Source organism: Bifidobacterium sp. UBA4282, assembly GCF_002394995.1.
Lineage (GTDB): Bacteria > Actinomycetota > Actinomycetes > Actinomycetales > Bifidobacteriaceae > Bifidobacterium > Bifidobacterium pullorum_B.
This window is the reverse complement of the sequence record NZ_DGVO01000024.1, coordinates 1-52,659: the sequence shown is the minus strand read 5'-3', so window position 1 is coordinate 52,659 and position 52,659 is coordinate 1. Positions and strand designations below refer to the sequence as shown.

General features: G+C 64.4%; 37 protein-coding genes and 1 tRNA gene. 33 read left to right on the top strand and 5 right to left on the bottom strand.

Annotation, left to right across the window (positions count from 1 at the left end):
- The 3 genes from B4C31_RS03275 to B4C31_RS03265 form a co-directional block, all read left to right on the top strand.
- The coding region (locus B4C31_RS03275) for an EamA family transporter (protein WP_291531326.1) at positions 1–945 on the top strand (945 nt) is incomplete at its 5' end.
- A 51-nt stretch (positions 946–996) separates the two neighbouring features.
- Entirely contained in the window at positions 997–2,346 is a 1,350-nt protein-coding gene (locus B4C31_RS03270; RefSeq protein WP_291531325.1) for an MFS transporter, read from the top strand.
- Positions 2,347–2,506: 160 nt separating this feature from the next.
- Positions 2,507–2,926: a GNAT family N-acetyltransferase gene (locus tag B4C31_RS03265; RefSeq protein ID WP_291531324.1), complete on the top strand. Its 420-nt coding sequence runs from the start codon at positions 2,507–2,509 to the stop codon at positions 2,924–2,926.
- Between the two features lie 156 nt (positions 2,927–3,082).
- Here B4C31_RS03265 and bilR read toward each other — a convergent pair whose 3' ends face one another.
- On the bottom strand, positions 3,083–5,092 hold the full coding sequence (bilR, locus tag B4C31_RS03260) for a bilirubin reductase, long form (RefSeq protein WP_291531323.1): 2,010 nt from the start codon (positions 5,090–5,092) through the stop codon (positions 3,083–3,085).
- 341 nt (positions 5,093–5,433) lie between these two features.
- Between bilR and B4C31_RS03255 the strand changes: the two genes are divergently transcribed.
- The 4 genes from B4C31_RS03255 (at position 5,434) to B4C31_RS03240 (ending at position 15,910) form a co-directional block, all read left to right on the top strand.
- Positions 5,434–10,494 (top strand): metallophosphoesterase, encoded by a 5,061-nt coding sequence (locus B4C31_RS03255; protein ID WP_291531322.1) that lies wholly within the window; start codon positions 5,434–5,436, stop codon positions 10,492–10,494.
- Positions 10,495–11,250: 756 nt separating this feature from the next.
- Complete coding sequence (xylA, locus tag B4C31_RS03250; RefSeq protein ID WP_033508454.1) at positions 11,251–12,597, top strand: xylose isomerase; 1,347 nt, start codon at positions 11,251–11,253, stop codon at positions 12,595–12,597.
- Between the two features lie 263 nt (positions 12,598–12,860).
- Complete coding sequence (locus tag B4C31_RS03245; protein ID WP_291531321.1) at positions 12,861–14,681, top strand: glycoside hydrolase family 43 protein; 1,821 nt, start codon at positions 12,861–12,863, stop codon at positions 14,679–14,681.
- Positions 14,681–15,910, top strand: a complete 1,230-nt coding sequence (locus B4C31_RS03240; RefSeq protein WP_291531320.1) for an MFS transporter — start codon at positions 14,681–14,683, stop codon at positions 15,908–15,910. The genes B4C31_RS03245 and B4C31_RS03240 overlap by 1 nt, the downstream gene beginning before the upstream one ends.
- A gap of 9 nt (positions 15,911–15,919) precedes the next feature.
- Here B4C31_RS03240 and B4C31_RS03235 read toward each other — a convergent pair whose 3' ends face one another.
- Positions 15,920–16,966: a LacI family DNA-binding transcriptional regulator gene (locus B4C31_RS03235; RefSeq protein WP_291531319.1), complete on the bottom strand. Its 1,047-nt coding sequence runs from the start codon at positions 16,964–16,966 to the stop codon at positions 15,920–15,922.
- A gap of 573 nt (positions 16,967–17,539) precedes the next feature.
- On the opposite strand from B4C31_RS03235, the gene B4C31_RS03230 reads away from it, so the two are divergent.
- The 13 genes from B4C31_RS03230 to B4C31_RS03170 all read left to right on the top strand — a co-directional run bounded on the left by B4C31_RS03230 (position 17,540) and on the right by B4C31_RS03170 (position 36,049).
- Positions 17,540–18,817 (top strand): ABC transporter substrate-binding protein, encoded by a 1,278-nt coding sequence (locus B4C31_RS03230; RefSeq protein ID WP_291531318.1) that lies wholly within the window; start codon positions 17,540–17,542, stop codon positions 18,815–18,817.
- Between the two features lie 147 nt (positions 18,818–18,964).
- Positions 18,965–20,005, top strand: a complete 1,041-nt coding sequence (locus tag B4C31_RS03225) for a carbohydrate ABC transporter permease (RefSeq protein WP_291531317.1) — start codon at positions 18,965–18,967, stop codon at positions 20,003–20,005.
- 1 nt (position 20,006) lies between these two features.
- Complete coding sequence (locus tag B4C31_RS03220; RefSeq protein ID WP_291531316.1) at positions 20,007–20,876, top strand: carbohydrate ABC transporter permease; 870 nt, start codon at positions 20,007–20,009, stop codon at positions 20,874–20,876.
- 72 nt (positions 20,877–20,948) lie between these two features.
- The gene (locus B4C31_RS03215) at positions 20,949–22,568 is read left to right on the top strand and encodes a glycoside hydrolase family 43 protein (RefSeq protein WP_291531315.1); all 1,620 of its coding nucleotides are present in this window, start codon (positions 20,949–20,951) and stop codon (positions 22,566–22,568) included.
- Between the two features lie 205 nt (positions 22,569–22,773).
- Positions 22,774–24,741, top strand: a complete 1,968-nt coding sequence (locus B4C31_RS03210; RefSeq protein WP_291531314.1) for a right-handed parallel beta-helix repeat-containing protein — start codon at positions 22,774–22,776, stop codon at positions 24,739–24,741.
- 34 nt (positions 24,742–24,775) lie between these two features.
- The gene (locus tag B4C31_RS03205) at positions 24,776–26,251 is read left to right on the top strand and encodes a carboxylesterase/lipase family protein (RefSeq protein ID WP_291531313.1); all 1,476 of its coding nucleotides are present in this window, start codon (positions 24,776–24,778) and stop codon (positions 26,249–26,251) included.
- Between the two features lie 26 nt (positions 26,252–26,277).
- Positions 26,278–27,405, top strand: coding sequence for a glycosyl hydrolase family 8 (locus B4C31_RS03200; protein WP_291531312.1), 1,128 nt, complete (start codon positions 26,278–26,280; stop codon positions 27,403–27,405).
- A 200-nt stretch (positions 27,406–27,605) separates the two neighbouring features.
- The gene (locus B4C31_RS03195) at positions 27,606–30,137 is read left to right on the top strand and encodes an endo-1,4-beta-xylanase (RefSeq protein ID WP_291531311.1); all 2,532 of its coding nucleotides are present in this window, start codon (positions 27,606–27,608) and stop codon (positions 30,135–30,137) included.
- A 332-nt stretch (positions 30,138–30,469) separates the two neighbouring features.
- Positions 30,470–32,242, top strand: coding sequence for a sialate O-acetylesterase (locus tag B4C31_RS03190; RefSeq protein WP_291531310.1), 1,773 nt, complete (start codon positions 30,470–30,472; stop codon positions 32,240–32,242).
- A gap of 28 nt (positions 32,243–32,270) precedes the next feature.
- Positions 32,271–33,470: an iron-containing alcohol dehydrogenase gene (locus B4C31_RS03185; protein ID WP_291531309.1), complete on the top strand. Its 1,200-nt coding sequence runs from the start codon at positions 32,271–32,273 to the stop codon at positions 33,468–33,470.
- Between the two features lie 14 nt (positions 33,471–33,484).
- Positions 33,485–34,222, top strand: coding sequence for an SDR family NAD(P)-dependent oxidoreductase (locus B4C31_RS03180; protein WP_291531308.1), 738 nt, complete (start codon positions 33,485–33,487; stop codon positions 34,220–34,222).
- 46 nt (positions 34,223–34,268) lie between these two features.
- The gene (locus tag B4C31_RS03175; RefSeq protein WP_291531307.1) at positions 34,269–35,354 is read left to right on the top strand and encodes a Gfo/Idh/MocA family oxidoreductase; all 1,086 of its coding nucleotides are present in this window, start codon (positions 34,269–34,271) and stop codon (positions 35,352–35,354) included.
- 74 nt (positions 35,355–35,428) lie between these two features.
- A complete protein-coding gene (locus B4C31_RS03170) occupies positions 35,429–36,049 on the top strand; it encodes a sugar O-acetyltransferase (protein WP_291531306.1) in 621 nt (206 codons plus the stop codon).
- 465 nt (positions 36,050–36,514) lie between these two features.
- On the opposite strand, the gene B4C31_RS03165 is transcribed toward B4C31_RS03170, so the two are convergent.
- The gene (locus tag B4C31_RS03165) at positions 36,515–38,044 is read right to left on the bottom strand and encodes a xylulokinase (RefSeq protein ID WP_291531305.1); all 1,530 of its coding nucleotides are present in this window, start codon (positions 38,042–38,044) and stop codon (positions 36,515–36,517) included.
- 184 nt (positions 38,045–38,228) lie between these two features.
- Here B4C31_RS03165 and B4C31_RS03160 point away from each other — a divergent pair, with 184 nt between their 5' ends.
- The 6 genes from B4C31_RS03160 to prmC all read left to right on the top strand — a co-directional run bounded on the left by B4C31_RS03160 (position 38,229) and on the right by prmC (position 43,037).
- Positions 38,229–39,455: an ROK family transcriptional regulator gene (locus tag B4C31_RS03160; RefSeq protein WP_291531304.1), complete on the top strand. Its 1,227-nt coding sequence runs from the start codon at positions 38,229–38,231 to the stop codon at positions 39,453–39,455.
- 357 nt (positions 39,456–39,812) lie between these two features.
- Positions 39,813–40,373, top strand: coding sequence for an ECF transporter S component (locus B4C31_RS03155; protein WP_291531345.1), 561 nt, complete (start codon positions 39,813–39,815; stop codon positions 40,371–40,373).
- Positions 40,374–40,441: 68 nt separating this feature from the next.
- Positions 40,442–40,515 (top strand) — tRNA-Ile (locus B4C31_RS03150).
- Positions 40,516–40,666: 151 nt separating this feature from the next.
- Positions 40,667–40,879: a 50S ribosomal protein L31 gene (gene rpmE, locus B4C31_RS03145; RefSeq protein WP_033507737.1), complete on the top strand. Its 213-nt coding sequence runs from the start codon at positions 40,667–40,669 to the stop codon at positions 40,877–40,879.
- A 101-nt stretch (positions 40,880–40,980) separates the two neighbouring features.
- On the top strand, positions 40,981–42,069 hold the full coding sequence (prfA, locus tag B4C31_RS03140; protein ID WP_291531303.1) for a peptide chain release factor 1: 1,089 nt from the start codon (positions 40,981–40,983) through the stop codon (positions 42,067–42,069).
- Positions 42,069–43,037 (top strand): peptide chain release factor N(5)-glutamine methyltransferase, encoded by a 969-nt coding sequence (prmC, locus tag B4C31_RS03135; RefSeq protein WP_291531302.1) that lies wholly within the window; start codon positions 42,069–42,071, stop codon positions 43,035–43,037. The genes prfA and prmC overlap by 1 nt, the downstream gene beginning before the upstream one ends.
- On the opposite strand, the gene B4C31_RS03130 is transcribed toward prmC, so the two are convergent.
- Positions 43,025–43,672, bottom strand: a complete 648-nt coding sequence (locus tag B4C31_RS03130; RefSeq protein WP_033507754.1) for a sugar O-acetyltransferase — start codon at positions 43,670–43,672, stop codon at positions 43,025–43,027. The two genes, prmC and B4C31_RS03130, sit on opposite strands and share 13 nt — an antisense overlap.
- A gap of 222 nt (positions 43,673–43,894) precedes the next feature.
- Between B4C31_RS03130 and B4C31_RS03125 the strand changes: the two genes are divergently transcribed.
- The 5 genes from B4C31_RS03125 (at position 43,895) to B4C31_RS03105 (ending at position 49,665) form a co-directional block, all read left to right on the top strand.
- A complete protein-coding gene (locus B4C31_RS03125; protein ID WP_288295939.1) occupies positions 43,895–44,554 on the top strand; it encodes an L-threonylcarbamoyladenylate synthase in 660 nt (219 codons plus the stop codon).
- Positions 44,551–45,774: an MraY family glycosyltransferase gene (locus B4C31_RS03120; protein WP_291531300.1), complete on the top strand. Its 1,224-nt coding sequence runs from the start codon at positions 44,551–44,553 to the stop codon at positions 45,772–45,774. Before B4C31_RS03125 ends, B4C31_RS03120 begins: the two co-directional genes overlap by 4 nt.
- 80 nt (positions 45,775–45,854) lie before the next feature.
- Positions 45,855–47,405 carry an IMP dehydrogenase gene (gene guaB, locus B4C31_RS03115; RefSeq protein WP_291531299.1) on the top strand — a complete coding sequence of 517 codons (1,551 nt, stop codon included), beginning with the start codon at positions 45,855–45,857 and terminating at the stop codon, positions 47,403–47,405.
- Positions 47,406–47,566: 161 nt separating this feature from the next.
- Positions 47,567–48,244 (top strand): oligoribonuclease, encoded by a 678-nt coding sequence (orn, locus tag B4C31_RS03110; RefSeq protein WP_291531298.1) that lies wholly within the window; start codon positions 47,567–47,569, stop codon positions 48,242–48,244.
- An 11-nt stretch (positions 48,245–48,255) separates the two neighbouring features.
- Entirely contained in the window at positions 48,256–49,665 is a 1,410-nt protein-coding gene (locus tag B4C31_RS03105) for a DEAD/DEAH box helicase (protein ID WP_291531297.1), read from the top strand.
- A 2-nt stretch (positions 49,666–49,667) separates the two neighbouring features.
- On the opposite strand, the gene B4C31_RS03100 is transcribed toward B4C31_RS03105, so the two are convergent.
- Positions 49,668–50,093: a hypothetical protein gene (locus B4C31_RS03100; RefSeq protein ID WP_156098892.1), complete on the bottom strand. Its 426-nt coding sequence runs from the start codon at positions 50,091–50,093 to the stop codon at positions 49,668–49,670.
- Between the two features lie 208 nt (positions 50,094–50,301).
- Here B4C31_RS03100 and B4C31_RS03095 point away from each other — a divergent pair, with 208 nt between their 5' ends.
- Both B4C31_RS03095 and B4C31_RS03090 read left to right on the top strand, forming a co-directional pair.
- Positions 50,302–50,727 carry a permease gene (locus B4C31_RS03095; RefSeq protein ID WP_291531296.1) on the top strand — a complete coding sequence of 142 codons (426 nt, stop codon included), beginning with the start codon at positions 50,302–50,304 and terminating at the stop codon, positions 50,725–50,727.
- Positions 50,728–50,785: 58 nt separating this feature from the next.
- Positions 50,786–52,600, top strand: coding sequence for a proline--tRNA ligase (locus B4C31_RS03090; RefSeq protein ID WP_291531295.1), 1,815 nt, complete (start codon positions 50,786–50,788; stop codon positions 52,598–52,600).
- Positions 52,601–52,659 lie beyond the last annotated feature (59 nt).

Here is a 52,659-nt window from a genome sequence, read left to right as displayed (position 1 = left end):
GCGGGCGGCGCGGGCCGGGGTGATCGGCCGTCGTCGGGCGGCCGCCGGGTGGTGCAGACCCCGCAGGGCGTGACGGCGATGGTGGTCGCCGAGGTGGTGTACGGGTTCTTCCCGCTGTACTGGGCGGCGCTCGCGAATATCTCGTCGATGAACGTGATGCTGTACCGCATCGTGACCGCCGCGGTGGTGATGGTGCTGTTCATGTTGGCCACGCGGCGCTGGCCGCGGTTCGTGGCGTCGGTGAAGGCGCTGTGGGCGCGCCCGAAAGTGTTCGCCGACGCGGTGGCCGCCGCCGTGCTCGTGACGATCGACTGGGTGGTTTATATCTACCTGGTGTCGATCGGGCACACCTCCGAGGCCAGTGCGGCGAACTTCCTGATGCCGCTGATCAACATGCTGCTGGCATTGGTGTTTCTGCGGGAGCGGACGACGGGGCTGGGCATCGTCTCCATGCTGGTGGCGCTGGCCGGCGGCGTGCTGTATGTGATGGACACGGGCGCATTCCCCGGGCTGGCGATGCTGATGACGTTCAGCTACAGCGGCTACTGCCTGATCAAACGCTTCGTGCCGCTGGATCCGTTCGAGTCGCTGACGTTCGAGACCGGCGTGCTGACGCCGTTCGCGTTCGTGGCGCTCGCCGTGCAGCCGCGGTTCGGCGTGCCGGCGGGGGAGCCGTGGTGGGGCTGGCTGCTGCTGGCCGGATGCGGCATTCTGACGGTGATTCCGTTGGTGCTGACCTCGTACGCGGTCAAGCACGCCACGTTCATCACGGTGAGTTTCAGCCAGTACATCACGCCGACGATCCAGTTGGTGCTGGGCATTGTGGTGTTGGGCGAGCAGGTGCCGGCCAGCCGGTTCATCTCGTTCACGGTGATCTGGCTGGCGCTGGTGATCTACTCCTTCGACGTGCTGCGCCAGCATCGCCGCCGCTTGACGTTGGGATGATCCGCGACGGCATGCCGCTGGATCGCGTGATATTGAGGGAAGGAATATGGCATGGACGGAAATAGTCGAACCATACGCGACATACCGTCGACCGGGCTGTGGGCCGCCCTGATATTTCTGGTCGCGTTGAACCTGCGCCCGGCGATCGCGGCGGTGGGGCCGCTGCTGATACGAATCGGCGCGGATCTCAACTGGGGTGAGGGCGTGCAAGGCATCCTGACGGCGATGCCGCTGTGGGCGTTCGCCGCGATCAGCCCGCTGGTGGGGCTCGTCACCGCACGGATCGGCACGGATACGACGGTCGCCGTGGCGTTGGGACTGTTGGCCGTGGGCGATATCGTGCGCTCGGTCGGCGGACAGACCTGCGTATGGCTGGGCACGGTCGGCGTCGGTGCGGCCATCGCAATCGGCAACGTGCTGGTGCCGGTCATCGCCAAACGCGATTTCCGCGAGCGTGTGTCGGCGGCCACCGGCGTGTACTCCGGCTGCATCACCGCGGGGTCGGCGATTGCCGGAGCGACGGCGGTGCCGTTGGCCGACCTGCTGGGCGGCTGGCGGCCGTCGCTGGCGTTCTGGGCGGTGCCGCCGCTGGTGGTGCTGGCGTTGTGGCTGGTGCGTCTGAGGCATACGTCGCATCGGGCGACCGTCGGGATACGTCGCGACGAGACCGGGGAGCCTCGGGCGGACGCTGCGACCGTGCGCGCGGCGATGCCGTCCGCGTCGGGTGCCAAGAGTGTTGCGGATACAGGGGATTCATCGGAATGTACGGATGCGCGCGTCCCTCGGAGCGGAACGGGCGACGATGCGCGGCCGGCCGGCGGTGCTGCATCGAAGCCGGCCCTGCTATGGCGTCGGCCGATGACGTGGTGGGTGACCTTATATATGGGGTTGCAGTCGGCGGCGTTCTACACGATGTCCAACTGGCTGCCAAGCGTATCCGCGGGAGCGGGGTTCGACGAGGGAACGGCGGGCATGCATCTGTTCCTGTTCCAGTCGATCGTCATCCTCTCCGGGCTGCTGGTGCCGATGCTGATGCAGGTCGGCGGCAATCAGGTGTGCGCCGCGCTGGTCTCCAGCCTGCCCATGGTTGTGGCGTATGTCGGCATGCTGACGTTGCCGCAGGCCATGATGGTGTGGAGCATTGTCGGTGGCTGCGGGCAAGGTTCCACACTGGTGGTGGCGTTGTCGTTGATCGCGTTGCGTGGCACCACCGCGCAGGAGACCGTCCGATTGTCCGGCATCGCCCAGTCATTGGGATATCTGCTGGCGTCGATCGGTCCCGCCGCGTTCGGCATGCTGGCCGAACTCTCCGGGGCATGGACGGCGCCGTTGCTGCTGGCGCTGGCGTTGGCCGCGGCGCAATGCGTGGTTGCCGTATTGGTCGGCCGTGCGCGTTCGTGATGCGGTTGCGAGGCCGGAGAGATGCGGTGCGCCGTCACCGTGCCTGCGTCTGTTTTCGGACCGGTCGCCGGTCCGGGTTGGACGGCAGGGCGATATGGGGTACGCTGGCGGGCATCCACATCGTAACCGATCGGCGGATGTGACGAAGGAGCGGATTGCAATGGCGACGTTCGACAGCGTGGAGGAACCGGACGAGGCGACGAAGGCCGCGATTCACGAGATTTTGCGGGCGTACAATCGCGAGCATTTCGAGATCCTGGACGAGCGTGAGTTCTCGATCACGGCGAAGGACGACGATGGTGCCGTCATCGGCGGCGTCTATGGTACGATGTTCGGCCAATGGCTGGAGATCGAGGTGTTGGCGGTGGCGCCGGGGCATCGTGGACAGGGGTTGGGTAGCGACCTGCTGTCTCGCATCGAACAGGCCGGGCGCGAGCACGGCTGCCGGTATGCGCTGCTCAACACCTTCGATTTTCAGGGGCGGGACTTCTACCCGAAGTACGGCTACCGCCAAATCGGCGAAATTCAGGGCTACCCGTTGACCGGCAGCCAGCACTGGTTCGTCAAGGACCTCCGCTGATTTTCGCCTGCCCGGATCTCGTTCCCGTCCCGGTCCGTGGCACCCTCGGACTCTGACGCATCGTGATCTGATGCTTTCCCAAAACGTTGTTATTCCGCGGTTCTGTGGGATGTGTCAGGGTCACGATGCGTCAGAGTCCGAACGAAGCCGGGTGTGTCAGGCGGCGGTGGCGGCCAGATAGCCTTCCTCCACGGCGCGGTTGATGTCCGCAGCCTTGCCATTGCAGTCGCCGACCAGCGTGACCTTGATGCCGTGCTCTTCGAGCGCGGCGGTGTCGAAGGTCACGGGTGCGGTGCCGGAGGCGATGACCACGCAGTCGCAGGGGATGCTAATCGCCTGGGTCTCCGGTTCCGGGGCATCGGCTGCTGGTACCGGGGCTGGGGCACCGGGTCGTCCCGTCGGAGCGGGCGGGTTCAGCGTTTCGGTGGCCTCCACGGCGTCGGCGGTGATCCGGTCGACCTTGGTGTTGGTCTTGACCACCACGTTGTGCGCGGCGAAGTCCTCCATGATGAACGGTTTGACAGTGCTCGACTCTTCGGCGGCGATTTGTCCCATCATTTCGACGACGGTCACCTCGCAATCGCTCTGGGCGATGTACTCGGCGGTCTCTGCTCCGACCAGGCCGCCGCCGATGACCACAACACGGCCGTGCGGCTGCTGTTCGCCGGCTAACACCTTCCAAGAATCCATCACGTGCGGCATGTCCACACCCTCGATCGGCGGCGTGGCACAGCGTCCGCCGACCGCCACAATAACCTTGTCGGCACCGTCGGCGATGAGTCGTTCCGGCGTGGCTTCGGTATTGAGCAGCACGGTGACGCCCGCCGCGGCCACGGCACGCTCGTACCAACGCGTCGCGCGGTTCATCTCAGACTTGCGTGGCGGTACGGCGGCGATGCCGAGCTGACCACCGAGGCGATCCGCCTGCTCGTACAGCGTCACGTCGTGACCACGCAATGCAGCGACGCGCGCCGCCTCCATACCCGCGGGGCCACCGCCGACGACCGCAATCTTCCGCGGCGTTTCGGCAGGGGTGATGACACGCTTATACTCATAGCCGTTCTCGGCATTGAGTACGCAGGAGATGAACCGACGGCTGGCGATGGCGTCGGTACAGCCGTGGTTGCACATGATGCACGGGCGAATCAGGTCGGCTTGGCCGGCGGCCACCTTGTTCGCGTAATCTGGGTCGCACAGGATCGGACGACCGAAACCCATGAAATCGCAGGCGTTTTCCTCGATGAGTCGTGCGCCGTCCTCTGGAGTCATGATGCGGCCGACCATGGAGACCGGTACGTGGACCGCTTCCTTAATGCGGCGGGAATATGGCTCCATGAAGCATTCCGGGCGAGTGCCCATCGCGGGGATCGTGTCGTTGAGATTACCGGTGTGGTTGGCCTGCGCCACGTGGAATGTGTCAACGCCGTCTTCCTCGAGTAGTTGGGCGAGCGTCACCGCTTCGTCTATGAACAGGCCTCCGCGGCCGAGCTGGGGATTTTCGGTGATGATCGGCAGCTTGTAGTCGATGCAGATGTCCGGCGAACCTTCGCGGATGGCGCGTACGACGGCGCGGGCGAAACGCGTGCGGTTCTCGAAGCTGCCGCCGTATTCGTCGGTGCGCTGGTTAATCAGCGGCGAGCACAGCGAGCCGACCAGACGGTCGCCGTGCACCTCGATGGCGTCCGCGCCGGCCTGCGTGGCGCGGCGGGCCAGTGCGGTGATGTGGCCGAGGATCTCCTGAAGGCGTTCGCCGGTGACTTCATTGATGTAATGCTGCATGTCATGGTGCAGTTTGGCCCGGGCGCCGGCCATGTCGCCTTTGGCGAAGAGTTCGGCCACGGCCACCGTGTCGTACTCCGGGTGGAACACCTGCAGGCCGAGCTTGCAATCGAATTCGTGCAGCGCGTCGGCCAGGGCCTTGAACGAGGGGATCTGATCGTCGTTGACGAGCTTGGGCGTGGGGGAGATAGTGTGCACGGGGGTCACGTCGCCGAGCACGATGTAGGAGGCACCGCCTTCGGCCACGCGCTTGTAGAAGTTGATGCTCTGCTCGGTGATGGAACCGTCGCGTGCCTCGTAACCGGTGGTCATCGGCGGGAACATGATGCGGTTCTTCAGGGTCATATGGTTGATCTCGAGCGGTTCGAGCAGGGTTTGCAGTGCCATGTGGTGCTCCTTTGCGTGTCGATGGACGATGGGTGCGCCGTGGTGACGGCCGGCCTCAACGCTGTGGGTGCCGTGAGGCGAGGATCTCAACTTCGAGATGTCAATACTTCACTGTTGATACGCACATTATCACCACAAATTTGCGCAACATGTAATTGATGCATGGCGTGTGGCGCATCAACGGGACGGCGGGGCAAGTGTACAAAACGCGAACGCGCGAAGAACACTTGACGACTATGCGGGGAAATCGAACGGAACGTCCGCATGGTGCCTGTCGGTGCGCTCTTAGAGTGGGGACGCCATTCCTTCTTGGGAGCGGCTGCCTATGAGAAAGAGAAAACATGCGTCACATTCTTCCCCAATCATCGCGGTGCGCTCGCCGTCTGGCGGCGCTCGCCTTGGGCGTCTCGCTGGCTGCGGTGCCATGCGTGACCACCGTCAGCGCCTATGCTGATGAATCTGTGCAGAATGCGTACAGTGTCACGCCGCTTGCAGCGACGGGCGCAGCCATCGCCGGCGGCATGCCGGTGGTCATCACCGAGCTTGCCGTCAACACCGGTAACACTGTCGGCGGCGTCGACACCATGGTGGACGCCGGCGAATACATCGAGTTGACGAACATGGGTGCGGAGCCTGTGAACATCAGCGACCTGAGCCTGACCTATAACGGGGTCGACTGGACCCCCGAGGCTTTCGAATCCGCGGCCGCCGACGCCTCCTTGGATGTGGCCATCCAACCTGGGGCGTCCATCGTGCTGTGGGACAATTTTGCGCAATTCGAATCCGATCTGGAAGGGCAGGATCTCGCTGCCTGTTTCAATGCCTTCTGGCAGGATGCGTCCGGCGTCGACCCGCAGCTGCAGTACGGCGTCAACCTGTTCACCGTCTCCAAAGGCGAGGGCATGGCGAACGGGAGCGCCCGTACCCTTGTGCTGACCCGGAAGTCCACCGGCGCCACCAACACCGTTGGCTATGACGGCGGAGGCGCGGCGGACACCACGCTGAACCTTTCCTATGACGCCAATGGCGTCGGTACGCTCAGCACTGACAACTCCGCCACGCCTGGTTCGCTTGTCGAAGGACAGAAGCCGGAATCTTGGCCTGTCCAGTCCGATCGCGAGACCATCATCACCGATGTCAGCGAACTGCCGGAGGTCGTCTATGACACCGACGCCATCACGCTGAAGGCGCAGATCACCGTATCCGATGGTAACGAGCACATCGCCTCGGTGGCGTTGCAGTGGAAGACCGACACCGATACCGACTATGTCGACTCGAACCTCGCCGGCACCGTCGAGAACGACGTGTGGTCGTTCGCCATCCCCTCCGGCACGTTCGCGGGCAAGGGCACGATGGCGTACCGTTTCGTCGTCACCGATGACGAGGGGCTCGTCACCACGCAGGAAGGTGCGCAGATCGCGCTCTCCGTGAACCAGAGCGGGTATGAGCAGGCGCTGGTCCCGCTGGTCATCACCGAGATGGATCCGAACTCCGCCAATGTCGGCGGGGCCGACGGATACGAGTTCATCGAAGTCACGAACGTCTCTGATCAAACTGTTGACTTCTCTGACGCCTACACTATCTACTACAGCTATCCGGAACAGGGCGATGCCGGAGACGTGGAGTGGGGCGCCGATCAGGCCGACATCAAGATCGCCGCCGGCGATTCTGCGGTGTTTTGGATCAAGAACGGTTCGAACGACGACCTGACCGACACCGATTTCAACAATGAGTTCGACCTGACCGGCGAGCATGCGCTCACGATGGGTAAGGACCTGTTCACCATCCATTCGGCGGGCATGTCCAACAGCTCGGCACGTCTGATGAAAATCAGCACCAAGACCAAAACCTTGGTTTCGTCGGCGGCATACACCGCGGACTCCAGTGGGTCGAACACCCTGCGTTACGTCTATGCCGGCGGCACGAATGAGAGTACGCTTGCCAGCATCGATCAGCCCGCCACCCCGGGCAGTGTGGCTCCATCCGACATCCGCGCCACTGCATACACGTTCCCCCAGAACGTCACCGCTCCCGATATCGCCGATTCCACGCCGTCCACCTTCGGCGCCGACGAGGATGTGACCTTCACGTTTGACGTGCGTTGCACCGGCACCGACGTCAAACGCGTGACGCTGTACACCAGGACTTCGGGAGGATCCGGGTACACCTCCCACAACCTGGTGAAGGCTGCGGGCAGCGATACCTATAGCTATGTGATGAACAAGATCGACCTGATCCGCAAGGCCTCGATCGAGTATTACGTGGAGGCTTCCAATGGCATCGGTGCCCCGGTGCAAAGCGAGCCGAAGACCATCGTCGGTACGGATTACGATGATTCCGAAGTCCGCCTGAACATGGTCGACGGCCAGTTCCTGCGCGGCGAGCAGGCGGTCCGTGCCACCGGCGCCGATAAGGATGCCCGCCCGTCCATTTCGATTGACAGCGAGCCCGTGGGTGTCGAGAGCATGACCACTTCGCTGGAATCCGAGCCGTATATTGCCGCCGAAATCACCCAGACGGACATCTTCTTCTACAATTCGTTCACCAGGAAGCTCGACATTCAGGGTACACCGAGCGAGTCCGATTGGCAGGAGAACGTGATCGGCTCCTTCGACGACGGCACCTACGGCGACACAGCCACCGTGTCGTTCCCGGTCCCGTTGGACATGGTCGAGGACAACACCATCAAGATGTACATGAACGCCGGCACCAAGTCCAGCGCCACCGACATTCTGTCCGACGGCACCGTGAACTCCGAGAACGCCGACAACTACCAGGCGTCCAACATTCGCCTGGTGCTCCCCGACGGTACGACGCTGCATGCGAGCAAGGCGACCGCCGGCGTGAGCCCGGGCACCGCCGGTAAGGTGACGGAGGAAGACGTGACCGAGGAAGTCGCGAATCCCGCCAATTCGATCAAGATCGGCGATTCCTCGGGCCAGTATGAGTACATCCTGCTCGAGTTCGAGATTCCCGAAACCTCCGTGGCCGCCAACCAGTATCTGTGGGACACCACCACGGTGGCCGACGGCGAGCATACGGTATCCGCGGAGTTCGGCGCGAACCGCGCCGAGGCCACGGTCACGGTCGATAACACCAAGCCGGTCATCACCCCCGACATCGCCGACGAAGAAAACTCCGGCAAGGATGTCAAGCGCGGAACAATCACCATCGACGCCGAGGCCTCGGATATAACCTCCGGTATAGCCGAGGGCTCGTTGGGCGCAACCCTTGCCAACGAGCAATCCGAGGCTGAACCGATCGAACTGCCGTATACGACATCCTCGGTCGATCTGCCGGCGGGCGAGCACACCGTCACCTTCACCGTCTCCGATAATGCAGGCAACACCACCAGCGCAGAAGTGACCTTCACCACGCCGGAGGAGGATCCGACCATCACCGCCGTGGAATCGCAGGATGGCGCCGAGCCGACGTTGAGTGTGAGCGCAGCCGACGAGTCGAACGATGAACTCGGCGTGACCTTCTACCGCGGCGAGGCCATGGTTCCTGGAGAAACCGACAAGATCGCCTCCTCGCAGGGCACCACCCGCCAGTCCGGTGTGGCTGACGGGACGCAGGGCACGGCGCTGTCCGCCGAAGACGCCGCCAAGCTCAATGCGGATGACAAGGCGACCGTGACCACCACCGCCGAGGATGCCGGGTTCCCGTACCAGTCCTTCACGGTGAAGGTGCCGGAATCTCTGGCGGTCGACGCGACCGCTTCCACCACGATCCGTTGGAACGGTTCCGCCGAAGCCGGTTCCGACCTGTATGCGTTCGTCAGGAACGTGACCACCGGCGCATGGGATCAGGTGGCCCGGGTCCAGGCCAACGGAAAAGGCAAGGCCACGATTGAGCAGAATGTGGCCAATGCCGACCATGTGGCTGACGGCGCGATGACCGTGGTGATCCAGAATGGTGCCGGTTATGCGCCCGGTGACCTTACCGCCGCGTTTTCCCTTGATGGTGTGGCCGCGCAGGCCGACGGAGAGATCTCCACGATCAACGGAGTGAACGGCGAGCCGGTCATCTCCATGACCGACGATCCGATCAGCCAGGCTGACACCCCACGCCAAGACTATGACTTCACATTCGCGTGGGAGTCCGACACGCAGTACTACAATGCCAACTACGACGACAATGGGTACTTCGAGCACCAGAAGAACATCCACACCTGGCTGCTTGAGAACCGTGACCGGATGAACATCTCCTACATGTTCCACACCGGCGATGTGGTCGATAACGCCGAACTCGACGATCAGTGGGCTCGGGCGGACGAACAGTACAGGCGTCTCGACGAAGCCGGGTTCCCGTACGGTGTGCTTGCCGGCAACCATGACGTGGATCACAAGACCGAGGACTACACGCAGTTCTCCGCCCGCTTCGGTGAGAACCGGTACAACTCCAACCCGTGGTACGGCGGCAGCTACAAGAACAACAAGGGCCATTACGACCTGGTGTCCGCCGGTGGCATCGACTTCATCATGGTGTACATGGGCTGGGGCATCGGCGACGAGGAGATCGAGTGGATGAATGATGTGCTCGCGCGGTATCCCGACCGTGTGGCCATCCTCAACTTCCACGAGTACCTGCTCGCCTCGGGCGGTTTGGGACTGATTCCGCAGGAAGTCTACCAGCGTGTGGTCGCTCCGAACGAGAACGTCAAGATGGTGCTGTCCGGCCACTACCACAGTGCTCAGAAGACAGTCTCGCAGGTCGACACGGATGGCGACGGCGTGGCCGATCGCAACGTGGTCAACATGCTGTTCGACTACCAGGGCATGGAAGAGGGCGGCAAGGGCTACCTGCGGTTGATGCACGTGAACACTGCTGACGGCACGATGAGCGTGCGCACGTATTCGCCGTCGCTTAACGAATACGGCTCCGAATCCGTGGCCACTTCCGAATTCGCGCCCTCGGACGAGGAATTTGTCATCCATCTGAACGAACTGGGCATCGATACGACCCAGGCCGATCGGCCCAAGACGCTGACCACCGATTCCTTCCGCGTCGATGTGCTCGGTGGCGAGGTTATCGGCACTGCCCTGATCGAACCTGCGCAGTCCGATTCCGACGACGTCCGTACTGCGTCGATCGTCTGGAGGGATGCCCCCGAAGGTGTTCAGGGATGGTATGTCAAGGTCACCTCGCCGTACGGAGGATCGGCCACCTCGGCTGTCGACTATGTGACAGTGGGCGTCGGGACGGGCGAACAGCAGCCTTCGGATGGGCAGCAGCCTTCGGGCGGACAGCAGTCCTCTTCCTCGGGTCGGCCGGACGGCGAGAAACCGGCGGACACCGGTGCTGGAGTGATGGTGCCTACGGTGATCGCCGCGGTTGCGTTGTTGATTGCGGGCAGCTGCATGGCGCTGCGTAGTCGCGGCGGCCGCCATCGCGTCTGACCTTGGGCGGCCGTCGTCCGAGGAAGATGGCCGCCTGATTGTCCAATAATCGTGCCGGTGCGGCGGAGCCTTGATCTTCAAAGGTTCCGCCGCACCGGCATGGTTATGCAAGAGCAGATCGAACCGTTCTGATGCGGTCCGACGGCGCGATGGGATTGCCCTGCCGTGTGATTGCGGCATGGAATGATCTTGGTTTTGTCCGATGGGTTTCGTCCCTCGTGGTTGCGGCATGGTACGGAATCCTGTTGATGGGTTTTGGACGGTTTTGTACCCCGCAGTTGTGGTACGGAATGCTGGGGGATGCGTTTTGGGGATGCCGTACCGCGTGGGAGTGGTACGGAATGCTGGAAACGGGGTTTGGGACGTTCCGTACCGTACCACGGGCCGTTGGGTTTTGGGTGGGTGTTGGGATTCCGGGGTTTCTGTTTCCTGACATGAGGTGTGGTACGGTACGGAACCTCTTTGAGGGGCTTTTGAGGGTTCCGTACCACGCGGTTGCGGTACGGAACATGTTGGGGGCGTCCGCGGGATTCTGTACCACGCGATTGTGGCGGTGGTAAGTAGGATGGGCGGCTGGCCGGAAGCTGCGGGTGATTGCTTGGGATGTGGCTGGCTGAATGGGCGTCGTATGACGCGAAACGCCGATAAAGTTAAACGAATTGACATACTTGGGTAAATGGTCTTACTATGTAGTCAACGGCGGACCGAAAGGGCGCCGACAGAAAACAGCTCGAATCAACAGCAAAGGAGCAACCCATGGGTCTGTGGGATGTTGACAAGATCGAATACGTCGGTCGCCAGAAGGGACCGCAGGAGGGCCTGGCCTTCCATTACTACGACGCCGATCGCGTTGTCGCCGGCAAGAAGATGAAGGATTGGCTGCGCTTCGGCGTCGCCTGGTGGCACACCTTCGATCAGGAGCTCGTCGATCCGTTCGGCACCGGCACCGCTCACCGTCCGTGGTACGGCAAGTACTCCAACCCGCTCGACGAGGCTCTGGCCAAGGTCGACTACGCCTTCGAGTTCTTCACCAAGCTCGGTGCCGAGTACTTCTGCTTCCATGATCGCGACATCGCCCCCGAGGGCGACACCCTGCGCGAGACCAACGCCAACCTGGACAAGGTTGTGGACAAGATCGAGGAGAACATGAAGGCCACCGGCGTCAAGCTGCTGTGGAACACCTCCTCCCTGTTCACCAACCCGCGCTTCGTCTCCGGCGCCTCGACCTCGCCGTTCGCCGACATCTACGCCTACGCCGGCGGCCAGCTGAAGCACAGCCTGGAGATCGCCAAGCGCCTGGGCGCCGAGAACTACGTGTTCTGGGGCGGCCGCGAAGGCTACGAGAACCTGTGGAACACGCAGATGCAGCGCGAGCAGGAGCACATGGCCAAGTTCTTCCACATGTGCCATGAGTACGCCAAGGAGATCGGCCTGGATGCCCAGTTCCTGATCGAGCCGAAGGCCAAGGAACCGACGATGCACCAGTACGACTTCGATGCCGCCACCGCCATCGCCTTCCTGAAGACCTACGACATCGACTTCATGAAGCTGAACCTCGAGGGCAACCACGCCAACCTGGCCGGCCACACCTACCAGCATGAGATTCGCACGGCCCGTGAGGCCGGCGTGCTCGGCTCGCTCGACGCGAACCAGGGCGACAAGCTGATCGGCTGGGACATGGACGAGTTCCCGACCGACCTGATGGAGACCACCACCGTGATGTGGGAGGTCATCGACGAGGGCCAGATCGGTCCTCACGGTGGTCTGAACTTCGATGCCAAGCCGCGTCGTACCTCCTTCGACGCCGAGGACCTGTTCCGTTCGCACATCGCGGGCATGGACACCTTCGCCGCCGGCCTGCTGGTCGCCGCGAAGATGCATGAGGACAAGTTCATCCAGAACCTGCAGGCCGAGCGCTACGCTTCCTACGATTCCGGCATCGGCGCCACCATCGAGGATGGCACCGCCACGCTGGCTTCCCTGGAGGAGTACGCTCTGGACATCCCGCAGGCCAAGCTCATCGAGGCCACCAAGTCGGACCACCTGGAGTCCGTCAAGGCCACGATCAACAACTACATCATCGACGCCCTCGCCGAGGCGTGATGATTCCGGGCCCGACCTGCCGGGAGGGCCCGAAGATGGCGAACCGGTGTCGGCCGCTTCGGCGGTAAGAGGTGGCCGACACCATAGAACCAGTCATATTCTCCTTTCTCCTTTTCCTTCCGATTGATCGAGAGAACGCCTGCGGGGGCAACCCGTGGGCGTTCTCCCGTTTCGGGGCTCCGAAAGTTTCACCACACTTTGGTACAACGCTGTATGAAAGTTTCGAGACAGCGCATCCAACTCTCTCCACAAGGACCACGACGATGACCACAACCACCATCACCAATCCGATCCTGACCGGCATGTACCCGGACCCGTCCTGGATGTGGGACGCGGACCACGGCCGCATCGCCATGGTCAACTCCTCGTTCGAACTGGTGCCCGGCCTGCCGATCCACACCTCCGACGACCTGGGGCGGTGGATTCACGTCTCCGACGCCATCGACGAGGCGATGGCCCGTCGTCTGCTCATCCCATTCGTGGAGGATTCGGGCGGCGTCTACGCGCCGACGTTGCGCCGCATCGGTGGCCGGTACGTCATCGTCTGCACGATCGCCCGCATCAATGAGGAGGCAGCGCGGCGCGGCGGCGTCACCGAGGAGGAACTCGCGGCCGCCGCCAAGGCGGAGGGCAACTTCGCGATCGTGGCCGACGAGCTTGAGGGACCGTGGTCCGGTCCGTACTGGATCGAGGGCGCCGAGGGCATCGATCCGGATATCTTCGAGGACTGCGACGGCGCGGTGTACTGGACGCAGACCCGTCCCGCCGTCGATCCGCAGTGGGAGGGGCAGACCGAGGTCTGGATGCAGCGGCTCGACCCGCAGACCTGGACCCTGATCAACGACGGCCAGGCCGCCGGCGATGGCAGGACCGTGATCTGGCGCGGCTACGGCGTCGATGCGGTCTGGGCCGAGGGACCGCACCTGTACCGCATCGGCGACTATGTATACCTGTTCACCGCCGAGGGAGGCACCAGCTTCGAACACAGCGAGATGGCGATGCGCGTGTTCGCGCCGCAGGGCCTCAAGGCCGCGATCGAGACGTTCCTCGCGGGCATTGCGGAGGCCGGCGTCACAATTCCTGCGCCGCGCGAGAGCGAACACTGCCTGCTGGGCACTCATGACCGTCTGTTCCATGCGAATAAGAAGAACCCGATCCTGACCCACCGCCATCTGGGCCTGAACGAACCGGTGCAGTGCGTCGGCCACGGCGACATCCTGCACCACCCGACGTTGGGCTGGTGGATGGTCAGCCTGGGCGTGCGTGAAACCAAGGGCGCCAACCCGGGCGAACTGCTGAGCTATCTGGGCCGTGAACCGTTCATCGCGCCGATGACGTGGGAGCATAACCCGTCGAGTTGGAAGCTTGACGGTGGCGGCGCACCGACCTCCGACCCGGGCGATCCCGGCTGGCCTGTCGTCGCGCCCGGCCTGGGCCGGATGCCGGAGCGTCTGACGATTCTCGACGCGGGGACGGACATCGACGCCGACGATCCGGCCGTCCGCGGGATGACGGCCGTTGCCGACGACCGCACTGCCCATGTGCTCATCGGCCTGAACGACGCCGGAACCTACGCCGCGGCGGCCCGTCCGGTGTTGGACGCCGATCGCGAGGCCGATTTGACGATTCGCGACGAAACCGGCATCCGGTACGCGCGTATCACCGAGGACGACACGCTGCTGCCCGTGCCGGATGGCGGCACGTTGGTCATCCGGCAGAACTCCACCCATCTGGTCACAATATGCCATGGTCGGGGGGACGGCCGACGGCCGGCGGGCGTCACCTGCACCTTCACCGAGGATGGCGTTGACGACACCCGTACCTATGGGCCGTTGCCGGACGGCTGCACTCGTGTGGCCATGCTGATGCGTCGCAACGAGCTGACCGTGCTGGCCTATGACGGGACCCGTGATGTGGCCGGGCTCGTGGAAGAGGCGATCCGCGGCGACGAGCCCGATGGCTGCCGGGTGCTGGACCGCCACGATGCCCGTTTCCTGAGCACCGAATGGTCGGGCGGCTTCGTCGGCTGCCTGGCCGGCGTGCCGACCGGAACTCCGGTCTCCGACGGGGAGACGATGCACTGATGACCCGGGCCGAAGCCAGGGATCGCATGCCGTGGCGGCTGGCGATCGCGCTGGTAATCGGTCCGGCCGCCTGGCTCATGCCCCATCAGGGCGCGATCTCCGCGCTGTTGCCGCAGCGTGTCAGCGAGATCGATCCGGCGAACAAGGTTTCGCTGGTCATGATGTTCTCGACGATCGCGATGTTGGTTGCGCTCGTCTCGAATATCGTGCTCGGCGCCTGCTCGGACCGCACCCGCACGCGGTTCGGCAAGCGCAAGCCGTGGATCATCGGCTGCTCGGTCCTGTCCTGTCTGGTGCTGTTCGCGTTCGGCCGTGCCGACGGCATCGGTGCGATGCTCGGCTGGTGGTGTCTGTACGAGCTGGTGGTCAACGGCGTGGCCGCCGCGATGATCGCGCAGCTGTCCGACCGGGTGCCGGCGCGATGGCGGGGCACCGTGTCCTCCGCGTATGGCCTCGGGCAGATGATCGGCGGCCAGGCCGGCATTCTCGTGGCCGCGCAGTTCCTTGAGAACGTGACGTTGGGCGTGGAGACCTTCGCCGCGGTCGCGCTGATCGGCGGTATCATCTCCGCGCTGCTGGCGGGGGAGCGTTCGAACCTGGACGAACCGATGCCGCCGTTCAACCCGCGCGAGCTGCTGAGGATGTTCATGTTCCCCACGCACGGCGCGCGCGACTTCTACAAGACGTTGGCGGCGCGGTTCCTGCTGACGGTGGGCAACAGCATGATCTCAAACTACATGCTGTACATCCTGCAGGACTACCTGCATCTCGACCAGGCCGGTGCGCAGAGGATGCTGTCCATCAACTCGTCGATCACGCTGGCGATCGGACTGGTCTGCTGCCTGGCGGCCGGACCGCTTGCCGACCGGATCGGGCGGCCGAAGATGCTGACGGTCATCACCGCCTGTATGATCGCCGTCGGCGCGATCGTCCCCTTCCTGTTTCCGACTCCGGCGGGATTGATCGCGTTCTCGGTGATCGTCGGCATCGCCAACGGCGCGAATTCGTCGCTGATCCAGACAATCAGCGTCGAGGTGCTGCCGAACCCGAACGCGGCCGCCAAGGATCTGGGCTTCCTCAATCTGGCGAACACGTTGGGCGGCGTCGGCGGGTCGTTTGCGGCGGCGATGGTCATCAATACGGTCGGGTACGGCGGCGTGTTCGTCGGCGAGGCCGTGGTGGTGCTGGTTGCGGCCGCGTTGTTCCGCTCGATCCGCCGCGTGCGGTAGCCGGCCGTGTCAGTGCGGTTCGCTGATCTCCAACGGGCGCGTGCTGTCGCGAACGATCAGCGTGGTCGGGTAGATGGAGCGGTTCTGGATCGGCCGACCGTGCGATTTGTCGATGATCATGCGCACGGCCGCGGCGGCCATGTCTTGCAGCGGCTGGCGTACCGTGGTCAGCGCCGGACCCATGTACGCCGCCGTCTGCACGTCGTCGAATCCGATGACGGACAGCTGCTCGGGGATTTTCAGATCCAGCGTGCGCGCCGCCTCGTAGACGCCCATCGACTGCAGGTCGCTGCCGGCGAAGATGGCCGTGGGGCGTTTGGCGGAGTTCTTGAGCAGCGACAGTCCCTGCAGGTAGCCGCCGGCCGTGGAGAAGTCGCCTTCGCGCACCAGGTCGGGGTCGAAGGGGATGTCGTGCTCGTCCAGGGCCGCCTTGTAGCCGTCGAGTCGCGCCTTGGAGCACAGCATGGAGTTCGGTCCGGTGATGATGCCGATGCGGGTGTGCCCCAGGGAGAGCAGGTGACGGGTGGCGATGATGCCGCCGGTCCAGTTGTCGGCCTGTACGGAGAGGTTGTCGGGGGAGGGGTCGCCGGCCGGGTCGAGTGTGACATAGTCGATGTTGAACGCCTGCAGGCGTGATTTCTCCGATTCGGTGAGGTTCGAGAAGATCAGCACGACGCCGAGCGGCTGCCGGCGCAGCACGCCGTCGATCCATTTGGCGTCCGGGTGGGTGCGGTCGCCGCTTTCGGTGGTGATGACGCTCATGTCGTGGGCGCTGGCCTCGCGCACGATGCCGCGCAGCACCTCCAGCGACCAGATGTTGTCGAAGTTCTGGAACACGGTCTCGATGAGCTTGCGGTTCTTGGTGGTGGAGATGCGCTTGGTGTAGCCGCTGTCCCGTAGCGCCTCTTCGATGATCCGGCGGGTGCCGGCGGCCACGTCGCTGCGGCCGTTGAGCACCTTGGAGACCGTGGCCAGGGAATACCCGGTGCGTTCGGCGATGTCGGCCAGCTGCGTGGATTTGGATGACGTGCGGTGATGACGTGCGGTGTCGGGCATATGCAACCCCTTCTGCGATATGGAGTACAACGTATTCGTGAATACCGGAATCCAGTATATCGAAATTTTCGACAATACGCGAAGGGCGTTGTTTGAAAACACGAAAGCGACGAAAACTTTCGCAAATGTTCGAAAAATATGGAATGCAGGATGTTGCCGGTGGTTGTCGATGCGGCGATAGGTGTCTGGGCAGGTGATGTGTAGCTGCTTGGTGGGGGTGCTAGATGGTGTGGGGGATGTGTAAAAGACTGAAATAATACCGTAATCAAGCGATATCAAACGTTTGCACCGATGGTTCTGTGGTAGGTGGGGTGTGTAGGGGAGTGGGTTTAGGGCGTGGGCCGCGACACGCCGCACGCTGTAAGTTTGACGGTTTAACTAACTCGCGATAGTATTTTTTCTATCGAAAACAATGAAAGTTTTCGGAAATATTAGAATTCGGAGTCGCGAGACGATCGGGTTCGACGGGCCGCAACGCTGCACAACGGCGGAGGGCCCCTCGACTCGGGAACGAAGAACGCCGCGTCGGGATACCGGGGCGGTTGCGGTTTCGAACGACATATAGGAGGAACGATGAAGTTTAAGAGGATTCTGGCCGCCGGTGTTTCGGTAGCTGCCCTGCTGGGCATGGCCGCTTGCGGTGGTGGTGGTTCGTCCGCCGACGACAACACCATCGTGTTCTGGCACAACGCCACCTCCGGTGATGGTCGTCAGTACTGGGAGGATTTCGCCGCGGAGTTCGAGGAGGAGAACCCTGGCGTCACCGTTCAGATCGAGTCCATCCAGAACGAGGATTTCGAAGGCAAGCTCACTACCGCCATGCAGGATCTGTCGTCCGGTCCTGATGTGTTCATGGCCCTGGGCGGGCAGAAGGACCGCGATATGATCGCCGCCGGCCAGATGATGGATCTGACCGACAAGATCACCGAAGAGAACAAGGAAAAGCTCGGTTCCTCGCTAGACTCCGCCACTTATGATGGCAAGATCTACGGCATGCCGACCACCGTGCAGCCCGGTGGCATCTGGTACTCCAAGGATCTGTTCGCACAGGCCGGCGTCACTGAGGTTCCGACCACGTGGGATGAGCTGATGGATGCCTGCCAGAAGCTCAAGGACGCCGGCATCGACCCGATCGCCGTCGGCGCCAAGGACGCCTGGCCCGCCGCTCACTGGTATTACTGGCTGTCCCTGCGCATCTGCTCGCCTGAGGCATACAACGAAGGCATGGCGAACAAGGATTTCTCCGATCCATGCTGGACCGCCGCCGGTGAGAAGCTTCAGGAGCTCAACGACGCCAACTACTTCAACAATGGCTACCTGACCACCACCGCCCAGCAGGGCGCGAGCTCGTCCGCCGGCCTGCTGGCCAATCACAAGGCCGCCATGGAGCTTATGGGTACGTGGGAGCCGGGTGTGCTCAAGGATCTGACCCCGGATCAGCAGCCGATGGCCGATCTTGGTTTCTTCGCCTTCCCGTCCGTTGAGGGTGGTGAAGGTGAGGAGGGCACCCTGATGGGTGCCGCCACTGGCTTCGCCGTGAACCCGGAGGCTCCGGAAGCCGCAATCAAGTTCATCAACAAGATGGTCGATAAGAAGTGGCAGGATAAGTACGCCACCGCGTTCTCCACGATTCCGGCGACGACCGAGGCTCAGGCCGACGTGACCGATGAGAACCTCACTATGCTCGTTACCGCCCTTAATGAGTCCGATGGCATGCAGCTGTGGATGGACACCTCGCTTGGCGCCAACGTCGGCAACGCGCTGAACACCGCTGTAGTGAACCTCCTGTCCGGCAGCGGCACGCCCGAGGACATCGTTAAGGCCATCAGCGACGCCGCCGCCAAGGGCTGATCCCGGTGGCGCACTCTGAGTGACGCAAGGCGGCCGGAACCGGGGGATGAATGGTTCGGACCGAAGATACATGAACCATTCGCTTAAGGTTCCGGCCGCTGTGTTCTTTTTGTCCACAGCATTCACAAGAGAATCAATGGAGATGCCATGACAAGTGCAATCCATGCGGAGGCGGTCCGGCCCCGCTCCGCCAAGAAAGAGAAGAAGCCGAGCAGCGGCAAGGGCCGCCGCAACCTCGAAATCTTCATCCTCTCCGCGCCGGCCATCATCGTGTTCGTCGGCTTCGTGATCCTGCCGCTGGTCCTCGGTTTCTACTACGGCTTCTACCGTTGGAAGGGCTTCGGCATGCCTTCCGAGACCGGTGAATTCGCCGGCATTGACAACTACATCACCGCGCTCAAGGATCCGACCTTCCAGGCCGCCATCGGCCACACATTCATTGTGGTCATCGGCTCGCTGGTCATCCAGGCCCCGATCGCCATCCTGTTCGCGCTGCTGCTCAACCAGAAATTCAAGGGCCGCGGCCTGGTTCGTACGCTCATCTTCGTGCCGTACGTGATCTCCGAGGTCATCGTCGGCACCGGCTGGAGCCTGCTGCTGCAGAAGACCGGCGCCGTCAACGAGCTGCTGTCTTACATCGGCATCGACGGCCCCGACTGGCTGGCCGATCCGAAGATCGCCATGATCACACTGCTGGTCATCATCAGCTGGAAGTACATCGGCTTTGCGGTGATCCTCATGCTCGCCGGCATGCAATCCATCCCCGAGGAACTCTATGAGGCCGCCAAGGTGGACGGCGCCGGATTCTGGCAGATGCAGTGGAGTATCACGCTGCCGCTGCTGGCTCCCACTCTGCGCATCTGGGTGTTCCTCTCGATGATCGGTTCGCTGCAGCTGTTCGATCTGGTCAACATCATCTGGGGCAGCTACATCTCCGAGACCGCGGGCGTTTCCACGATGGCGACCTACATGGTGCGCAACGGCCGTGACTCCGGCAACTACGGCTACGGCTCCGCCGTGGCGATCATCATCTTCATCATCTCCCTGGTCGTGGCGCTCGTCTACCAGAAGTTCGTGCTCAACCGCGATCTGGAAGGTGCTCTGACTGAACAGAAGCAGGCCAAGAAGCGCGCAGCCAAGCGCGCCAAGGAAGCGCAGCGACTGGCTGCTGCAAGCGAGGTGAAGTGAGATGGCCAAGAACACTCAATACACCAAGGCCAACGGCTACCGCGTCTCGCAGAAGACCCCGTGGGGCCACCCGGTCGTCTATCTGCTGTCGGTGATTCTGGTCGCGATCTGCACGGTGCCGGTGCTGTATATCATCATCGGCGGCTTCCGCACCAACTCCCAGATCACCAACAACCCGTCGGGTCTGCCGAACCCGTGGGTCATCGACAACTACATCAACGTGGCGCAAAGCGACACCTTCTGGGTTGAGCTCAAGAACTCGCTGATCGTCGCGATCTTCACCATGCTGGGCGTGGTCGTGCTCGGCATCATGGTCAGCTACGTGATCGCGCGTTACAAGTTCAAGTACGCGCCGCTCATGTACTCGCTGTTCTCGGCGGGCCTCATGTTCCCGATGACCGTCGGCATCACCCCGCTGTACCTGATGATCCGCAACCTCGGCCTGTCGAACTCGCCCGCCGGCATCATCCTGCCGCAGATCGCGTTCGGCCTGCCGCAGACCATCATCATCTTGGTGCCCTTCCTGCAATCCATTCCGAACGAGCTTGAGGAGGCGGCGCTGCTCGACGGCTGCTCGCGTCTCGGCTTCTTCTGGCGCATGGTCATCCCGCTGGCCATGCCGGGCGTGGCCACCGTCGGCATCCTGCAGTTCGTGGGCAGCTGGAACGGCTACATGCTGCCGTTGTTCGTCCTGAGCAGCTCCGACAACTACACCTTGCCGCTCGGCGTGTCCATGTTCAGCTCGGAGCATTCGGTCGATACGGCCGCCGTGCTGGCGTTCACGTCGCTGGCCATGCTGCCGGCCCTGATCTGCTTCACGATCTTCCAGAAGAAGATCGTCGGCGGTCTGACCGGCGCCGTCAAGGGCTGATTGGTCGTCCGGGAAGGGCATCCCCGAAGGAGGGGATGCCCTTCCCCGTCATTCGTTTCCCAAGGAGCACACATGAAGATTTCCAACCCGGTGCTCACCGGTTTCTATGCGGATCCGTCGATGATCCGCGTCGGCGATACCTATTACATCGCCAATTCCACGTTCGAATGGTTCCCCGGCGTGCAGCTGCACGAATCCAAGGACATGGTCCACTGGAACCCGCTGCCCGCCGCGCTGAACACCACCGAGCTGCTCGACATGCGCGGCAACTCGGCCTCCGGCGGCATCTGGGCCCCGGACCTGAGCTACGCCGACGGCAAGTTCTGGCTGATCTACACCGACGTGAAGGTCGTCAACGGCGCGTTCAAGGACTGCACCAACTACCTGGCCACCACCGAGGACATCCACGGCCCGTGGTCCGGTCCGATTCGCGTCAACGGCGTGGGCTTCGACGCCAGCCTGTTCCATGACGACGACGGCCGCAAGTACCTGGTGCAGCAGACCTGGGATCACCGTGAATACAAGCATGCGTTCCACGGCATCACGCTGACCGAGTTCGACGTCGAGACGATGCAGCTGAAGCCGGAGACGGCCCGCACGATCTGGATGGGCGACGACGTCAAGCTCGTCGAGGGCCCGCACCTGTACAAGATCAACGGCTGGTACTACCTGTTCGCGGCCGAGGGCGGCACCGTGTGGACCCACCAGGAGGTCGTGGCACGCTCCCGCACGCTCGATGAGCTCTCGTTCGAGGCCTCGCCCACGAACCCGTTCATCACGAATTTCGACACCCCGCGCAGCTACCTGCAGAAGCAGGGCCACGGCGCCCTGGTGGACACCCCGTCCGGCGAATGGTACTACGCCTCGCTGTGCGGCCGCCCGTGGCACCACGAGACCGAGTCGTTCACCGACCCGCGCGGCTGGTGCACGCTGGGCCGCGAGACCGCGATCCAGAAGGTCGAGTGGGACGAGGACGGCTGGCCGTACATCGTCGGTGGCCATGGCGGCGAACGCTACGTGGAGGCCCCGAAGGACGCAATCGAGACGGTTGCGCCCGAGACCCGCAACCAGCATGACGAGTTCGAGTCCGATACGCTCGACCCGCGTTGGAATACGCTGCGCGTGCCGTTCGACGCGAAGATGGGCTCGGTCGGTGGCGGCAGCCTGAGACTGATCGGTCAGGGCTCGCTGTGCAACCTGTTCGACCTGTCGCTGGTGGCCCGCCGCTGGCAGGCGTTCGATTTCGACGCCGAAACGTGCGTCGAGTTCGACCCGAAGACCTACCAGGCGATGGCCGGTCTGACGAACTACTACAACGACCAGCACTGGTCGTGGGCGTTCGTCACGTATAACGAGGACCGCAAGTGCCGCGTGATCGAGGTGGCGCAGAACGACCGCAACAACTACACCTCGTTCCTGCGCGAGAACGCCGTGGTCGTGCCCGAGGGTGTCGAGCGTGTGTGGCTGCGCGCCAAGGTGCGCACCCAGTGGTACACCTACGAGTACTCGTTCGACGGGCAGACCTGGACCGAGCTGCCGGTCAAGCTGGATGCGAAGATCCTTTCCGACGACTACGTGAACCAGACATATGGAGGCTTCTTCACCGGAGCCTTCGTGGGTCTGGCCGCGGTCGACTACTCCGGCTACGGCGAGGTGGCCACCTTCGACCACTTCGACTACAAGGAGCTGTGAGTTCCAGCCTCCCTCCGGCGGGGGAGGCGACGCGCAACGCCGGAGGGAGGCGGGTTCCCCGTCTCCCTCCCTCAGCCGGAAGACATCCGGCACCCCCTCATCGAGGGAACGCTTGAAAAAACCGTAAAGTATAACGTTGTATGATTGGTGGCCGCGCCGGTGCGGCCGGATTTCCAAACGCCAACGACAAAGGAGTTGCAGCATCATGGCTTTCGAGTTCCACGTCCGTCCCGATGGCGACGATCTGTCCGCGGGCGACCTCGCGCACCCGTTCGCCACGATTTCGAAGGCCGCCGAACTGGCCCGCCCGGGGGACACCGTCATCGTGCATGAGGGCGTCTACCGCGAGCAGGTCGATCCCGCCCACGGCGGCGTCAGCGATCTGGAACGCATCGTCTACCGCGCGGCCGAGGGGGAGCGCCCCGTCATCAAGGGGTCCGAACGCATTACCACCTGGGAGCACGATCGCGGCAACGTGTGGAAGGTGACGCTGCCCCCCACGTTCTTCGGCGCGTTCAACCCGTACCGCGAGCCGATCTTCGGCGACTGGCTGAACACGCCGGACCGCAACACCGACGCACCGAAGCATCTGGGCGACGTCTACCTCAACGGCCGGTCGTTCTACGAGGTCACCGACCCTGCCGAACTCGACGACCCGCAGATCCGCACGACGCTGACCGACAACGCGCTGCAGGTCACCCGCCCGGTGGACGACCCCGACCAGACGCGCTACGTGTGGTACTGCGAGGTCGACGAACGCACCGAAACCACCACCATCTGGGCCAACTTCCAAGGAGCCGACCCCAACGCCGAGATGGTCGAGATCAACGTGCGCCGCAGCTGCTTCTTCCCCTCACGCACCCACATCGACTACATCAGCGTCATCGGATTCGAGATGGCGCAGGCCGCCACGCCGTGGGCGCCGCCGACGGCCCCGCAGATCGGCATGGTCGGCCCCAACTGGGCGCGCGGATGGATTATCCGCGACAACGTCCTGCACGACGCCAAATGCTCGGCGGTCTGCCTGGGCAAGGAGGCCTCCACCGGAGACAACGAGTGGTACCGCACCGAACGCAAGACCGGCTACCAGTATCAGCTTGAAGCCGTGTTCAAGGGCCTGCGCGTCGGCTGGGCCAAGGGCGTGGTCGGCGGCCACCAGGTCATCGGCAACACCATCCACCACTGCGGACAGAACGCTATCGTCGGCCATATGGGCTGCGCGTTCAGCGAGATCGCCTACAACCACTGCCACCACATCGGCCTCAAACGCGAATTCTTCGGCTGGGAGGTGGCCGGCATCAAGTTCCACGCCGCGCTCGACACGCAGATCCACCACAACGACATCCACGACTGCTCGCTTGGCCTGTGGCTGGATTGGCAGGCGCAGGGCACGCGTGTCAGCTCGAACGTGATGCACCACAACGTACGCGACGTCATGATCGAGGTCACCCACGGCCCGTGCCTGCTCGACAACAACGTGTTCGCCTCGCCGTGCACGTTCCAGCAGTTTGCCCAAGGCACCGCGCTGGTGCACAACCTCATCGCCGGCCGCATCGACCTGCACCGCGTGATGGACCGCTCCACGCCGTACCACTTCCCGCACACCACCGAGGTGGCCGGCTGCGCGTTCGTCTCCGGCGGCGACGACCGCTACTACAACAATGTGTTCACCCAGCCCGACGGCGGCGAGGATTGCCCCGGCGAAATCGCCCTCGGCGCGTACGCCGGGTACCCGACCTCGATGGAGGAATACATCGCCAATATCCACAAGGCGGTGGCCGAAGGCCTGCAGGGCGGCGGTGACCCGTCCCCGGTACAGCCGTTGTACGTCGGTGGCAACGCCTACTGCGGAGTGCCGGTGGCGGAGCAGGAACGGGATACGGCTGGCATTGACGCGCCGCTGGCCATCACCGTGGAGGAGAGTGACGACGGTCCGGTGGTGAGCGTGGAGGTGCCCGCCGCGCTGGTAACCGAACGTACGCCGCTCGTCGGCACCTCGGATTTGGGAACGCCGCGCATCGTCGAGGCATTGTACGAGAACCCGGACGGCACCCCGATTCTATTCGACACAGACATCACCGGCGAGCAGCGGAATCACACGGTGCTGCCGGGGCCGTTCGCCGAACTGCATCCGGGAACCAACCGGTTCGCAATCACCCGGCGCGCACGCTGATCGGGTTTTGGAACCACAAGCAAAGGAGCTGATCATGCTACGCATCGTCCATACCGGCTGCGGCGCCGTCGAAGGCATCGCGGCGTCGGAACCCGAGATCACAGTCTTCCGCGGCATCCCATTCGCCGCACCTCCGGTCGGCGATCTGCGTTGGCGTGCGCCGCAGCCGGTAGAGCCGTGGGAGGGCACACTGGTGGCACATGACTTCGCCCCCGCCTGTCCGCAGCCCACGCCCGGTGATTCGAATGAATTCTACGACCGTGAATGGGGCACGGATCCTGCCATCGCCCTCGATGAGGACTGTCTGTATGTGAACGTGTGGACCCCGGCGTTGCGCGGCAGCGGCGAGGACGTGCGGATGATTGCAGACCGACCGCTGCCGGTAATGGTGTGGATTCATGGCGGCGCGTATCAGACCGGTTGCACCGCAGAAAAAGAATTCGACGGCACCGCGCTCGCGCGTCGCGGCGTGGTGGTGGTTTCTGTGGCCTACCGGCTCAACGTATTCGGTTTCCTGACCCATGAGTGGCTGCGCGAAGAGTCGCAGGCGCGTCAGGACGACGCCCCGTATGCGAACTTCGGACTCCTGGACCAGCACGCCGGCGTCCAATGGGTGCGTGAGCACATCGCCGCATTCGGCGGCGACCCGGAGAATATCACCATCTTCGGCCAGTCGGCGGGCGCGGGCAGCGTGCTCGCGCAGATCTGCTCGCCGATGAACAAGGGCCTGTTCGGTCGGGCCATCATGCAGTCCGGCGCCGGCCTCGGCATGTTCAACCGCCAGCAGCAGTCCTTCGACCAATCCCACCGCAACGCCGAACGGCTGTTCGCCGCGCTGGGCGTCTCCTCGCTCGACGAGGCGCGCCAGGTGCCGGCCGAGGACCTGCTCAAGGCGGCCGAGGATCTGCCGGTGCCGCCCGATTCCGGCCGCGACGGTGAATGGTCGATGATGGTCAATTGGGTGCCGTGCGTGGACGGACGGTTTCTCACTGACCAGTTCGCGCGCACCATCGCACGAGGGGAGCAGAACGAAGTCGAGATCATGCTAGGCAACACCACCGGCGAGTTCATGGAGGACGACGCCGACGGCACCCAGCTGCCCGCAGGCGAGGTCGGCAACCTCAAACTGATCGCCGAGTGGATTCGCAGCGGACGCAAAGCACCGTACTACTACCGGTTCGACGTGACCATGCCCGGGGATGACGCCGGAGCTTTCCACTCGTCGGACCTGTGGTTCTCGTTCGGCACCTTGGCCGCCTGCTGGCGTCCGTTCGTCGGATGGCACTACGACCTGTCGCGCCGGATGGTCGCCTACTGGACGAACTTCGCCGCCACCGGCGACCCGAACGGCCCCGATGCAGACGGTACACCGCTGCCGGAATGGACGCGGTATGCCCCATTCGGCGATGACGCCATGCGTCTCGGGCAGCGGACCCGCATGATCCGCGACTGGAGCACGAACGCCGAACGCAACGCGTTGCTGCAATGGGGCAGCGCGACGACCAACTGAATCACAAGAGCACAAGGAGAGTACACATGACTGATTACAACGGTTCCGAAACCAGCCTGTTCGAACAGTGTGGCTACAGCCGCGAGGCCATCAAGGCCCGTCTGGAACGCAACTGGTATGAGATGTTCGAAGGCCCGGACAAAATCTACTGGGAGAACGACGAAGGCCTGGGCTATGTGATGGACACCGGCAACCACGACGTGCGCACCGAGGGCATGAGCTATGCGATGATGATCGCCGTACAGTACGACCGCAAGGACGTGTTCGACAAGCTGTGGGGCTGGGTCATGAAGTACATGTTCATGACCGAGGGTCTGCACAAGGGCTACTTCGCCTGGTCCGTGGACCCCAGCGGCGTGCCGAACGCCGACGGCCCGGCCCCGGACGGCGAGGAGTACTTCGCGATGGACCTGTTCCTGGCCTCCGCGCGCTGGGGCGACGGCGAAGGGGTGTACGAGTACTCCCGCCACGCCCGTTCGATCCTCAACACCTGCGTGCATCAGGGCGAGGACGGCGAGGGCTACCCGATGTGGAATCCGGAGAACCATCTGATCAAGTTCATCCCGGAGACCGAATGGACCGACCCGTCCTACCATCTGCCGCACTTCTACGAGGTGTTCGCCGAACGTGCCGATGAGGCCGACCGTCCGTTCTGGGCGCAGGCCGCCGCCGCCAGCCGCCGGTATCTGGTCACCGCCTGCCATCCGGAAACCGGCATGAACCCCGAATACTCGAACTACGACGGCACGCCGCATATCGACGAGCGCGACCACTGGCATTTCTACTCGGACGCCTACCGCACCGCCGGCAACATCGGGCTGGACTGCCTGTGGAACGGCGTCGTGCCGGAACTGTGCGACGCGAGCGCGCGTCTGCAGCGTTTCTTCCTCGAACACGACCGCACCTGCGTCTACGCGGTCGACGGCACGCCGGTGGACGAGACCGTGCTGCACCCGGTCGGCTTCATCGCCGCCACCGCCGAAGGCTCGCTCGCCGCGATGCACTCGCAGGAGCCGGACGCGCTCGACAACGCGATCCGCTGGGTGCGCCTGCTGTGGGACACCCCGATCCGCACCGGCACGCGCCGCTACTACGACAACTTCCTCTACGCCTTCGCGTTCCTGGCGTTGGCGGGGGAATACCGCGCCTGGTGAGGTGCCGACAGACTTGAACCCATCGGTTGTGGGGCCATTCCGTTCGATGGGTTCGGAACAGGGCTGACGCGTCAATACGTCAGCGAGAGACAAGAGTGAAGGAGGTGCGAGCGAACGGGTTCGGGGCAGAGTAGCTGCCGAACCGAACGGCCCGATACGCGGGCTGCGCAAGGAATACACCATTATCAATGAGGAAAGTGATGGATACATTGTTCAATACAACCGATGAACGTGGGGCGTCCAAGCGCCGTGGCATCGTCGCGGCGCTTGCGGCCGCAGCCATGCTGCTGCCGCTGGCGTTCGCCCCGACGGCCATGGCGGCCGACCCCGACTATCCAGGCGGCATCAAGGGCGAATACAATCCGCTGGGAATCAACGCTGGTGTCGCCATCGAGACAGACACCCTCAACCAGGACAAGGGGAAGGCCCTGGTCGAGAACTTCAACCAGATCACCCCGGAGAACTCGCTGAAGCCGGAAGGCTGGTACGACGACCAGCATAATTTCCGCATGTCGCCTGAAGCGCAGGACCTGCTGACGTTCGCCAGCAAGAACCGCATCAAGGTCTACGGCCACGTTCTGGTGTGGTATTCCCAGACGCCCGACTGGTTCTTCCAGGCGGACGAATGGTGTGAGGACACCAATAAAACCGACGGTGTCACCAGCTGCCCGCTGGCCGACAAGGCCACGATGCAGGAGCGTCAGCGTCAGCATATTGAAAACGTCGCCAAGGCGATTTCCGGTGAATTCGGCTTGTTCGGCAGCGACAAGAATCCCGTCGTGGCGTTCGACGTCGTCAACGAAACTGTGAACGACACCGACAATCCGGACACCGACGGCATGCGCAAATCGCTGTGGTACCAGACCTACGACGGTGAGGAGTACATCTATGACGCGTTCGAGAATGCGAACACGTACTTCAACAAGGTGTACGCCGATCCCTCGGTCGAGCATCCGGTGACGTTGTTCATCAACGATTACAACACCGAGCAGTCGGGTAAGCGCACCCGGTATGCTGCCCTGCTGGACCGTATGGTTGCCAAAGGCGTGCCGTTCGACGGCATCGGCCACCAGTTCCATGTGACGTTGACCACGGCGACCTCGAACCTGGAGGCCGCGCTGACCGACATGGAACGCTTCAACAAGAAGCAGGCCATCACCGAACTGGACGTGACGACCGGAACCCCGGTTACGGAGGCGAAGCTCATCGAACAGGGACGGTACTACTACGACGTCAACCAGATCATCCACAGGCACGCTGACCAGCTGTTCTCGGTTTCGGTGTGGGGGCTGAGCGACGACCAGTCCTGGCGCAATGGCGAGGGTGCTCCGCTGCTGTTCAATGACAGCCTGGAGAAGAAACCGGCGTACATCGGCTATATCGGCGATAGTGTCAACCTTCCCGAGCCGTTGAAGAGCATGAACGCATTCAAGGATGACGCCGTGGGCATCGACTCGGCGCTTCCCGGTACCGTGGCCGAAGCTGGCGCGTCCTCTCCGTGGGAACGCCTTCCTCTGGTCGAGATGACCCCCTCTGCAAACGATGCGGTTTCCGGCTCGTTCAATGTCTATTGGAAGGACGGCTCTCTGAAGGACGGCTCTCTGAAGGACGGCTCTCTGGTCGTCTACGCGGATGTCGCCGATGCCAGCGCGGCGGATGACGACACCGTCACCGTGCGTGTGGGTGACGCCGAGTATACGATCGGCCGCAACGGTGTGACCGGCGGCGAGGGTGTGCAGGCCAACGTCGTTTCGTCTGATACCGGATACGAAGTCGTGGCCGATATCCCGTACACCGGTGCAGAGAAGGACATCGTCGAGATGAACGTCATCGCGACGGATTCCGCCACCACGGAGACCAGCGCGTGGAGCACGAACGACACCGGCGCCGTCACGCTGGCCGAGCCGCTGAGCTACACGGAAGCCGTGAAGGTTCCCGCCGACGCCCAGGCTCCGGTCGTTGACGCCGACCCGTCGGATTCCGTCTGGGCGGAAGCCAACGAGGTTCCCGTGGGTAAGGTGACCGCCGCCACGCCTTCCCCCGAGGCGACCGCTACCGCCAAGACCCTGTGGTCGGACGGCAAGCTGTATGTCCTCATGGAAGTGACCGACGCGGACATCGATCTGGCCAACTCGAATCCGTGGGAGAAGGACTCCGTTGAGGTGTACATCGACCGCGGCAACTACAAGAGCGCCCAGTACACCAACGACATCCAGCAGATTCGCGTGTCCGCCGATGGCAAGGAGTTGAGCTTCGGCTCCGGCGCGTCGGAGGATGTCCAGAAGTCCATGGTCCAGACTGCCGGCAAGATCGTCGACGGTGGCTATGTCGTCGAGATGGCCATCAATCTGGAAACGGCTGAGGCCGGCACCTTCGAAGGTGTCGACTTCCAGATCAACGACGCGAAGAACGGTGCTCGAATCGGCATCCGCAACTGGGCTGATCCGACTGGTGCCGGCTATCAGACGGCGTCCCATTGGGGCGTGCTGCGTCTGCTGGCCGATCCCTCCGAAACCGAGACCCCGGGTGGAGAAGATCCCGAGACCCCCAGTGACGAGGAGACTCCTGGCGAGGATACCGAGAAGCCTGGCGACGAGAAGCCGCGGCCTTCCGACGATGCTGACAACGACGACAAGATGCCGCAGACCGGTTCCGCGGTCATCGGAGTCGCCGTGGTGGCGTTGCTGCTGGTTGCCGCCGGATGCGGGCTGGTCATCGCTCGGCGTCGATGAGACTTGTACACCCGCCAGCGCGCCGAATCGTTTCGGCCCCTGCGAGGCCGGACGGCAAGGCCGCAAGCGGGTGCACAAGCTGAGAGCGTAAGCGCTCAATTCCGGTCATTCCATAGGCCATGGCATTGGTGGTGCAAGCCTATGGAATGACCCTTCAATAATAGCGGTGCTTCCTGAGAGTGCCGATGGTACAAGGAAGAGCGGGAGGAACGATGATGACGATGAATAAGAGGCAGGATACCGTAACGCTTTCGCCGCTGTTTGGCGAAGGGGGAGTGTTGCAGTCAGGTGCCCCGTTGAGAATTTGGGGAACTGGAAGGCCTTGTTCGCAGGTGCGGATTACCATTGCCGATCGATCGGCCGACGCTGTGGTCGGTGACGATGGAGCCTGGGTCGTACAGCTGGATCCGCTGGAGCCCGGCGGCCCCTACCGGCTGGAGGTGCGGGTCGACGGCGGCGACGAACCGGTGATCGCGCACGACGTCTACGCGGGCGAGGTGTTCATCTGCGCGGGACAGTCGAATATGGAATACCAGATGGAATTCCTGCGCTGGCGGTACCCGTCGGAGTATGCGCGCGAACCCGACCCGCTGCTGCGCCACTGCAAGGTCCCCGTCCGGTTCGACTTCCATGGTCCTCGCCGCGATTTCGACGAGCCGGTCCGCTGGGTTGGCGCGGCCGCCGACACGCTCGACGAGTTCACCGGCGTCGGCTATTTCTTCGGCCGGATGATCCGGCAGTGGCTGGGCGTGCCGGTCGGCCTGCTCAACATCACACTCGGCGGCTCGCCGATCGAATCGTGGATGGACGAGCAGACGCTCGCCGCATGGCCGAAGGCGCTCGCCGATCTGGAACCCTACCGCGACGACGAGGTGGCCCGCACCCGCAGCGAGCAGAGCATCGCCGCGATGAATCGCTGGTATGAGGACCTGCGGACCCGGGAGACCGAAGCCCAATCCGAGAACCTGGGCCACGGCACGCTCACATTGCCCGCGTTCCTGAAGGACGCTGATCCGCGACTGACCGGATTCCGCGGCGTGATCCACCTGCGCCGCACGGTCACGCTGCCCGCCTACGCTGCCGGACAATCGGCGGCGCTGCATCTCGGTGCCATGGTCGACTCCGACGAAACCTTCGTCAACGGGGTCAAAGTCGGCCAGTCCGAACACCAGTACCTCTCCCGCGACTACATGGTGCCCGAAGGCGTGCTGAAGGCCGGATGCAACGAGATCGACGTGCGCCTGGTCGTCGAACACGGCACGGGCCGCGTGACGCCGGGCAAGCACATGCACCTCGACATGGGCGACGACTCGTACAATCTCGACGGCACCTGGACCTACTCCATCGGTGCACGCACGGACGTGGACTGCCCCGGCGAGGACTTCGTGCGCTGGAAGCCGCTCGGCCTGTACAACGGCATGACCGCGACCTGCGCCGGGTACGCCGCACGCGCCGCGCTGTGGTACCAGGGCGAGTCGAACACCGGCGACGTGGCGGACGACTACGGCCGTATGCTAGCCGCGATGATCGGCTGCTGGCGCAAGGCATGGGGGCAGCAGCGGCTGCCGTTCCTCATCGTGCAGCTGCCGGTGTTCTCCATCGACGGTGTGGAGGACGGCGGCTGGGCACTCGTCCGCAAACACCAGTGGCAGGCCGCCAAGTCGATCGAGGACGTCGCCGCCGTGGTGACCCTCGACGCGGGCGATTGGAACGACCTGCACCCGTGGAACAAGAGCGTGGTCGCAGACCGCCTGTTCGCCGCGGCGCAACGCCTCGTCTACGGCAAGGACGACGCGCCTCGCTCGCCGGAACCGGCCGGCGTGCGGCTGGCCGACGGCCGGCTGACCATCGCCTTCGACGACGGCACCGGCGATTGCGGTCTGGACACGATGAACGGCGCCGATCCGGGCGAGTTCGAATTGGTGTGGGAAGACGGCTCTCGACACACCGTGCCGGCGCGAGTCGAAGGCAACACCGTGGTCATTGACGTGCCGTGGCGCAGGCCGGCGGCCGTGCGGTACGCGTGGCGCAACGCCCCGAGCCGCGGCCTGCTGTGCGGGGCGAACGGGCTGCCGGTTCCGCCGTTCGCCGAATCTATTGCGTAACGGCGCTGTTCATGAAAGGAATGAACATATGAGAAACTTCATCTTCCATAATCCCGTCAAGATCTATTTCGGTGAGGGCCAGGCCGTGCATGTGGCCGAGGAGGCCAGGTCGCGCCCCGGCGCCGTGCTGCTGGTTTATGGCGGCGGCTCGATCAAGCGCAACGGCGCCTATGACGATGTGACGGCCGCGCTGCGTGAGGCCGGCAACGAGGTCGTCGAACTGTCCGGCGTGACGCCGAACCCGAGGCTCGACAAGGTCCTCGAAGGTGTGAAACTGGTTCGGGAGCGCGGCGTGTCTCTGATCCTCGCCGTCGGCGGCGGGTCGGTGATTGACTGCGCCAAATTCATCTCGCTCGGCTCCGGATTGGGCGAGGACGAGGACTTGTGGGACGACTACGTCGAAACCGGCAAGCCCGCTCCCGAGAACCTCGTGCCGCTTGGCGTGGTGCTGACCACGGCGGCCACCGGCTCCGAGATGGGGGATGCGGCCGTGCTCACCAACTGGTCGCGCAATCGCAAGCTCGGCTACACCTCGTTCCCGTTGACGCCGAAGTTCTCGGTGCTCGACCCGACCTATCTGCTCACCCTGCCGGTCGAACAGACCACCTACGGATTCGTGGACATGTTCTGCCACACCTGCGAGCAGTATTTCTCGCTACCCAGCGACGACAACCTCTCCGACGAGATGGCCGAGGCCATCCAACGGCATATCCTACGCTCCTGGCGCGCCTGCCGCCGGCATCCGCGCAGCTACGAGGCCCGCAGCAACGCGATGTGGGATTCCACGCTTGCCCTCAACCGCATCATTTCGCGCGGCAAGGAGGAGGATTGGGTCACGCACGGCATCGAGCATGCGCTCTCCGCCTACTTCGACATCCCGCACGGCGCCGGCCTAGCCGTGGTCCATCCGCACTGGATGAAGTACGTCTATACCTCGCGCCCCGAAGCCACCGCACGCTTCGCCCGCTGGGCGGTGAACGTGTGGGGCGTGGACTCGACCGGCAAATCCGAGCGCGAGGTGGCCGAGGAAGGCATCGAGCGCTACGCCGACTTCCTGCGTCTAGTCGGTGCCCCGCTCACCCTGTCCGAGGTCGGCATTCCGGCCGATCCGGCTACGCTGGACAAGCTCGCCGACCATGCCGGCGACGTCGGCGGCTCCTACCGCCACATCACCCGCGACGATGCGCGCGCCATCCTCGCCTCCTGCGTGAGCCCGGTCGTGTTCTGAAAAGGGGACTATCAATGGGACGACTTGATGGGCGTCTGTGCGTGATCACCGGCGTCGGTCGGGGCATCGGACGCGCCGTGGCACGACGTTTTCTGGACGAGGGCGCCGAGCTCGTGGTGGCGAACCGCTCCCGCGCGGCCGTCGAGGATCTGCTCGACGCCTACCCGAGGGTCACCTTCGTCGAGGCTGACATGACCAAGGTTGAGGACATCGACCGGCTCGCCGCGGCCGTGGCCGTGCGCAACATGCCGGTGTATTCGGTGCTGCCGGTGGTGGGTGGCGGGCCGGACACCACGGTGAGCGGTTCCGACGAGGTGGATTTCGACCTGGTGATGGACCTGAACGTCAAAAGCGCGTTCTTCACCGTGCAGCGGATGCTGCCGTTCATGCAGGCGGGATCGTCCGTGGTGTTGTTCGCTTCCATCGCCGGGCAGCAGGGCGGGCGCGATAGTGTGGTCTACAATGCCGCCAAGGCGGCGGTGCGTTCGTTCGCCAAAACCTTCGCCGCGGAGCTCGGCCCGCGTGGCATTCGCGTGAACGCCGTCAGTCCCGGCCCCACCGACACCGACGGGTTCGCCTTGTTCATCCATGACGACGCCGACCGCCGCCGCGCCATCGAAGGCATGTCGGCGATGGGGCGGGTGGGAAGACCTGAGGAGATCGCCGCCGCCGCGCTGTTCCTAGCCAGTGATGAATCCTCCTACATCACCGGTGCGGAATTGGTGGCGGACGGCGGTTTCCTCGCGACCTGACGGCCGGTGCGGAAACGGACAACACCTAAGGAAAGGAAGGCCGACGATGGCTGAACCATATTCGATGATCATCATCGGGGACGGCTGGCGCAGCCGGTTCCTGTGCCGCATGGCCCAGGCCGTGCCTGACAGGCTGCGGGTGAACCTCGTCGTCGGGCATCACGCCGACCGGCTCGAGGCGATCGCGCGCGACTACGGCGTGCCGACGAGCGCCGACGCCGACGCCGTGGCTGCCACGGCCGCCGATTTCGTGGCGGTGGTGGTGTCCTGGCCGGCCACGCCCGGGCTCGTGGCGCAGCTGGCCGAACAGGGGCGGTACGTCTATTGCGAGACCCCGCCGGCCCCCGACATGGAAGGGCTGCGGGCGCTGTGGGCACGCATCGCCGACCGCGCCGAACTGGTGCAGGTGGGCGAACAGTACTACCGGATGCCCGGCCACGCCTCACGGCTCGCTCTGGTCCGCTCCGGCGTGGTCGGCACGCCGAATTCGGTGGAGATCGCCTCCACGCATATGTATCATGCGGTGGCGTTGATCCGCGACTATCTGGGCATCGGCCTCGAACCGGCCACCGTCAACGCCCGCTCGTTCACCGCGCCGATGCTGGACCCGTTGCATTTCGACGGGTGGGAGGTGGATCCGCAGCCCAAGCCGCTGGAGACGCAGATCGCCACCATCGATTTCGGTGAAGGGCGGTACGGTCTGTACAACTTTGTCGACAACCAGTGGTGGAACCCGTTGCTGTCCCGCCGGATCGTCATTCGCGGCAGCCTTGGCGAAATCGTGGACGACTCGGTGATGCGCTTCAAGGACGGCGTGCCGATGCCGTCGCGGATCGAATACCGCAGGCTCGGGCGTGACATGAACCTCGAAGGCAACGAGGTGGCGACGGCCAGCTTCGATGGTTCGGTCATCTGGCGCAACCCCTGCCCGGGATCCTACCTGTCGGAGGACGACCTGGCCGTGGCCGACCATCTCATCGCGATGGGCCGGTACGTGCGCGGCGAAGGTCCTGAGATCTACCCGCTCGCCGCCGGCATCCACGATCATGCGCTCGGCCTGGCCATCGGCGAATCGGCGCGCACCCACGCCGACGTGCGTGTGGAAGGCGAGCCGTGGATGTATGCGCGGTGAGGCGACGTCACCCGTCGGGAACCGGCCCGACAATGGCGGATGTATACCGTTGAAATGGAAAGGATCGTCAGCTCATGACCGTTGACCTCAACACCTTGCTGGAAACCGACGACGATGTGCGTCGCCTGTTCGAGGGACGTCCGATGCAGTATCGCAAGTCGAAATCGCTGCCCGACCTGACCTGGCAGGCGCAATCGACCTGCGACCGCATCAACCGTGTCTTCTTCGAGGACCAGGACGAGGCGATGCGCCTGTTCCACGATCTGGTGCCGGGCGCCGGGGACGGCGTCGATTTTCGGCCCCCGATCAATCTGGATTACGGCATCGGGCTGACGATCGGCGACCGCACGTTCATCAACAAGGATTTCCTGATCGTCGGCGGCGGATACGTCGAAATCGGCTCCGACTGCCTGATCGGGCCGCGATGCACGATCTGCACCCCGAATCATGCATTGGATGCGGCGACCCGTCTGGACGGCTGGGAACACACCACGCCGGTGCACATCGGCTCGAACGTGTGGCTGGGCGCGAACGTGACGATCTGCCCGGGCGCCGTCATCGGCGACAACTCGATCATCGGCGCCGGCTCGGTGGTTGTGGGCGACATTCCCGCGAACTCGATCGCGGTCGGCAACCCGTGCCGTGTCATCAAACCGCTGCCGGACCGAGATCCGGCGTTCGCCGAGCTCGAATAGCGGCTGGATCTTCGGCAGGGTACGGTACGGAAGCGCGCAATCGCGCCTGATGGCGTTCCGTGCCAAGACGTAGTGGTACGGAACGGCGAAAGCGGTCGCTGCGGCGTTCTGTACCGTACCACGGCGGAATCAAGCTCATCGAAATGGCTTGATTCCGCCTTTTCGTTTGGTGACATCTGGCCGTGGTGCGGTACGGAACCACTCATAGTGAGGTGAATGGCATTCCGTACCACAGTGGTACGGTACGGAATCCTTCAGGAGAGGGGTATGGCATTCCGTACCACAGTGGTACGGTACGGAATGCTTCGAGGAGGGGATACGGCGTTTTGTACCACAGTGGTACGGTACGGAACCTGTCTGTCCGGGCTTGCGGCGTTCCATACCAAATGACAAGTGGTCCGGAACACCATCGGCGGTTGCCGTGGCGTTCCGGACCACAGGGACGGAGATGTTCGGCCGATGCGATCAGCCGCGCCAGCGCACGTACTGCTCGTACACCTGCGGGGTCGGTTCACCGGTCAGCGTGGTCTCGACCTTGACCGGCCACGCCGGCGGCTCGGCCTCGCCGGACAGCAGCCAGGCGGCCTGACGGGCGGCACCGATCGCCACGTACTCGTCGGTCTCAGGCAGCTCCACGTCCATGCCGAGGATGGCGGGGGCCAGCGCGCGCACGGCCGCGGACTTGGCGCCGCCGCCGATCAGCAGGATGCGCTTGACATCCACGCCGAGACCGCGCACCAGTTCCAGGCAGTCGCGTTGCGAACACAGCAGGCCCTCCACGAACGCGCGGGCGATGTTCTCGCGCTTGGTGTTGGCCAACGTCATGCCGTACAGCGCCGCGGTGGCGTCCGGGCGGTTCGGGGTGCGCTCGCCGTCGAAATACGGCACCAGGGTGATGCCGCCGGCACCCGGCTCCGAGGCGGCGGCCAGTTCGGCCAGCTCGTCATAGTCCACGCCGAGCGCGGCGCGGCCGGCGTCGGAGATGCGCGAGCCGTTGATCGTGCAGGCCAGCGGCAGCCAGTGGCCGGTGCAGTCGGCGAAGCCGGTGACCGAGGCGGTCATGTCATAGGCCGGCACGGGGGAGATGGCCGCGGCCACGCCCGAGGTGCCCAGCGAGATGCTCACGTCGCCCACGCCCATGCTCAGGCCCAGCGACGCCATCGCGTTGTCGCCGCCGCCGGGGCCGATCGGGCAGCCGCCCTCGACGTCCTTGCCCGCGATGGCCGGATCGGCCACGTCACCGGTTTCGGTCGGGCCGAGCACGCGCGGCAGCACGATGTCGGCGATCTCCTCCTCGCTGCGGCCCAGGGCCATGGCGAGCAGGTCGCGGCGGTATTCGTTGGCGGTCGCGTCGAAGTAGGCGGTGCCGGAGGCATCGGAACGGTCGGTGAACAGCGCGTCCAGATTCGCCTTCAGCTCCTCGGCGGTCGCCTCCTCGCCCAACGGGCCGTGGCCTGCGATGCGCCAGCTCAGCCAGTCGTGCGGCAGGCAGATCGCGGCGATGCGTGCGGCGTTCTCCGGTTCGTTCGCGGCGACCCACGCCACCTTGGTGATCGTCAACGAGGCGACCAGCGAGGAGCCGACCGCCTTGACCCAGCGCTGACGGCCGCGCATCGTCGGGTCATCGGACAGGTCGTCCTCGCTGCCGTCGGCGGCCTTCTCGGCTTCGCCCAGACGGGCGATGAGCACGTCGGCGTTGGTGGCGGAACGGGTGTCGTTCCACAGCAACGCATCGCGGATCACGCGGCCATGGTCGTCAAGCAGCACCATGCCGTGCTGCTGTCCGCCGACCGCCAGCGCGGCCACGTCGTCGAGCCCACCGGCCTGCTCTGCCGCCTCCTGAAACGCCTGCCACCAGGCATCGGGGTTCACGCTGGTGCCGTCGGGGTGCTTGGCCTGCCCGAAGCGGACCATCTCGCCGGTCTCGGCGTCGGTGACGCGCACTTTGGTCGACTGGGTGGACGTGTCCACGCCGGCCACCAGAACTCTGCTCATTGTGCCTCCTTGCAACATGCCGCCAAAACGTTGCGTTGGCGGCGTTTGTCCGAATAACGTTTCCAGTATACGCAAATAGTTAGACGAATGAACTATACTGGTGTGTATACCATTTTTCACAATGTTGTGGGAGGCACGCCGGAGGCGATGAAGCACCAGAACACATAAGGAGGAGGGCTACGTCATGACTACGCTGCGCAGAATCAACCAGGATGATCTACGCAACCACAATCTCTCGGTGGTCATCAGCACGCTGTTGCGCGCCGCCGAGCCGATGAGCCGTGCCGAACTGGCCAAGCAGACGGGACTGACCAAAGCGACCATGTCCCTGCTGGTCTCGATGCTGGTCGACAGCGGCGTGGTGCGGGAGGGGACTCCGAGCGTGCAGTCCTCCTACGGACGCCCCAGCACCCCGCTGCTCATCGCCGGGGGGCGGTACTGCGGCATCGGTCTGCAGGTGAATACGGACGGCTACGGCGTCATCGTGCTCGACCTGAATGGCACGGTGGTGGCCGAACGATGGGTTGACGCGGATATGTCCGATGTGGATGCCGACGGCATCTTCGCCAAGCTCAATGCGTTGTCCGAGGAACAGGAGCGGGCGCTTGCCGACTGCGGATACACCGTGGCCGGCGCCGGGCTGGCGCTGCCGGGTCTGGTGACGGACGACATGCGGCTGCTGATGGCCCGCAATCTGGGTTGGGAACAGTTGGATCTCGCCCGGTTCGAGGTGGTGCGGCGCCTGGACGTGACGGCCGGCAACGAGGCGAACATGGCGGCGCTGGCGCAGATTCCCGGGTATGCCATGCACCGTGACGATGACGGGATCGTGGATCCCAACGCCTCGTTCATCTATCTGTCCACGGACGTCGGCATCGGCGGCGCCGTGGTGCGCGGTGGGCGCGTGGAGAGCGGCGACCACGGGTTCGGAGGGGAACTCGGTCACATGTCGGTGGAGCTGCGGGGGCCGGTATGCCGGTGCGGGCGGCGGGGTTGCCTGGAGACCTACGCCGGTCGCAGGGCGATGGTGGAGTCCGCGGGTATCGCCAGCGGCTCCGCGGCCGCGCGCAGGGAGTCGATCAACGAATTAATCAAACGGTGGCACGCCGATGACGTCAAGGCCGCGGCGGTGGTGGACAAGGCCATCGAGGCCATGGTCTCCGCGATCGCATCCGCGATCAACGTCTGCGATATCGACACGGTGATGCTGGGCGGCGTATGGTCGCAGTTCGGCCCTGAAATCGCCGTGCAGATGCAGAGCGCGTTGCAGCGGCAGGTCCTGGGGTATCCGGAGGTGCAGGCCAAGGTGCTGATGGCCGACGTCACGTCCAGGCCGGCGCTGGTCGGCGCGGCGGCGGTGGGGTTGCGCCGGTTCATCGACGACCCCATGCGTTTCGTCGCTGCGGACTGAATCGGGGTCGTGGGCGGATTTCCCCATATCCCCCATACATCGATCGGGGCACCGTAGGTCCTGATACAGTGGCCTGTGGCGTCCCCGCCCGAGCTGCGCAGGTCAAGGGGCGTCTGGCGGGCCTTGCTGTCCGTGCCTATGCTGTGCGCAGCCGATAAAGGGAAGGAACATCCCATGGCCGATCATATCCAACCATCATCCAATCACGTCGATTCCGCCGCTAGGGAGTCTTCGGACGCATCGTTGCGAGGGGATGTCCCCGACCCTGACCGCTCTGTGCGGGCCGCGCAGCTCCCGGACGCTGAGCCATCCCCTCGGAAGACGCCATCACGCCGTTTCCGGTGGACCTCCGCGGACATCGCCGTCGGTGCAGCTCTGGGCGTGGCCTGCGGATTGGTGTTCTGGCTGTTCAACTTCGCCTACGCGTGGCTGTCGCCGATCATCGGCGGCATCCTGCCCGGACTGGCCAGCGTGCTGCACCCGCTGTGGTATTTCTCCGGCACGCTGGCGGTGATCATCCTGCGCAAGCCGGGGGCGGCGGTGTATGTGAACCTGGTCGGCAGCGCCGCCGAGATGCTGCTGGGCAACCAGTTCTCGTTCGGGTTCGTGTTCGCGTCCGCGGCGCTGCAGGGCGTGTTCTCGGAACTGCCGTTTGCGCTCACCCGTTACAAGGTGTTCAACCTGCCGATCTCCATGGCGTCCGGCGCCTTGGTGGCCTTGGAATACGGCGTGTACCTGATGCTGTTCCGCTATCAGGGCGTATCGTTCCTGAGCCCTCGTGGCGTCATCCATATGGTCAGCGAATTGGTCGGCGGCGTGCTGATCGCCGGCGTGATGAGCTGGTACCTGTATAAGGGCATCGCCGCCACCGGTGCGTTGGACCGTTTCGCCTCGGGTAGGGCGCGGCGCGAGGCATAGCCGCTGGCAGGCACCCGGTAAACGTCCAGCGGTTTGCTAGACTGTAGGGGCCGGTCATGCACCGGCGTGGGGCTGTAGCTCAGTCGGTTAGAGCATCGGACTCATAATCCGCCGGTCCAGGGTTCAAGCCCCTGCGGCCCCACTCTCCATCCGCATTCGGCAATCCTCGGCATCCGGCTCGTGCCGCACGCATGCTGGCTGTCCGCGCCCATGCCTATAATCGCCAAGGTTCCGGTTCACGCCTGCCATAGGGGCACGGCGACCCGGGTCCCCCGAATTCCTTAGGAGACACCATGAAGCAGGGTATTCATCCCGATTATCATGCCGTTCAGGTTACGTGCTCGTGCGGCAACACCTTCGTCACCCGTTCGACCTACAAGGGCGAAGCCATGACGGCCGACGTGTGCTCGAAGTGCCACCCGTTCTACACCGGCAAGCAGAAGATCCTCGACACCGGTGGTCGCGTGGCCCGTTTCGAGAAGCGTTACGGCAAGCGCAGCAAGTAGCTTCATCAACGCCAGCCCCGGCAGGCATGGCGCGCTTCGGCGTGCCGCCGCGGGACTGGCGTTTTTGTATATCCGCAGCAGACACCACGGAAAGAGGAGACATGGCAGACGAACAGTTCCCCGCGGCGCAGACCGCGTTGGAGGAATACCGCCGCATCGAACAGGAGATGAGCCAGCCGGAGGTGGCCTCCGACCCGGACAAGATGCGCAAGTTGGGCCGTCACCACGCCGAACTCGGCTCGATCGTGTCCGCATACACCGCCTATCTGCAGGTACATGACGATCTGGAGGCCGCCCGTGAGATGGCCTCCGAAGACCCCGACTTCGCCGAGGAGGCCCGACGCTTGGAGGCGGAGCTGCCCGCCGTGCAGGAGAAGCTGCGCACGGCGCTGATCCCGCGCGACCCGGACGACGCGCGCGACACCATCATGGAGATCAAGGCCGGCACCGGCGGCGAAGAGGCCGCGCTGTTCGCCGGCGACCTGCTGCGCATGTACCTGCGGTATGCGGAGAAGCGTGGCTGGACTTGCACCATCCAGAGCGAGAACCGCACCGAATTGGGCGGCATCAAGGACGTGCAGGTGGCCATCCGCGCCAAGGGCACCCCCGCCCCGGAGGATGGCGTGTGGGCCAGCCTGAAATACGAGGGCGGCGTGCACCGCGTGCAGCGTATCCCCGTCACCGAGTCGCAGGGGCGCATCCAGACCTCCGCGGCCGGCGTCATCGTGTTCCCCGAGGCCGATGACGACAACGACGAGATCGAGATCGACCCGAAGGACCTGAAGATCGACATCTTCATGAGCTCCGGTCCGGGCGGCCAGTCGGTGAACACCACGTATTCGGCGGTGCGCATGACGCATATCCCGACCGGCATCGTGGTGAGCATGCAGGATGAGAAGTCGCAGATCCAGAACCGTGCCGCCGCGCTGCGCGTGCTCAAGTCGAGGCTGCTGGCCATGAAGCACGAGCAGGAGGCCGCCGAGGCCGCCGACCTGCGCCACTCCCAGGTGCGTTCCCTGGACCGTTCCGAACGCATCCGCACATACAACTTCCCTGAGAACCGCATCGTCGACCATCGCACGAACTACAAGGCCTACAACCTGGACCAGGTGCTCGACGGCGACCTGCAGGCCGTCATCGACTCCGACATCCAGGCCGACGAGGCCGAACGCCTCGCACGCCAGAGCTGATGAACGTCGAACAGGCCATCCATCGCGCGGCGGCCACGCTGCGCAACGCCGGCGTGGACACCCCTGAACACGACGCCAAACTGCTGCTGGCCGAAGCCTGCGGTTGCAGTCTCAGCGACATCGACAAGGCCATGCTGCTGGGGAAGTCGATCGCCGCCCTTGCGGAGGAACACTCCGCGGAAAGCGTTTCCCCCGCCCTCTCCGTAGAGGGGGTTCCCGAGCGGCGCTTCGACGCCATGCTTGCCCGCCGTGCAGCACGGGAGCCGTTGCAGTACATCGTCGGCCACGCCCCGTTCCGCTACCTCGACCTCGCCGTCGGCCCGGGCGTGTTCATCCCGCGGCCCGAAACCGAGCTTGTGGTGCAGGAGGGGCTGGATTGGCTGGCGGCGCGGCGCGGCCGGAACGAGGCGCGGTTCCGCGTCGTCGACCTGTGCGCCGGCAGCGGTGCGATCGGCCTATCGATCGTGACCGAAACCGCCGACGTCGAGGTCTGGGCGGTGGAGCTCAGCGAACGCACCGCCGCATGGACGCGCCGCAACGCCGAAACCGTATTGGGACCGACCGGAACCGGCTCCGGCATAGACGGTCGGTACCACCTGGTGCTCGGGGACGCGACCGACCCCGATACGCTCGCCGAACTGGACGGCACCGTGGATCTGGTGGTCACCAATCCACCGTATGTGCCCGAATCCGAGATCCCCGAACAACCCGAGGTCCGCGATCATGATCCGCAGTTGGCGCTGTACGGTGGCTCTCCGGATGGCCTGCTGATTCCGGAGCGCATCATCGGCCGGGCCGCTGCACTGCTGCGCCCGGGTGGTCTGCTCGTCATGGAACATGACATCAGCCAGGGTGCCGCGCTGGTCGCCTACGCGCAGGCCCACGGCTTCAACCGAGCCCGCACCGGCCGGGATTGGACAGCACGGCCCCGGTATCTGGTCGCCCGGCGTGACGACTATTGCGCATAGTCCTGCAGCGCGGAGGCGTCGGCGTCGGTGATCGTGCGGATCACCCGCGCGGGATTGCCCACCGCCACCGAATGCGGTGGAATGTCCTTAGTCACCACGGCGCCGGCTCCGATGACGCAGCCTTCGCCGATGGTCACGCCGCCCAACACGGTGACATTACCGCCGAACCAGCAGTTCGAGCCGATGACGATCGGCCTGCCGTATTCGTAGTCGTATGTCGAGCCGTCCGCTGCCTTGCGCACGTTGCGGTCCTGCCAGCGCAGCGGATGCATCGGCGGCAGCAGGGACACGTTCGGGCCGAACAACACGTCGTCGCCGATGGTGACAGGCGCGCAGTCGAGCACCGTGAAATTGAAGTTGGCGAACACGCGATCGCCCATGGTGGTATGCACGCCGTAGTCGAAGAACACTGGCCCCAGAACGTCTAGATCCTCGCCATGGTGGGGGAGCAGCTCATCCAGCACGGCGGCCCGGGCCTCATGATCGCCGCGCGGCAACGCGTTGAACCTGGTGCACAGGTCGCCAGCGCGTTCGCGCAATGCCGACAGCTCCGGGTCGGCCGGGTTGTAGAGCTTGCCGTCCATCATCTCCTCGCGTTCCGAGCGGCGGGGCGTGCGCAGCTCGACGGGAGGCATCTCGTCAGCGGGCGGTTGCGGAGTGCAGTGCAGGTTATGGGGTGCGTTGTCCATCGGGGCCTTTCTTGAGATATGGATGCAACAATGTGTCAGAGTCCATTGTTGCGGCATCCGCGGTCATGATTCGTGACCGTGATTCGTGATCCGCGGCTGGACATGGTTTCGTCGCACGCCGATGGTGCAATAGTAAGGTTGTAATGAGGACGTGAACGGGAGGTGCCGATGAGTGCGATTCGCAAGGTCGATGACGATTCCCTTGCCGAGGCCGCTGAAATCATTCGCAACGGTGGTCTGGTGGTGGTGCCGACGGATACGGTATACGGAGTGGCCTGTGACCCGTTCAATGCCAAGGCCATCGACCGTATCTATGAGATCAAGGGTCGTCCGCGGTTCAAGGCGCTGCAGGTGCTGCTGTCCTCGATCGAGGAGCTGGACGCCCTGGGCTTGGATCTGCCGGTGCCGTTGAACCGTCTGGCGGCGGCGTTCCTGCCGGGCGCATTCTCCCCGATCGCCGTGGCCCGTGAGGATTGCGCACTGGGGACGGTGCAGCAGACCCCATCGGGGGCGCGCACGCAGGGCATCCGCATCCCGAATTCCGCGTTGAGTCTGCGTGTTCTCAAGGCGACCGGTCCGCTGGCCGCATCGAGCGCGAACCGTTCCGGCGGCGAAAGCGCGCAGACTGTCGAGGAGGCCGAGGCAGCCCTGGGTGATGCCGTGGATCTGTATCTGGACGGCGGCCCGACGCAGGGGCATGTCTCCAGCACCGTGGTGGCCGCCGACCCGTTGGCACGTGACGGGATCGCCATCCTGCGCGAGGGCGTGATCCGCGAGCCGGTGATTCGCAGGGCGTTGATCGTGAACGGCGGGGGCTTGGGCGCATGAGGGTCTATCTGTTCATCGCGGCCGTCGCGGGTGGCGCCACGTTCCTGCTCACCCCGTTGATCCGGCACCTGGCCATTGAAATCGGCGCGGTCGGCAAGGTGCGCGCACGTGACGTGCACACGGTGCCGACGCCCCGCATGGGCGGCCTGGCCATGATGCTGGGGTTTGCGGTGGCGATGCTGTTCGCCAGCCACATTCCGTTCGTCAGCGGGCTGTTCCAGAACAATCACCAGGCTTGGGTGGTGCTTGCGGGGGCGGTGGCGATCTGCCTGCTGGGCATGGCCGACGACCTGTGGGATCTGGATTGGATGTTGAAGATGGCCGGCCAGCTGCTGATCGCCGTGTTCGTGGCGTGGGGCGGGCTGCAGATCATCTCGCTGCCCATCGGCTCGCTGTTCGCGGCCTCGCCGACGTTGTCGATCGCGATCACGGCGTTCCTGATCGTGGTGTCGATCAACGCGGTGAATTTCGTGGACGGATTGGATGGTCTGGCCTCCGGCATCGTGGCGATCGGCGGCATCGCGTTCGCGATCTACTCGTATATCATCGCCCGTTCCTCGCCGTCGTACGCGTCGATGGCCACGCTGATCGACGTGGCGATGGTGGGCATCTGCGTGGGCTTCATCCTGCACAACTGGCATCCGGCCAAGCTGTTCATGGGTGACTCCGGTTCCATGCTGCTCGGATACCTGATCACCTGCGCGTCGATCATCATGACCGGCCGTCTCGATCCGGCATCGATCCACACCAGCATCTACCTGCCGGTGTTCATGCCGATCCTGCTGCCGGTGCTGGTGCTGTTCCTGCCGGTGCTGGACATGTGCATGGCGATTGTGCGGCGTCTGCGCAAGGGCCAGTCGCCGATGCACCCCGATCGCATGCACCTGCATCACCGGATGCTGAAGATCGGCCACTCGGTGCAGGGGGCCGTGCTGATCCTGTGGGGGTGGGCCGCGCTGATCTCGTTCGGTTCGATCATGATCCTGTTCTTCCCGGCGCGGTTTGTGGCGATCGGTTTTGCGATTGCGGTGGCGTTGCTGACCGTGGCCACGATGTACCCGTATTTGAAGCATCGCATCCCGGAGCTGCGCGCGGAGAACGCGCGGCTGGAGGCGGCACGGCGGGAGGCTGCGGCGCACGGCTCGAAGACATCCGGCGGCGATGGCGACGGTGCGTCCGCCGGCGTCGGCACCGGGGACAAGGCCGGGGTCTCGGACTGACGGCGGCGCCGGAAAACAAGGTGACGGGCCGCGGCGACACACGGCGGAGCCGTGTCAGTCCCTGCTTTTAGAGTGGGTCTATGGCTACAAACCTTGATATGAACGCGGAATCCGCGTATGCCCCGCTTCCCCCGATTTTTGAAAAGCTCGGGCTTGCCTATGACGATGTGCTGCTGCTGCCGAACGAGACGGATGTCATTCCGTCCGAGGTGGACACTATTACGCATCTGACCCGTGAGATCACGATGAAGGTTCCGATGATCTCCGCCGCCATGGATACCGTCACCGAGGCCGAGATGGCCATCGCCATGGCCCGCAACGGCGGCATCGGCGTGCTGCACCGCAACCTGTCGATCGACGATCAGGCCGCCCAGGTGGATGTGGTCAAGCGTTCCGAATCCGGTATGATCACCAACCCGCTGACTGTGAACCCGGATGTCAGCCTGGCCGATCTGGACAAGCTGTGCGGCCGTTTCCACATCTCCGGCCTGCCGGTTGTGGACAAGGAGAACCGTCTGGTCGGCATCATCACCAACCGTGACATGCGTTTCATCCCGTCCGACGATTACGACCATCTCAAGGTCAAGGACGTCATGACCAGCGAGAACCTGATCACCGGTCCGGCGAACATCTCCAAGGAGGACGCCCACCGTCTGCTCGCCCAGCACAAGGTGGAGAAGCTGCCGCTGATCGATGAGAACGGCAAGCTGGCCGGCCTGATCACCGTCAAGGACTTCGTCAAGACCGAACAGTACCCGGACGCCACCAAGGATGGCCAGGGCCGTCTGCGCGTGGCCGCCGGCGTCGGCTTCCTCGGCGACGCTTGGCAGCGCGCCTCCGCGCTGATGGAGGCGGGCGTCGACGCGCTTGTAGTCGATACTGCGAACGGTCAGGCTCGGCTGGCGCTCGACATGATCCGTCGCCTGAAGAACGATCCGGCGTTCCGCGACGTGCAGATCATCGGCGGCAACATCGCCACCCGTGAGGGCGCACAGGCCATGATCGACGCCGGTGCGGACGCCGTCAAGGTCGGCATCGGCCCCGGCTCGATCTGCACCACCCGCGTGGTCGCCGGCGTCGGCGTCCCGCAGCTGACCGCCGTGTACGAGGCCGCGCTGGCCTGCCGCGCCGCGGGCGTACCGTGCATCGCCGACGGCGGCATCCACTACTCGGGCGACATCGCCAAGGCCCTGGTGGCCGGCGCCAGCTCCGTCATGCTCGGCGGCACCCTGGCCGGCTGCGAGGAGGCCCCGGGCGAGAAAGTGCTCCTGCACGGCAAGCAGTACAAGCTGTACCGCGGCATGGGCTCGCTGGGCGCCATGGCGCCGCGCGGCAAGAAGAGCTACTCGAAGGACCGCTACTTCCAGGCCGACGTGACCAGCAGCGACAAGGTCATCCCGGAGGGCGTCGAGGGCGAGGTGCCGTACCGCGGCCCGCTGAACGCCGTGCTCTACCAGATGATCGGCGGCTTGCACCAGTCGATGTTCTACATCGGCGCGCACAACATCAAGGAGATGTCGGAGCGCGGCCGCTTCGTGCGCATCACCGACGCGGGCCTGCGTGAATCGCACCCGCACGACATCGTGATGACCGCGGAGGCCCCGAACTACTCCGGCTTCCACGCCAACTGATCCTCGGAAGGCACCGCAGCGGACTGACGGAGTGATTCCGTAAGAAACCCCAGCGCGTGTCCCCGTAAGCCATCTCATCCTCCCCTCCCAGAGGGGAGGATGTTTCATAGGTGATATATAGTGGTCTGTTCCGTACACGTCCGAAGGAAACGAGGCACACGATGGTGGACGCACATGACAACGAGACCTACACGGCGCAGGATTCCCGCCTGATCTGGATCGACTGCGAGATGACCGGCCTGGACATCTTCCATGACGAGCTGGTCGAGATCTCCGTGGTCCCCACCGACTTCGACCTGAACGTGCTCGACGAGGGCATCGACTACGTCATCAAGCCCAGTAAGGCCGCCGTGGACCAGATGAACGACTTCGTGCGCAGGATGCACACCCACTCCGGGCTGATCAACGAGTGGGAGCATGGTCTGGACGTGGCCGAGGCGGAGTCCAAGGTCATCGAATACGTGCGGCGCTTCACCCCCAAGGGCGTGCGCCCGCTGCTGGCCGGCAATTCCGTGGGCTCCGACAAGAAGTTCCTCGACCGTTACATGCCCGGCCTGATGGAGCACTTGCACTACCGGGTCATCGACGTGAGCACCATCAAGGAGCTTTCGCGCCGCTGGTATCCGGCCGTATACAACCACAAGCCGGACAAGCACGGCGGCCACCGCGCGCTCGCCGACATCATCGAATCGATCGACGAGCTGCGCTACTACCGTGACCTGCTGTTCGTACCCGCACCCGGCCCCGACAACCGGGCCGCAACCGATGCCGCCGCCCGCATCGAGCAGACGAGCCTGCTGCGTACCTACGAGCGCAACGGCAACCCGCTGGGGGAGTAGGCGGGAACGGCATGCTGCAATCGGAGGCGATGGCGATCCTGAACGCCGGCGCGAACGTGTTCCTCACCGGCGCTCCCGGTGCGGGCAAGACGCACGTGCTCAACGAGTTCATCCGTAACGCCCGCGCCGAGGGCGCCAGCGTGGCGGTCACCGCGTCCACCGGCATCGCTTCCACGCATATCAACGGCCAGACCATCCACTCATGGAGTGGCATCGGCGTGGCCACCGCGCTGACTGAACCGCTGATCAAACTCATTCGGTCCCGCCGCCGACGCAAGATCCAGGACACCGACATCCTCGTCATCGACGAGGTCTCGATGATGCACGCCTGGCTGTTCGACATGGTCGATCAGGTCTGCCGCATCATCCGGCGCGACCCGCGCCCGTTCGGCGGCATGCAGGTCGTGCTCTCCGGAGACTTCTTCCAGCTGCCGCCGGTCAGCGTCTCCGGGCGGAACAACGACGTCATCGCCCCGGCCCCGGAATTCGTGGCCGCCCGCGAACGCTACGCCAAGGCCGGACGTAACCCGGAGGGCTTCGTCACCGAGGCGTTGGTCTGGCCGGAACTGAATCCGACCGTCTGCTACCTGACCGAACAGCACCGTCAGGATACCGGCGAACTGCTCACCGTGCTGACCGACATCCGTCAGGGCAGGGTGGATGACGGCGACCGCATGGCGCTCGCTTCCCGGCTGGGACTGGAACCTGCGGTCGGCGAGGTGGCCGTGCACCTGTTCCCGGTCAACCGGCAGGCCGACGGCCTGAACGACCTGCGGCTCGCGCAGATCGAGGACGACGAGCACGGGTTCTATGCCGAATCGGCCGGTCCGGTCAACCTGGTGGACCGGTTGAAGAAGAACATGCTCGCGCCGGAGCACCTGGTATTGAAGACCGGGGCCGCCGTGATGGCGCTGCGCAACGACGCCGACCACCAGTACGTCAACGGGTCGATCGGTACGGTGCGCGGGTTCGCGCCCGAATCCAAGGGCGGTTGGCCGATCGTGGAGTTCGAGAACGGCAACATCGTGACGATGAAGCAGGCCTCCTGGGAGATGATGGACGGCGAGACCGTGCTCGCCAGCGTCAAGCAGGTGCCGTTGCGCTGCGCGTGGGCGATCACGATCCACAAGTCGCAGGGCATGACGCTGGACCGGGCCGTGATGGATTTGCGGCGGACGTTCGCGCCCGGCATGGGGTACGTGGCGCTCTCGCGCGTGGAGAACCTCGACGGTCTGTACCTGGGCGGCATCAACGACCGCGCGTTCCTGGTCTCGCCCGACGCGGTGATGCTCGATTCGATCCTGCGCCGCCGATCCGACGCCGCCTCCGAGCTGCTGGGCGCGGACGGCCCCGCCGCCTTCGCCCCGCATGCGAACACCCCTGCCGAATCCGACGAATTCGAACAGGCTGAACTGTTCTGAGCCTATCCCTCGACCATCTTGAGATACTGTACGTAGCCGTCATCGGTTCGGACGATGACCTCGGTTGTGGATGACGGACTGGAATAGATTTCCGTTCCGACAGGCAGTGCCGTGGCGTCCCAATCCTGGAAGTCATCGGTTACGCCGGTACGTTCCACGGTGCCGATCTGATCGCCGAGCTCGCTGTCTTTAACGTCGGGAATGATGTCGCCCCGAGCGTAGGCCGTTTTGTCGATAACGACGAGATCGATTTCGGCGTTTTGACTCACCAGACATTCCGGAGTCGCCGACTTGGCGCTGTCGCCGGCACAGGGATTCGTTCCGCACCCGCCGACGAGGACGAGCGCGACAAGCGCCGCGGTGATTCCCGCAATCGTCGTTGTTCTGAGACTCGCCATCATTACCCCCTCAGTGAATCCGATGCCCAACAACACTTACGGTATCACGAGAAGCGGTATGTCGTTGGGCGGTGTGCCGGCGCGGGCGCGGTCGCAGGCGTTCGGGTGTGTGGCGTCGCCGGTTTGACGGTTCGTCGGATAGGATGAACATACCGATACCGATGACGGTCGGTGCCAATGACGGTGCCGTCCGTGGCTGCCGGCGGGCGTTCGCATCGCCGGTGAAGGGAGGCTTGCCATGAAGCGTCTGACGTATGTGTGGTCCACCATCGGCCTGCTGATTCTGTTCGCGGTGTTCCTGATGTTCCAGATGCCGGGTATGCCGGCGTGGGGCACGGTCAAGCTCACCGACATCCTGATGATCGTTGGCGGCCTGCTGTTCATCGTGCCGATCTACATGGATTCGCTGAGGCGCAAGGACGACGACGGGGCCCCGAACCGCTGGGTGTGGGCCACGCTGCCGCCGATCGGCATGGCCGTGGTGTGCGTCGGCATCCTGATCCCGAATGCGGTGGGTTTCTTCTCGCTGTTCCCGCTGGCGGACGTGTTCTATCTGGTCGGCTGCCTGCTGATGCTGCCGATCGTCGTCTACCCGCCGTTCGACCTGAACCGCGAGGAGCTGGAGGAGGAGATCGAGGACATGGAGGAGCATATGGGTCGGTGACGGGAGCCGGTCCCGGCGCGCCCCCTGCTTGTCCCCTCGCGCGAATACCTTGGAACGCATGAGTTCCAAAGCACTTCGTATGTCTACGCTGTTCCTGCGCACGCTGCGCGAGGACCCCGCCGATGCCGACGTCGATTCGGCCAAACTGCTGCAGCGCGCCGGTTATGTCCGCAAGGCCGCGCCCGGCATCTGGACCTGGCTGCCGCTGGGTCTGCGCGTGCTGAACAAGATCGAGAACGTGGTTCGTGAGGAGATGGACCGCATCGGCGCGCAGGAGGTGCACTTCCCGGCGCTGCTGCCGCGCGAGCCGTATGAGGCCACGCACCGCTGGGAGGAGTACGGCGAGAACCTGTTCCGTCTGAAGGACCGCCACCAGGCCGATTACCTGCTGGCCCCGACCCATGAGGAGATGTTCACGCTGCTGGTCAAGGACCTGTACTCCTCGTACAAGGACCTGCCGGTCACGCTCTACCAGATCCAGACCAAGTACCGCGACGAGTTCCGCCCGCGCGCCGGCCTGATCCGTGGCCGCGAGTTCGTGATGAAGGACGCCTACTCGTTCACCATCGACGAGGAGGGCATGAAGAAGGCCTACATGGACGAGCGCGGCGCCTACGAGCGCGTGTTCAGCCGTCTGGACCTGCAGTACATCCCGGTGTTCGCCATGTCCGGCCCGATGGGCGGCTCGGCCTCCGAGGAGTTCCTGGCGCCGATGCCGATCGGCGAGGACACGTTCGCGCTCGCCCCGTCCGGCAAGGCGTGGAACGTGGAGGCGCTGACCACCCCCGAGGTCCCTGAGGTCGATTGCGCGGCCGTCCCCGCCATGGTCAAGCGCGAAACCCCGGACTCCAAGACCATCGAGGCGCTGGTCGAGACCGCGAACCGTCTGTACCCGCGTGAGGACGGCCGCGAATGGACCGCCGCCGATACGCTCAAGACCGTGGCCGTCACCGTGCTGCATGCCGAGGATGAGGAGCACGACAAGCCGTGGCGCGAGGTCATCGCCGTGGCCGTGCCGGGCGACCGTCAGGTGGACATGAAGCGTCTGGAAGCCCAGTTCGCCCCGTCCGAGCTGGAGGAGGCCACCGAGGCCGATCTCAAGGCCCATCCGGAGCTGGTGGCCGGCTACATGGGGCCGATGATGTTCGGCAAGCAGGCGGAGGCCGCCGGCGTGGCCGAACCGGTGCGGTTCTTCATCGACGCGCATGTGGCCCGCGGCTCCGAATGGATCATCGGCGGCGACGAACCGGGCAAGCATGCGTTCCACGCCGTCTACGGCCGCGATTTCGAGGCCACCGGCACCGTGGAGGCCGTTGAGGTGCGCCACGGCGACATGAGCCCGGATGGCTCCGGACCCTTAAGCTTCGAGCGCGGCGTGGAGATCGGCCAGGTGTTCCAGCTGGGCCTGAAGTACTCCAAGGCCCTGGACCTGAAGGTGCTCGACCAGAACGGCAAGACCGTGCCGGTGTGGATGGGCTGCTACGGCATCGGCGTCAGCCGCGTGCTCGCCTGCATCGCCGAAACCCACCATGATGACAAGGGCCTGGTCTGGCCGGCCATTGTGGCGCCCGCGCAGGTGCATGTCATGGCCACCGGCAAGGACGAGGCCGCGTTCGAGGCCGCCGAGAAGCTGGTCGCCGAGCTGGAGGAGCGCGGCATCGAGGTGCTGTACGACGACCGCAGGAAGGTGTCCCCGGGCGTCAAGTTCAAGGACGCCGAGCTGATCGGCGTGCCGCTGATCGCCGTCGCCGGACGAGACACCGTGAACAACGGCACCATCGAGATCCGCGGGCGTGCCGCCGGCGATTCCGAGGCCGTGCCGTCCGCCGACGCCGCCCAGGCGCTCGCCGACAGGCTCGCGGCGCTGATGTAAGACTGACTGCGATTATTCGATGCGAAGGCCCCTCTCTGAACCGCACCCCGATTGTTGGA

Coding starts and splice junctions, on each gene's coding strand:
- B4C31_RS03105 (WP_291531297.1), top strand. CDS start 48,256: ATGCTGCAATCGGAGGCGATGGCGATCCTGAACGCCGGCGCGAACGTG.
- guaB (WP_291531299.1), top strand. CDS start 45,855: ATGGCTACAAACCTTGATATGAACGCGGAATCCGCGTATGCCCCGCTT.
- B4C31_RS03180 (WP_291531308.1), top strand. CDS start 33,485: ATGGGACGACTTGATGGGCGTCTGTGCGTGATCACCGGCGTCGGTCGG.
- B4C31_RS03130 (WP_033507754.1), bottom strand. CDS start 43,672: ATGCCTCCCGTCGAGCTGCGCACGCCCCGCCGCTCGGAACGCGAGGAG.
- B4C31_RS03200 (WP_291531312.1), top strand. CDS start 26,278: ATGACTGATTACAACGGTTCCGAAACCAGCCTGTTCGAACAGTGTGGC.
- B4C31_RS03185 (WP_291531309.1), top strand. CDS start 32,271: ATGAGAAACTTCATCTTCCATAATCCCGTCAAGATCTATTTCGGTGAG.
- B4C31_RS03165 (WP_291531305.1), bottom strand. CDS start 38,044: ATGAGCAGAGTTCTGGTGGCCGGCGTGGACACGTCCACCCAGTCGACC.
- xylA (WP_033508454.1), top strand. CDS start 11,251: ATGGGTCTGTGGGATGTTGACAAGATCGAATACGTCGGTCGCCAGAAG.
- B4C31_RS03120 (WP_291531300.1), top strand. CDS start 44,551: ATGAGGGTCTATCTGTTCATCGCGGCCGTCGCGGGTGGCGCCACGTTC.
- B4C31_RS03210 (WP_291531314.1), top strand. CDS start 22,774: ATGGCTTTCGAGTTCCACGTCCGTCCCGATGGCGACGATCTGTCCGCG.
- B4C31_RS03160 (WP_291531304.1), top strand. CDS start 38,229: ATGACTACGCTGCGCAGAATCAACCAGGATGATCTACGCAACCACAAT.
- B4C31_RS03205 (WP_291531313.1), top strand. CDS start 24,776: ATGCTACGCATCGTCCATACCGGCTGCGGCGCCGTCGAAGGCATCGCG.
- orn (WP_291531298.1), top strand. CDS start 47,567: ATGGTGGACGCACATGACAACGAGACCTACACGGCGCAGGATTCCCGC.
- B4C31_RS03215 (WP_291531315.1), top strand. CDS start 20,949: ATGAAGATTTCCAACCCGGTGCTCACCGGTTTCTATGCGGATCCGTCG.
- B4C31_RS03240 (WP_291531320.1), top strand. CDS start 14,681: ATGACCCGGGCCGAAGCCAGGGATCGCATGCCGTGGCGGCTGGCGATC.
- B4C31_RS03170 (WP_291531306.1), top strand. CDS start 35,429: ATGACCGTTGACCTCAACACCTTGCTGGAAACCGACGACGATGTGCGT.
- B4C31_RS03235 (WP_291531319.1), bottom strand. CDS start 16,966: ATGCCCGACACCGCACGTCATCACCGCACGTCATCCAAATCCACGCAG.
- B4C31_RS03090 (WP_291531295.1), top strand. CDS start 50,786: ATGAGTTCCAAAGCACTTCGTATGTCTACGCTGTTCCTGCGCACGCTG.
- B4C31_RS03195 (WP_291531311.1), top strand. CDS start 27,606: ATGGATACATTGTTCAATACAACCGATGAACGTGGGGCGTCCAAGCGC.
- B4C31_RS03125 (WP_288295939.1), top strand. CDS start 43,895: ATGAGTGCGATTCGCAAGGTCGATGACGATTCCCTTGCCGAGGCCGCT.
- prmC (WP_291531302.1), top strand. CDS start 42,069: ATGAACGTCGAACAGGCCATCCATCGCGCGGCGGCCACGCTGCGCAAC.
- B4C31_RS03225 (WP_291531317.1), top strand. CDS start 18,965: ATGACAAGTGCAATCCATGCGGAGGCGGTCCGGCCCCGCTCCGCCAAG.
- B4C31_RS03245 (WP_291531321.1), top strand. CDS start 12,861: ATGACCACAACCACCATCACCAATCCGATCCTGACCGGCATGTACCCG.
- bilR (WP_291531323.1), bottom strand. CDS start 5,092: ATGGCACTGCAAACCCTGCTCGAACCGCTCGAGATCAACCATATGACC.
- B4C31_RS03220 (WP_291531316.1), top strand. CDS start 20,007: ATGGCCAAGAACACTCAATACACCAAGGCCAACGGCTACCGCGTCTCG.
- B4C31_RS03265 (WP_291531324.1), top strand. CDS start 2,507: ATGGCGACGTTCGACAGCGTGGAGGAACCGGACGAGGCGACGAAGGCC.
- rpmE (WP_033507737.1), top strand. CDS start 40,667: ATGAAGCAGGGTATTCATCCCGATTATCATGCCGTTCAGGTTACGTGC.
- B4C31_RS03175 (WP_291531307.1), top strand. CDS start 34,269: ATGGCTGAACCATATTCGATGATCATCATCGGGGACGGCTGGCGCAGC.
- B4C31_RS03230 (WP_291531318.1), top strand. CDS start 17,540: ATGAAGTTTAAGAGGATTCTGGCCGCCGGTGTTTCGGTAGCTGCCCTG.
- B4C31_RS03095 (WP_291531296.1), top strand. CDS start 50,302: ATGAAGCGTCTGACGTATGTGTGGTCCACCATCGGCCTGCTGATTCTG.
- B4C31_RS03255 (WP_291531322.1), top strand. CDS start 5,434: ATGCGTCACATTCTTCCCCAATCATCGCGGTGCGCTCGCCGTCTGGCG.
- B4C31_RS03270 (WP_291531325.1), top strand. CDS start 997: ATGGACGGAAATAGTCGAACCATACGCGACATACCGTCGACCGGGCTG.
- prfA (WP_291531303.1), top strand. CDS start 40,981: ATGGCAGACGAACAGTTCCCCGCGGCGCAGACCGCGTTGGAGGAATAC.